General features: G+C 72.3%; 56 protein-coding genes and 4 pseudogenes (2 of these 60 cut by a window edge). 34 read left to right on the forward strand and 26 right to left on the reverse strand.

Going from position 1 to position 54230, the window contains the following annotated elements; translation table 11 throughout:
- Nucleotides 1-647, reverse strand: partial view of an ATP-binding protein gene (locus tag ACK8N7_RS35610; RefSeq protein WP_500445213.1) — the 5' end (the start) only. It extends 1387 nt beyond the left edge of the window; the window shows 647 of its 2034 coding nt (coding positions 1-647); its start codon is at nucleotides 645-647; the stop codon falls past the left edge of the window.
- Between the two features lie 127 nt (nucleotides 648-774).
- Nucleotides 775-1743: an LLM class flavin-dependent oxidoreductase gene (locus ACK8N7_RS35615; RefSeq protein WP_403215435.1), complete on the reverse strand. Its 969-nt coding sequence runs from the start codon at nucleotides 1741-1743 to the stop codon at nucleotides 775-777.
- A gap of 101 nt (nucleotides 1744-1844) precedes the next feature.
- Between ACK8N7_RS35615 and ACK8N7_RS35620 the strand changes: the two genes are divergently transcribed.
- From ACK8N7_RS35620 to ACK8N7_RS35655, 8 genes are all read left to right on the forward strand, one after another.
- Nucleotides 1845-2546, forward strand: coding sequence for an alpha/beta fold hydrolase (locus ACK8N7_RS35620; RefSeq protein WP_500445214.1), 702 nt, complete (start codon nucleotides 1845-1847; stop codon nucleotides 2544-2546).
- Entirely contained in the window at nucleotides 2543-2854 is a 312-nt protein-coding gene (locus ACK8N7_RS35625; protein WP_500445216.1) for a hypothetical protein, read from the forward strand. The genes ACK8N7_RS35620 and ACK8N7_RS35625 overlap by 4 nt, the downstream gene beginning before the upstream one ends.
- A gap of 71 nt (nucleotides 2855-2925) precedes the next feature.
- A complete protein-coding gene (locus tag ACK8N7_RS35630; protein WP_500445217.1) occupies nucleotides 2926-3465 on the forward strand; it encodes a DUF6630 family protein in 540 nt (179 codons plus the stop codon).
- A gap of 172 nt (nucleotides 3466-3637) precedes the next feature.
- Nucleotides 3638-3799: a hypothetical protein gene (locus ACK8N7_RS35635; protein WP_164711256.1), complete on the forward strand. Its 162-nt coding sequence runs from the start codon at nucleotides 3638-3640 to the stop codon at nucleotides 3797-3799.
- Between the two features lie 614 nt (nucleotides 3800-4413).
- Nucleotides 4414-5766 (forward strand): ABC transporter substrate-binding protein, encoded by a 1353-nt coding sequence (locus ACK8N7_RS35640; RefSeq protein ID WP_403215427.1) that lies wholly within the window; start codon nucleotides 4414-4416, stop codon nucleotides 5764-5766.
- A 2-nt stretch (nucleotides 5767-5768) separates the two neighbouring features.
- Nucleotides 5769-6737, forward strand: coding sequence for a carbohydrate ABC transporter permease (locus tag ACK8N7_RS35645; protein ID WP_403215425.1), 969 nt, complete (start codon nucleotides 5769-5771; stop codon nucleotides 6735-6737).
- Nucleotides 6738-6755: 18 nt separating this feature from the next.
- Nucleotides 6756-7709: a carbohydrate ABC transporter permease gene (locus ACK8N7_RS35650; RefSeq protein ID WP_403215423.1), complete on the forward strand. Its 954-nt coding sequence runs from the start codon at nucleotides 6756-6758 to the stop codon at nucleotides 7707-7709.
- A 178-nt stretch (nucleotides 7710-7887) separates the two neighbouring features.
- Nucleotides 7888-9489 (forward strand): glycoside hydrolase family 13 protein, encoded by a 1602-nt coding sequence (locus ACK8N7_RS35655; RefSeq protein WP_403215421.1) that lies wholly within the window; start codon nucleotides 7888-7890, stop codon nucleotides 9487-9489.
- A 64-nt stretch (nucleotides 9490-9553) separates the two neighbouring features.
- Here the strand turns inward: ACK8N7_RS35655 and tsaD are convergent, their stop codons facing one another.
- Nucleotides 9554-10663, reverse strand: coding sequence for a tRNA (adenosine(37)-N6)-threonylcarbamoyltransferase complex transferase subunit TsaD (tsaD, locus tag ACK8N7_RS35660; protein ID WP_500445220.1), 1110 nt, complete (start codon nucleotides 10661-10663; stop codon nucleotides 9554-9556).
- Nucleotides 10663-11595 (reverse strand): aminoglycoside phosphotransferase family protein, encoded by a 933-nt coding sequence (locus ACK8N7_RS35665; RefSeq protein WP_500445221.1) that lies wholly within the window; start codon nucleotides 11593-11595, stop codon nucleotides 10663-10665. Before ACK8N7_RS35665 ends, tsaD begins: the two co-directional genes overlap by 1 nt.
- Before the next feature lie 242 nt (nucleotides 11596-11837).
- Between ACK8N7_RS35665 and ACK8N7_RS35670 the strand changes: the two genes are divergently transcribed.
- Both ACK8N7_RS35670 and ACK8N7_RS35675 read left to right on the forward strand, forming a co-directional pair.
- Nucleotides 11838-12506, forward strand: a complete 669-nt coding sequence (locus tag ACK8N7_RS35670) for a lysophospholipid acyltransferase family protein (RefSeq protein WP_500445223.1) — start codon at nucleotides 11838-11840, stop codon at nucleotides 12504-12506.
- A 97-nt stretch (nucleotides 12507-12603) separates the two neighbouring features.
- Entirely contained in the window at nucleotides 12604-13407 is an 804-nt protein-coding gene (locus ACK8N7_RS35675) for a VOC family protein (protein ID WP_500445225.1), read from the forward strand.
- 15 nt (nucleotides 13408-13422) lie between these two features.
- Here ACK8N7_RS35675 and ACK8N7_RS35680 read toward each other — a convergent pair whose 3' ends face one another.
- From ACK8N7_RS35680 to ACK8N7_RS35695, 4 genes are all read right to left on the reverse strand, one after another.
- Nucleotides 13423-14271, reverse strand: a complete 849-nt coding sequence (locus ACK8N7_RS35680; RefSeq protein ID WP_500445227.1) for an endo alpha-1,4 polygalactosaminidase — start codon at nucleotides 14269-14271, stop codon at nucleotides 13423-13425.
- A gap of 111 nt (nucleotides 14272-14382) precedes the next feature.
- Nucleotides 14383-15687: a sensor histidine kinase gene (locus ACK8N7_RS35685; protein ID WP_403215411.1), complete on the reverse strand. Its 1305-nt coding sequence runs from the start codon at nucleotides 15685-15687 to the stop codon at nucleotides 14383-14385.
- The gene (locus ACK8N7_RS35690) at nucleotides 15687-16361 is read right to left on the reverse strand and encodes a response regulator transcription factor (RefSeq protein WP_500445229.1); all 675 of its coding nucleotides are present in this window, start codon (nucleotides 16359-16361) and stop codon (nucleotides 15687-15689) included. Before ACK8N7_RS35690 ends, ACK8N7_RS35685 begins: the two co-directional genes overlap by 1 nt.
- An 87-nt stretch (nucleotides 16362-16448) precedes the next feature.
- A complete protein-coding gene (locus ACK8N7_RS35695; protein ID WP_500445231.1) occupies nucleotides 16449-17363 on the reverse strand; it encodes a LysR family transcriptional regulator ArgP in 915 nt (304 codons plus the stop codon).
- 66 nt (nucleotides 17364-17429) lie between these two features.
- Here ACK8N7_RS35695 and ACK8N7_RS35700 point away from each other — a divergent pair, with 66 nt between their 5' ends.
- Complete coding sequence (locus ACK8N7_RS35700; RefSeq protein WP_500445233.1) at nucleotides 17430-18041, forward strand: LysE/ArgO family amino acid transporter; 612 nt, start codon at nucleotides 17430-17432, stop codon at nucleotides 18039-18041.
- 29 nt (nucleotides 18042-18070) lie between these two features.
- Here ACK8N7_RS35700 and ACK8N7_RS35705 read toward each other — a convergent pair whose 3' ends face one another.
- Nucleotides 18071-18709 carry a ScbR family autoregulator-binding transcription factor gene (locus ACK8N7_RS35705; protein WP_356170650.1) on the reverse strand — a complete coding sequence of 213 codons (639 nt, stop codon included), beginning with the start codon at nucleotides 18707-18709 and terminating at the stop codon, nucleotides 18071-18073.
- Nucleotides 18710-18855: 146 nt separating this feature from the next.
- Here ACK8N7_RS35705 and afsA point away from each other — a divergent pair, with 146 nt between their 5' ends.
- The 3 genes from afsA to ACK8N7_RS35720 all read left to right on the forward strand — a co-directional run bounded on the left by afsA (nucleotide 18856) and on the right by ACK8N7_RS35720 (nucleotide 21625).
- Nucleotides 18856-19806, forward strand: a complete 951-nt coding sequence (afsA, locus tag ACK8N7_RS35710; protein WP_500445235.1) for a 2-oxo-3-(phosphooxy)propyl 3-oxoalkanoate synthase — start codon at nucleotides 18856-18858, stop codon at nucleotides 19804-19806.
- A gap of 81 nt (nucleotides 19807-19887) precedes the next feature.
- Complete coding sequence (locus ACK8N7_RS35715; RefSeq protein ID WP_403215401.1) at nucleotides 19888-20748, forward strand: NAD(P)H-binding protein; 861 nt, start codon at nucleotides 19888-19890, stop codon at nucleotides 20746-20748.
- Nucleotides 20749-20938: 190 nt separating this feature from the next.
- Nucleotides 20939-21625 (forward strand): ScbR family autoregulator-binding transcription factor, encoded by a 687-nt coding sequence (locus tag ACK8N7_RS35720; RefSeq protein ID WP_403215399.1) that lies wholly within the window; start codon nucleotides 20939-20941, stop codon nucleotides 21623-21625.
- Between the two features lie 55 nt (nucleotides 21626-21680).
- Here ACK8N7_RS35720 and ACK8N7_RS35725 read toward each other — a convergent pair whose 3' ends face one another.
- Nucleotides 21681-22586, reverse strand: coding sequence for a helix-turn-helix domain-containing protein (locus tag ACK8N7_RS35725; protein WP_403215397.1), 906 nt, complete (start codon nucleotides 22584-22586; stop codon nucleotides 21681-21683).
- A gap of 153 nt (nucleotides 22587-22739) precedes the next feature.
- Here ACK8N7_RS35725 and ACK8N7_RS35730 point away from each other — a divergent pair, with 153 nt between their 5' ends.
- Nucleotides 22740-23780 carry an NAD(P)-dependent alcohol dehydrogenase gene (locus tag ACK8N7_RS35730; RefSeq protein ID WP_355085748.1) on the forward strand — a complete coding sequence of 347 codons (1041 nt, stop codon included), beginning with the start codon at nucleotides 22740-22742 and terminating at the stop codon, nucleotides 23778-23780.
- Between the two features lie 100 nt (nucleotides 23781-23880).
- Here ACK8N7_RS35730 and ACK8N7_RS35735 read toward each other — a convergent pair whose 3' ends face one another.
- Nucleotides 23881-24252: an ArsR/SmtB family transcription factor gene (locus ACK8N7_RS35735; RefSeq protein WP_403215395.1), complete on the reverse strand. Its 372-nt coding sequence runs from the start codon at nucleotides 24250-24252 to the stop codon at nucleotides 23881-23883.
- 158 nt (nucleotides 24253-24410) lie between these two features.
- On the opposite strand from ACK8N7_RS35735, the gene ACK8N7_RS35740 reads away from it, so the two are divergent.
- Together ACK8N7_RS35740 and ACK8N7_RS35745 are read left to right on the forward strand one after the other, a co-directional pair.
- The gene (locus tag ACK8N7_RS35740) at nucleotides 24411-25529 is read left to right on the forward strand and encodes an NADH:flavin oxidoreductase/NADH oxidase (protein ID WP_500445239.1); all 1119 of its coding nucleotides are present in this window, start codon (nucleotides 24411-24413) and stop codon (nucleotides 25527-25529) included.
- A 10-nt stretch (nucleotides 25530-25539) separates the two neighbouring features.
- Nucleotides 25540-26799: pseudogene (locus ACK8N7_RS35745) on the forward strand (FUSC family protein); the annotation flags it as partial.
- Here the strand turns inward: ACK8N7_RS35745 and ACK8N7_RS35750 are convergent.
- Complete coding sequence (locus tag ACK8N7_RS35750) at nucleotides 26762-28381, reverse strand: FAD-binding oxidoreductase (RefSeq protein ID WP_500445241.1); 1620 nt, start codon at nucleotides 28379-28381, stop codon at nucleotides 26762-26764. The pseudogene ACK8N7_RS35745 and the gene ACK8N7_RS35750 overlap by 38 nt on opposite strands.
- Before the next feature lie 61 nt (nucleotides 28382-28442).
- Here ACK8N7_RS35750 and ACK8N7_RS35755 point away from each other — a divergent pair, with 61 nt between their 5' ends.
- Nucleotides 28443-29087, forward strand: a complete 645-nt coding sequence (locus ACK8N7_RS35755; protein ID WP_500445243.1) for a TetR/AcrR family transcriptional regulator — start codon at nucleotides 28443-28445, stop codon at nucleotides 29085-29087.
- A gap of 66 nt (nucleotides 29088-29153) precedes the next feature.
- On the opposite strand, the gene ACK8N7_RS35760 is transcribed toward ACK8N7_RS35755, so the two are convergent.
- A complete protein-coding gene (locus ACK8N7_RS35760) occupies nucleotides 29154-31052 on the reverse strand; it encodes an RICIN domain-containing protein (protein ID WP_500445245.1) in 1899 nt (632 codons plus the stop codon).
- A gap of 305 nt (nucleotides 31053-31357) precedes the next feature.
- Here ACK8N7_RS35760 and ACK8N7_RS35765 point away from each other — a divergent pair, with 305 nt between their 5' ends.
- Entirely contained in the window at nucleotides 31358-31915 is a 558-nt protein-coding gene (locus ACK8N7_RS35765) for a TetR/AcrR family transcriptional regulator (protein WP_435797333.1), read from the forward strand.
- Between the two features lie 355 nt (nucleotides 31916-32270).
- Nucleotides 32271-32759: a DUF4430 domain-containing protein gene (locus ACK8N7_RS35770; protein ID WP_500445247.1), complete on the forward strand. Its 489-nt coding sequence runs from the start codon at nucleotides 32271-32273 to the stop codon at nucleotides 32757-32759.
- A 65-nt stretch (nucleotides 32760-32824) separates the two neighbouring features.
- Here the strand turns inward: ACK8N7_RS35770 and ACK8N7_RS35775 are convergent, their stop codons facing one another.
- Nucleotides 32825-33439, reverse strand: coding sequence for a TetR/AcrR family transcriptional regulator (locus ACK8N7_RS35775; RefSeq protein WP_500445249.1), 615 nt, complete (start codon nucleotides 33437-33439; stop codon nucleotides 32825-32827).
- Between the two features lie 198 nt (nucleotides 33440-33637).
- On the opposite strand from ACK8N7_RS35775, the gene ACK8N7_RS35780 reads away from it, so the two are divergent.
- Nucleotides 33638-34405, forward strand: a complete 768-nt coding sequence (locus ACK8N7_RS35780) for an SDR family NAD(P)-dependent oxidoreductase (protein ID WP_500445251.1) — start codon at nucleotides 33638-33640, stop codon at nucleotides 34403-34405.
- A gap of 24 nt (nucleotides 34406-34429) precedes the next feature.
- Here ACK8N7_RS35780 and ACK8N7_RS35785 read toward each other — a convergent pair.
- Nucleotides 34430-35365 (reverse strand): annotated as a pseudogene (locus tag ACK8N7_RS35785) (MerR family transcriptional regulator); the annotation flags it as partial.
- A 91-nt stretch (nucleotides 35366-35456) separates the two neighbouring features.
- Between ACK8N7_RS35785 and ACK8N7_RS35790 the strand changes: the two are divergent.
- Entirely contained in the window at nucleotides 35457-36971 is a 1515-nt protein-coding gene (locus ACK8N7_RS35790; protein ID WP_403215382.1) for an alpha/beta hydrolase, read from the forward strand.
- 46 nt (nucleotides 36972-37017) lie between these two features.
- On the opposite strand, the gene ACK8N7_RS35795 is transcribed toward ACK8N7_RS35790, so the two are convergent.
- From ACK8N7_RS35795 to ACK8N7_RS35805, 3 genes and pseudogenes are all read right to left on the reverse strand, one after another.
- A complete protein-coding gene (locus ACK8N7_RS35795) occupies nucleotides 37018-37266 on the reverse strand; it encodes a phosphopantetheine-binding protein (RefSeq protein WP_500445253.1) in 249 nt (82 codons plus the stop codon).
- 68 nt (nucleotides 37267-37334) lie between these two features.
- Nucleotides 37335-38421, reverse strand: a pseudogene (locus ACK8N7_RS35800) (beta-ketoacyl-ACP synthase 3).
- 393 nt (nucleotides 38422-38814) lie between these two features.
- A complete protein-coding gene (locus ACK8N7_RS35805) occupies nucleotides 38815-39225 on the reverse strand; it encodes an Ohr family peroxiredoxin (protein ID WP_500445255.1) in 411 nt (136 codons plus the stop codon).
- Nucleotides 39226-39340: 115 nt separating this feature from the next.
- On the opposite strand from ACK8N7_RS35805, the gene ACK8N7_RS35810 reads away from it, so the two are divergent.
- The 3 genes from ACK8N7_RS35810 to ACK8N7_RS35820 all read left to right on the forward strand — a co-directional run bounded on the left by ACK8N7_RS35810 (nucleotide 39341) and on the right by ACK8N7_RS35820 (nucleotide 41381).
- Nucleotides 39341-39832, forward strand: a complete 492-nt coding sequence (locus ACK8N7_RS35810) for a MarR family winged helix-turn-helix transcriptional regulator (RefSeq protein WP_403215376.1) — start codon at nucleotides 39341-39343, stop codon at nucleotides 39830-39832.
- 89 nt (nucleotides 39833-39921) lie between these two features.
- Nucleotides 39922-40548, forward strand: coding sequence for a hypothetical protein (locus ACK8N7_RS35815; RefSeq protein WP_403215374.1), 627 nt, complete (start codon nucleotides 39922-39924; stop codon nucleotides 40546-40548).
- Nucleotides 40545-41381 (forward strand): class I SAM-dependent methyltransferase, encoded by an 837-nt coding sequence (locus ACK8N7_RS35820; RefSeq protein WP_403215372.1) that lies wholly within the window; start codon nucleotides 40545-40547, stop codon nucleotides 41379-41381. The genes ACK8N7_RS35815 and ACK8N7_RS35820 overlap by 4 nt, the downstream gene beginning before the upstream one ends.
- On the opposite strand, the gene ACK8N7_RS35825 is transcribed toward ACK8N7_RS35820, so the two are convergent.
- The 5 genes from ACK8N7_RS35825 to ACK8N7_RS35845 form a co-directional block, all read right to left on the reverse strand.
- Entirely contained in the window at nucleotides 41350-42276 is a 927-nt protein-coding gene (locus ACK8N7_RS35825; protein ID WP_403215370.1) for an isocitrate lyase/PEP mutase family protein, read from the reverse strand. The two genes, ACK8N7_RS35820 and ACK8N7_RS35825, sit on opposite strands and share 32 nt — an antisense overlap.
- A gap of 223 nt (nucleotides 42277-42499) precedes the next feature.
- A complete protein-coding gene (gene thpR / locus ACK8N7_RS35830) occupies nucleotides 42500-43120 on the reverse strand; it encodes an RNA 2',3'-cyclic phosphodiesterase (protein WP_500445258.1) in 621 nt (206 codons plus the stop codon).
- 85 nt (nucleotides 43121-43205) lie between these two features.
- Nucleotides 43206-43670: a hypothetical protein gene (locus ACK8N7_RS35835; RefSeq protein ID WP_500445260.1), complete on the reverse strand. Its 465-nt coding sequence runs from the start codon at nucleotides 43668-43670 to the stop codon at nucleotides 43206-43208.
- Nucleotides 43670-44059, reverse strand: coding sequence for a hypothetical protein (locus tag ACK8N7_RS35840; RefSeq protein WP_403215364.1), 390 nt, complete (start codon nucleotides 44057-44059; stop codon nucleotides 43670-43672). Before ACK8N7_RS35840 ends, ACK8N7_RS35835 begins: the two co-directional genes overlap by 1 nt.
- Nucleotides 44060-44195: 136 nt before the next feature.
- On the reverse strand, nucleotides 44196-44672 hold the full coding sequence (locus ACK8N7_RS35845; RefSeq protein ID WP_500445263.1) for an RrF2 family transcriptional regulator: 477 nt from the start codon (nucleotides 44670-44672) through the stop codon (nucleotides 44196-44198).
- A gap of 95 nt (nucleotides 44673-44767) precedes the next feature.
- Here ACK8N7_RS35845 and ACK8N7_RS35850 point away from each other — a divergent pair, with 95 nt between their 5' ends.
- From ACK8N7_RS35850 to ACK8N7_RS35865, 4 genes and pseudogenes are all read left to right on the forward strand, one after another.
- Nucleotides 44768-45508, forward strand: coding sequence for an SDR family oxidoreductase (locus ACK8N7_RS35850; RefSeq protein WP_500445265.1), 741 nt, complete (start codon nucleotides 44768-44770; stop codon nucleotides 45506-45508).
- Nucleotides 45509-45868: 360 nt separating this feature from the next.
- A complete protein-coding gene (locus ACK8N7_RS35855; RefSeq protein WP_500445267.1) occupies nucleotides 45869-47119 on the forward strand; it encodes a cytochrome P450 in 1251 nt (416 codons plus the stop codon).
- Nucleotides 47116-47322: a ferredoxin gene (locus ACK8N7_RS35860; RefSeq protein ID WP_403215356.1), complete on the forward strand. Its 207-nt coding sequence runs from the start codon at nucleotides 47116-47118 to the stop codon at nucleotides 47320-47322. The genes ACK8N7_RS35855 and ACK8N7_RS35860 overlap by 4 nt, the downstream gene beginning before the upstream one ends.
- An 83-nt stretch (nucleotides 47323-47405) precedes the next feature.
- Nucleotides 47406-47879, forward strand: a pseudogene (locus tag ACK8N7_RS35865) (DUF998 domain-containing protein); the annotation flags it as partial.
- A 78-nt stretch (nucleotides 47880-47957) separates the two neighbouring features.
- On the opposite strand, the gene ACK8N7_RS35870 reads toward ACK8N7_RS35865, so the two are convergent.
- Both ACK8N7_RS35870 and ACK8N7_RS35875 read right to left on the reverse strand, forming a co-directional pair.
- Entirely contained in the window at nucleotides 47958-49142 is a 1185-nt protein-coding gene (locus tag ACK8N7_RS35870) for a GDSL-type esterase/lipase family protein (RefSeq protein WP_500445268.1), read from the reverse strand.
- A 46-nt stretch (nucleotides 49143-49188) separates the two neighbouring features.
- Nucleotides 49189-49761: a TetR/AcrR family transcriptional regulator gene (locus tag ACK8N7_RS35875; RefSeq protein WP_403215350.1), complete on the reverse strand. Its 573-nt coding sequence runs from the start codon at nucleotides 49759-49761 to the stop codon at nucleotides 49189-49191.
- An 82-nt stretch (nucleotides 49762-49843) separates the two neighbouring features.
- Between ACK8N7_RS35875 and ACK8N7_RS35880 the strand changes: the two genes are divergently transcribed.
- Nucleotides 49844-50335 (forward strand): FBP domain-containing protein, encoded by a 492-nt coding sequence (locus tag ACK8N7_RS35880; protein WP_500445270.1) that lies wholly within the window; start codon nucleotides 49844-49846, stop codon nucleotides 50333-50335.
- A gap of 51 nt (nucleotides 50336-50386) precedes the next feature.
- Here ACK8N7_RS35880 and ACK8N7_RS35885 read toward each other — a convergent pair whose 3' ends face one another.
- Nucleotides 50387-50956, reverse strand: coding sequence for a DoxX family protein (locus ACK8N7_RS35885; protein ID WP_500445272.1), 570 nt, complete (start codon nucleotides 50954-50956; stop codon nucleotides 50387-50389).
- A gap of 341 nt (nucleotides 50957-51297) precedes the next feature.
- On the opposite strand from ACK8N7_RS35885, the gene ACK8N7_RS35890 reads away from it, so the two are divergent.
- The 4 genes from ACK8N7_RS35890 to ACK8N7_RS35905 all read left to right on the forward strand — a co-directional run.
- On the forward strand, nucleotides 51298-51822 hold the full coding sequence (locus tag ACK8N7_RS35890; RefSeq protein WP_403215344.1) for a toxin-antitoxin system HicB family antitoxin: 525 nt from the start codon (nucleotides 51298-51300) through the stop codon (nucleotides 51820-51822).
- An 82-nt stretch (nucleotides 51823-51904) separates the two neighbouring features.
- On the forward strand, nucleotides 51905-52747 hold the full coding sequence (locus ACK8N7_RS35895; protein ID WP_403215342.1) for a DUF4097 family beta strand repeat-containing protein: 843 nt from the start codon (nucleotides 51905-51907) through the stop codon (nucleotides 52745-52747).
- Between the two features lie 96 nt (nucleotides 52748-52843).
- Nucleotides 52844-53827 carry an ATP-binding cassette domain-containing protein gene (locus ACK8N7_RS35900; RefSeq protein WP_403215588.1) on the forward strand — a complete coding sequence of 328 codons (984 nt, stop codon included), beginning with the start codon at nucleotides 52844-52846 and terminating at the stop codon, nucleotides 53825-53827.
- Nucleotides 53824-54230, forward strand: partial view of an ABC transporter permease gene (locus ACK8N7_RS35905; RefSeq protein ID WP_403215340.1) — the 5' portion only. Its footprint extends 385 nt past the window's final position; only the first 407 of its 792 coding nucleotides appear in the window; the start codon lies at nucleotides 53824-53826; its stop codon lies beyond the right edge, outside the window. The genes ACK8N7_RS35900 and ACK8N7_RS35905 overlap by 4 nt, the downstream gene beginning before the upstream one ends.

Genomic DNA, 54230 nt, shown 5'->3' on the forward strand with positions numbered 1-54230 from the left:
CTGCTCTCGCGGAGCTGGGCGCAGGCGAGTTCGACGGCTAGCGGTATCCCTTCGAGGCGGCGGCAGATCTCGGCCACGGCGGCCGCGTCACCGGGGGAGTCGAACGCCAGCCCGGGGACGACGGCGGCGGCGCGGTCGCGGAAGAGCCGGACGGCCTCGTCGCCGTCCTCGCCCGCGGAGAGCGGGGCCACCTCCACGGCGTGTTCGCCCTCCGCTCCGAGCGGTTGTCTGCTGGTGGCCAGGACCGTCAGCCCCGGCGCGGCGGAGAGCAGTTCGGTGACGAGCTGCCGGCAGGAGTCGACGACCCGCTCGCAGCAGTCGAGGACGAGCAGCAGACGGCGGTCGGAGAGCCATTCGCAGAGCGCGGCAACCGGTCGGCGGGGGCTGTGGTCCAGCAGCCCGACGCCGTCGCAGACCGTCGTGGTGAGCAACTGGTCGTCATCCAGGTGGGAGAGGTCGGTCCACCACACGCCGTCCGCGTACCGGTCCCGGACGCGCTCGGCGGTCTGCAGGGCCAGCCGGCTCTTGCCGACCCCGCCGCTCCCGCTGAGAGTGACCAGCCGGTGATCCTGAAGTGCCCGGTCGATGCAGTCCAGTTCGCTGTCGCGGCCGACGAAACTGGTCGTCACGACGGGGAGGTTGCCCATCACGCAGGCCATCCTGCCTCGCCGAGGCCCGCAGCCTCTGTTCATAGCGAAAAGCAGTCAAAAACGGCTGACAATGTCTCCTGTTCGGTCGGAAGTCGACACAAATGAAAGGTGGGTTCGCCCGTCGTCAGACCACTCCGGCCAGCGCCTCCAGGGCCCCGAGCGGATCCGGTCCGACCGGGGCGAGGACGGCGTCCGTGACGCCCGCAGCACCGAGTTCGCCCAGCCGGGCGCGGGCCGCATCCGGCGTACCGGTGACGGCGAGCCGCGCGACCCAGGCGTCGGGCAGCCGCCGGACGAACTCCTCCCGGGTCGGGCACTCCGCCCGGAGCTCCACCAGCTCCGCTGCGAACGGGAGCGGGGCGATGTGGGCGTGCCAGTCCGGTTCGCCGATCCACTCAAGACCGGGGCGCGCGGCGGCCAGAGCCGCCTCCGGATCGGCGGCCACCGAGCCGATGTTGTACGCGACCAGGCGGTGTGGGCGGGTGGCGCCGATGTGTCCGAGCGCCGCCCGGGCGTACTCGGGGGCGACGGGCTCGGCGAGGATCGTTCCGTCGGCCACCCGGCCGGAGACCGCGAGGGACCTGGGGCCCCGGACGCCCGCCAGGATGTCGGGCACCACGTCCGGCAGCGCGCTCCGTTCGAGCCGGACGCCGTCGAGGTGGACGTACCGCCCCCGGACCTCCGGGCCCTCGCCCCGCAGCAGCGCGCGCAGTGCGTCGATGTACTCCTCCAGGAAGGTGAGCGGGCTCCTGGGCCACTGCCCGACGCTCCGCATCCAGCCGGGCATGCCGTGCCCCACACCGACGTCGGTCCGGCCGGGGAAGAGCTGGGCGAGGGTCGCGATCTCCAGTGCCGCGAACGCCACGTTGCGGGCGCCGGCGGGCAGCAGCCCGATGCCCACCCGGATCCGGGACGTGGAGGCCAGCACGGTGGCCGCCTGGGCGACCCCGCCGCGGAACCCGAGATCCTCCACCACCCACACCGACCCGAAGCCCAGCTCCTCGGCCCGGCGGGCGAACGGCAGGATCAGGTCCGTGGGCAGATCGCGCGGCAGCAGGACGCCCACGGCGGGGGAAGGGGTGGGGGAGGGCACAGGTGTTCTCCTCTGAGTCTCGGTACGGAGAACCTAGCGAACGCGGCCCCGGGGGCGAGGAGGCCGGGGGCACTGTCAGACCCCTGCGTTACGTTGCTGCCATGACGAACTTCGTACTGGTGGCAGGCGCCTGGCTCGGCTCGTGGGCGTGGAACGACGTGCTGCCCGACCTCCGCGCGGCCGGGCACGCGGTCCATCCGCTGACGCTCTCGGGCCTCGCCGACAAGCAGGGTGCGGCGGCCGGACAGCAGACCCATGTGAACGACATCGTCGACCACGTCGAGCGCCTCGATCTGCACGATGTCGTCCTGGTCGGGCACAGCTATTCGGGCATTCCGGTCGGGCAGGCGGCGGAACGCATCGGTGACCGGCTCGACCGGGTGGTCTTCGTCGACTCCAATGTTCCGGCCGACGGCGAATCGTTCGTGTCGGGCTGGCCGGAGGGCCGGCCGCAGATCGAGGCCGCGATCGCCGCGAACGACGGCTTCTGGCCCCCGCTGACGACGGCCGACTTCGCCGGTCAGGGGCTCGGTGACGAGGAGACCGCCCGGATCGTGGCGGGGGCGACCCCGCACCCGGGCACCACCCTCACCGAGCCGGCCGTCCTGCGAGCGCCGCTCGGCTCGCTGCCCGCGACGTACGTCAAGTGCCTGCTCGACGGAGCCGAGCCGAGCGGTGACGTGGCCGCGCTCCTGAAGGGCGAGCGCTGGGAGCTGGTCACGATGGAGACGGGCCACTGGCCGATGTTCTCCCGGCCGCGCGAGCTCGCCCGCGTCCTCCTGGACGCCGGAACTGGGCGATGACGATGGGCACCGCCCCGAACCCCGGCAAGCGGACACGGCCCGAACCCCAGTTCCGAGCTGAACCCCAGCCTCGCGCCGAACCCCGGTCCCGCGCGGAATCGCGGTCGGCCCGTGCCGAACCGGTGACGGAGCACCCGGAGATCACGTACATCGGATGCGCCCGGTGCGGTACCCAGATCGCCGGACTCGACGGCCGCTACGCCTGCTCGGGCTGCGGCTGGGTGAACGAGTGGACCGAGGGCCACCGGCCCCTGCCCACGGCCGGACGGCGGCCCCCGCAGGCCGCCCTGCGCCCGCAGCGGCCCTGACCGGGGCCGACCCGACCCCACCCGGCCGCAGCCCGAAGCAGGCGTACCGGCCGCAGAAGGAGAGCACCGCCATGCCCGAACCGCAGGCCCCCGACGACACCCGCGAGGCCCTCGCCGCGATCGCCTCGCTCCTCGCCCCGGCGCACCCCGACGTCGCCGAGCAGGTCCTGCACGCCCACGACCGTCCCCACGACTACGTGAGCGCCTTCGGGGACCGGCTGGCGGACCGGGGGATCGACGAGCCGGTCGACAACCTCGCCTGGATCGCCCTCATCGACGGGCTCGACGCCCACGGACTGCTCGCGGAGTTCGACTGGAAGGAGGACGCGCAGGAGATCCGGTCGCAGCTGAGGAAGCTGCGGTCGCGGCCGTCCGTGGACCCGTGGGTGCTCCTCGGGGACGAGGAGATGCTCCTGCCGACGGAGAAGTTCCTGCACGCCTGCGGCCGCCGCTACCGGGAGATCGGCGCGGCCCTGGCCGTCCTCGACATCGAGTCCGACTGCTACCCGGTGGTGGGCCTGCGGGCGGCCCGGACGGAAGAGCTGACCGCACTGGCCGCCCGTGCGGGCTTCCCCTTCCGGCATCTCGGCGCGGGCCGCTCCGGGCGGTGAGCGAGCCGCCGCCCGCAGCCGCCGGGGTGCGGCCCGGCCGCTGTTCCGGCAGGTCCGGGGACGTCTCGGTCCCCGGACCGGGAATCGCGGGGTCCGCCACCCACCACGTACACTCGCCCCCGCTCCGCCGACCGGCGGGGGTTTTCGCACCAGACCTGACGGGGAAATGCGCATGAGTTCCGCAGACAGCACCGAAGCACCGATCTACGCCGGCCTCGTGGAGGAGCAGGGAGACGTGCTCGCCGAGGTACGACGCGTGGCCGAGGAGGTCCTGCGCGACGCGGACCGCGCGATCGACTTCGGCGGCGTACGGTCGTCCGCCGCGTACCGCTAGGACAGGCCGCCCAGGGCGGGCATGTCCATCACAAGACGATAAACGTCTTGCAACTATTGCCATATTCTTGCGTATCCGAGGTGACGGCTTACTGAAGAACCGTCGTCGGCGAGAGTGGGTGGGGCCGCGGTTCGGCCGGGTGCTCATCCGGGCACCGGTGCCACCGCGGCCACCCGGCGGACGACTGTGAAAGAAGCGCCTTCGCCCCGGTGAGCGGCCCGCGCATCCGCGCGGAGAGCGCTCCCAGGGTGTCGCGGAGGGGCGGGTGCATAGCCTCGCCGACCACGCGGACCTCCACGGATCCATTCCTCGCAACCTCTCCGCACCTTCGTTTCCCCCGCGTTCCCCGAAGTGGCCCCTGACGTGCCGTGGCTGCCGCCGCTTGCGGACGTTGCGGGGGTGCCGTGCCCGTAATAGCCGGATCCACCCCTCCGTGTACAGCCTTTCGCCCGTACTTCTGCGGGCGCTTGTCGCGTACGGCGGGCAAGAGCTGTCAATGATTTACGAAATCAACGTGACATCTTGCGGACATTCGTCGGCGGTGGTTGAGTGTGGTCCGCCGCACAGCTCGTGGCTGTGGGCTTCCCGCACTCCTGCCCTAGAGGGGTCCACCGATGAGAAGTTCTGTTCTTCGTCGTACCTGTGCCACCGCCGTCGCCACCGCACTGGCCGTCACCGGCCTGGCCGCCTGCAACTCCGAGGGCGAGAGCGCCGCGGACGGCAAGACGCGCATCACCGTCAACTGCTGGCCCCAGCCGAGTGCGAAGATCGACCACAAGCGGTTCGACGAGGACGTCAAGACGTTCGAGAAGCAGAACCCGGACATCGACATCACCGCGCACGACGCCTTCCCGTGCCAGGACCCCAAGACGTTCGACGCGAAGCTGGCCGGAGGCCAGATGGAGGACGTGTTCTACACGTACTTCACCGACACCGAACGCGTCGTCTCCATCAACCAGGCCGCGGACATCACCGAGTACGTCAAGGACCTCAAGGCGTACAAGGACATAGCCCAGCCCCTGCGTGACGCCTACGCGGTCGACGGGAAGATCTACGGCGTTCCGCGCACCAACTACTCCATGGGCCTGCTCTACAGCAAGGCGCTCTTCACCAAGGCCGGCCTCGACCCGGAGAAGCCCCCGGCCACCTGGCCGGAGGTCCAGGCCGCCGCCAAGAAGATCGCGGGCCTGGGTAACGGAACCGTCGGCTTCGCCGAGTACAGCGCCCAGAACCAGGGCGGCTGGCACTTCACCGCCTCGATCTACTCGCAGGGCGGCTCGGTCGTCAGCGAGGACGGCAAGAAGGCCGCGGTCGACACCCCCGAGGGCAAGGCGGTCCTGCAGAACCTCAAGGACATGCGCTGGCGCGACAACTCCATGGGCGCCAAGCAGCTCCTCATCATCAACGACACCCTCCAGATGATGGGCTCCGGCAAGCTCGGCATGTACCTCGCCGCCCCCGACAACGTGCCGCGCATCGTCAAGGAGGCCGGCGGGAAGTACGAGGACCTCGCGTTCGCCCCGATGCCCGGCGGCAAGGGCACCCTGATGGGCGGCGACGGCTACATGTTCAACAAGAAGGCCACCCCGGCCCAGATCAAGGCCGGACTCAAGTGGCTGGAGTGGACCTTCCTCACCCCGGGCCAGGGCTACATGAACAACTACGCCCGCGCCGCCGAGGACCAGTCGCCGGTCGGCCTGCCCGAGCCGCGCCTGTTCACCGGCGCCACCGACGCCAAGGACCAGGAGCTGAAGAAGGCGTCCGCCAACGTGCCGGTGGAGAACTACCAGGCGTTCATCGACGGCGGCCAGAACCTGGACATGAAGCTGGAGCCCAAGCACGGCCAGCAGATCTACGCCGTCCTCGACGGCGCCGTCTCCGCGGTGCTCACCAAGAAGGACGCCGACATCGACCAGCTCCTCAAGGACGCCCAGTCGAAGATCGACGGAATCCTGACCCGGGGCTGAGCATGAAGACCACGTCCCAGCCCGCACCACCCGCGGTGACGCGGCCCGCCGGCGCGACGCCCCCTTCGGGGGGCGCCCGCCCGGCGGGCCGCGGGCCCCTCTCCCCGCTCCGCCGGAAGATCGCCGACCAGGCCACCGCCTACGCGTTCCTGACCGGCGGTCTGCTCTGCTTCATCCTCTTCTCCTGGTACCCGGCCATCCGGTCGGTGATCATCGCGTTCCAGAAGTACACACCCGGCTCCGACCCCCAGTGGGTGGGCACCGCCAACTTCACCCGGGTCTTCCAGGACCCCGAATTCGCGGCGGCCTGGCGCAACACGCTCACCTTCACCGTGCTCGCCCTGGTCATCGGGTTCGCCATCCCGTTCGTCATGGCCCTCGTCCTCAACGAACTCCGCCACGCCAAGGCGTTCTTCCGGGTCGTCGTCTACCTCCCGGTGATGATCCCGCCGGTGGTCAGCGCCCTGCTGTGGAAGTGGTTCTACGATCCGGGCGCGGGTCTCGCCAACGAGGTGCTCGGCTTCCTCCACCTGCCGACGTCGAACTGGACCAACGGCGCCGACACCGCCCTGGTCTCCCTCGTCATCGTCGCCACCTGGGCCAACATGGGCGGCACCGTCCTCATCTACCTCGCCGCGCTCCAGGGCATCCCCGGCGAGCTCTACGAGGCGGCCGAGCTGGACGGCGCGTCCGTCTGGCAGCGCATCCGGCACGTCACCATCCCGCAGACCCGCTTCATCATCCTGATGCTGATGCTCCTTCAGGTCATCGCGACGATGCAGGTGTTCACCGAACCCTTCGTCATCACCGGAGGCGGGCCGGAGAACTCCACCGTCACCGTGCTCTACCTGATCTACAAGTACGCCTTCCTCTACAACGACTTCGGCGGCGCGTCCGCCCTCAGCGTGATGCTCCTGCTGGTGCTGAGCGCCTTCTCCGCCCTGTACCTGCGACTCACCCGCACCGACTGAGAGGAGCGGCCGCCCACCATGACCCAGACAGCTCCGCCCCCGGTACAGCAGACACCCGCCGCCCTCACCAAGCGGCCCGCGGACCCGCCGGCCGAGCGGTCCGTACGCACCATCGTCTCCCCGCTCGCGCTCGCCGGACGGCGCGGCAAGGTCACGTACTGGTCGGTGTTCGCCCTCGTCGTCCTCCTCTTCGCCTTCGCGTTCCTCTTCCCCGTCTACTGGATGGTCACGGGCGCGATGAAACCGCCCGAGGAAGTGGTGCGCACCCCGCCCACCCTCGTCCCCGACCAGTGGCAGGTGACCGGCTACACCGACGCCTGGGACCTGATGCGGCTGCCCACCCACCTGTGGAACACGGTGGTCCAGGCGACCGGGGCCTGGGTGCTGCAGATCATCTTCTGCACGGCCGCCGCCTACGCCCTGTCCAAACTCAAGCCCGCCTTCGGCAAGGTGATCCTCGGCGGCATCCTCGCCACCCTGATGGTCCCGGTCCAGGCCCTCGTCGTACCGAAGTACCTGACCATCGCGGACATGCCGCTGATCCACGTCAACCTGCTCAACGACCCGCTGGCCATCTGGCTGCCGGCCGTCGCGAACGCCTTCAACCTCTACCTGCTCAAACGGTTCTTCGACCAGATACCGCGGGATGTGCTGGAGGCGGCCGAGATCGACGGCGCGGGCAAGCTCCGTACGCTCTGGTCCATCGTGCTGCCCCTGTCCCGGCCGGTGCTCGGCGTCGTCTCGATCTTCGCGCTCGTCGCCGTGTGGCAGGACTTCCTCTGGCCCCTGATGGTCTTCTCCGACACCGACAAGCAGCCGATCAGCGTCGCCCTGGTCCAGCTCTCCCAGAACGTGCCCCTGACCGTGCTGATCGGCGCCATGGTCATCGCGAGCATCCCCATGGTCCTGATGTTCCTGGTCTTCCAGCGGCACATCATCGCCGGAATCAGCGCGGGGAGCACGAAGGGCTGACCGGCCGTCAGCACCGGGCGGGACCTCGGACCGACCGTACCGCCCACCCCGGACCCGCCGCCGCCCCCGGCATCCCGCCCCGCTCCGGGGCGGCGGCGCCAGAACCTCCAGCTCCTCCCTGTTGCGCGGACCGGCCCACCCCGTCGGCGACCGCGCCCGTCCGAAAGGAACCCGCCTTATGGAAGGCAGCCAGCTTGCCGCCGACGACTGGTGGCGCTCGGCCGTCATTTACCAGGTCTACGTCCGCAGCTTCGCCGACGGCGACGGCGACGGCACCGGCGATCTGACGGGTGTGCGGTCCCGGCTGCCCTACCTGGCCGAACTCGGGGTCGACGCCCTGTGGTTCACGCCCTGGTACCTCTCGCCGATGGCGGACGGCGGCTACGACGTCGCGGACTACCGGGTCATCGACCCCTCCTTCGGCAACCTCGCGGAGGCCGAGAAGCTCATCGCCGAGGCCCGGCAGGCGGGTATCCGGACCGTCATCGACATCGTGCCCAACCACGTCTCCGACCAGCACGCCTGGTTCAAGGCGGCGCTCGCCGCGGGCCCCGGCAGCCCGGAGCGGGAACTCTTCCACTTCCGCCCCGGCCGCGGCGTCCACGGCGAACTGCCGCCCAACGACTGGGAGAGCGAGTTCGGGGGAGTGCCCTGGACCCGCGTCGAGGACGGCCAGTGGTACCTGCACCTCTTCGCCACCGAACAGCCCGACCTCAACTGGGCGCACCCGGCCGTCCGCCAGGAGCACGAGGACGTCCTGCGGTTCTGGTTCGAGCGGGGCGTCGCCGGTGTCCGCATCGACTCCGCCGCCCTCGTCGCCAAGGACCCCGCACTGCCGGACGTCGCCGGACACCCGGGACCGCACCCGTACGTCGACCGGGACGAGCTCCACGACATCTACCGAGGCTGGCGGGCCATCGCCGACGAGTTCGACGGCATCTTCGTCGGCGAGGTCTGGCTCCCCGACTCCGAGCGCTTCGCCCGCTACCTGCGCCCCGACGAACTGCACACCGCCTTCAACTTCAGCTTCCTCAGCTGCCCCTGGGACGGCGAGCGGCTGCGCCGGTCCATCGACGAGACCCTCGCCGAACACGCCCCGGTCGGCGCCCCCGCCACCTGGGTCCTCTGCAACCACGACATCACCCGGACCGTCACCCGCTACGGCCGCGAAGACACCAGCTTCGCCTTCACCAGCAAGGCGTTCGGCGTCCCCAGCGACCTGGAACTCGGCACCCGCCGCGCCCGCGCCGCCGCCCTGCTCTCCCTCGCCCTGCCCGGCTCCGTCTACCTCTACCAGGGCGAGGAACTGGGCCTCCCGGAGGCCGACGTACCGCTGGACCGCATCCAGGACCCGATGTACTTCCGGTCCCAGGGCCGGGCCCCAGGCCGCGACGGCTGCCGCACCCCGCTGCCCTGGGCGGCGGACGAGCCGTACGCGGGCTTCGGCTCGACGGTGGAGCCCTGGCTGCCGCTCCCGGACGACTGGGCGGCCCACGCCGCCGACCTCCAGGCCGCCGACCCGGCCTCCATGCTGGCCCTCTACCGCGAGGCCCTGCGGCAGCGGCGCAACCTGCCCGAGCTGCACACCGGGCAGCTGCGCTGGCTGAGCGAGGAGCGGGACGTCCTCGTCTTCGCGCGCGGCGCCACCCTGGTCTGTGTGGTCAACCTGGCCGAAGCCCCGGCGGAGCTCCCGGACCACACCGGCGTCCTGCTCGCCAGCAACCCCCTGGACGACCAGGGCCGGCTGCCCAAGGACACGGCGGTGTGGCTGGCGGTCTGATCCCCGTACGGCGAACCGTGCCGGCCCCGGACACCGCGACGGTGTCCGGGGCCGCGCGCACGGCTCAAGCGGCCCGGACCGCGCCGCGCGCCACCGGGTGCAGCGCCGCGTACTCCAGCGGCGCCGACGGATCGATCGACACGTCCATCGGAGCGGGCTCCGCCCCGGCCCGCACCAGCAGGTCACCGACCGCCGCGATCATCGCGCCGTTGTCGGTGCACAGCCGCAGCGGCGGCACCCGCAGCGTGATCCCGGCCGCCCGGCACCGCTCCTCGGCCAGCTCCCGTACCCGCGAGTTGGCGGCCACCCCGCCGACCACGACCAGCGTGGGCACCCCGTGGTCCCGGCAGGCCGCCACGGCCTTGCGGGTCAGCACATCGGCCACGGCCTCCTGGAGCGACGCGGCACCGTCGGCCAGGGGCAGCTCCCCGCCCTCCAGACGCCGCTGCTCGGCCCACCGGGCGGCAGCGGTCTTCAGCCCGGAGAACGAGAAGGCGTACGGGGCGTCCCGCGCCCCGGTCATCGGGCGCGGGAACGCCACCGCGCGCGGATCGCCCTCCCGCGCCGCCCGGTCGATCGCCGGACCGCCCGGATAGGGCAGCCCGAACACCCGCGCCACCTTGTCGAAGCACTCACCGGCCGCGTCGTCCACGGTGTCCCCGAGATGGACGATCGGGTCACGGGCCAGATCGCGTACGAGCAGCAGCGAGGTGTGGCCGCCGGAGACGATCAGCACCACGCACGGATCGGGCAGCGGGCCGTGCTCCAGGGTGTCCGCGGCCACGTGCCCCGCCAGGTGATGGACTCCGTACAGCGGCACGTCCAGCGCGTACGCCAGCCCCTTCGCCCCGGCCAGCCCGACCTGGAGCGCTCCGGAGAGCCCGGGCCCGGTGGTGACGGCGACCGCGCCGACGTCCGACATCCGCAGCCCCGCGCTCTCCACTGCCTGCCGCACGACCGGGCCGAAGGAGTGCACATGCGCCCGCGCGGCGATCTCGGGCACGACACCGCCGAAGCGGGCGTGCCCGTCCATGCGCGACGCGAGCGCGTGACCGAGCAGGCGTCCGTCCCGGACCAGACCCGCCCCGGTCTCGTCGCACGACGACTCGATCCCGAGCACCAGGGGAGACGGTCCGCCCGGCCCGCGTACCGGATCAGCCGCGTACCGGATCATCAGGACCGGTGCTCCAGCAGGGTCGCGGCGAGGGCGACCTGGGCGGGTTCCAGCGCGGCCTTCCCGTCCTCGATGTCCCACAGCGCGTTCTGCAGCACCCGGCCGAGCGTCCAGCCGGCGGCTCGCCGCCGGTCCAGGCCGAGTGCGTCGGTGAGAAGGTCGAACCGGTACAGCACCGGGCCCGTCACCCCGCCCGCCACCACGTTCTCCCACCGGACGTCCAGGGCGGGCCACAGTTCGAACCCGGGGTCACCGGCCAACGGCTCGGGATCGATGGCGAGCCACGGTTCCCGCTCACCGGCCAGGACGTTGCCGTCGTGCAGATCCCAGTGGAGCAGCCGGTCACCCGCCTCACCGGCCAGTTCGGCCACGGCCGCCGCACAGGTGCGTACGAGCTCCCGCTCCGCCGGATCACCCAGCAGCACCAGCGCCTTCGGCGCCTGCTCGGTCATCGCGGCGGCGATGTCGGCGAGCCTCCGCATCCCCTGCGGCGCGGGCACCGCCGACAGCCGCGCCATGAGCCCGGCCAGCACCCCCAGCACCACCGTGTCGTCCGGCTCCGCCGACAGCGGCCGCCCCGCGTCCAGCCGCTCCAGCAACTGCGCGCCCGCCACCGGATCGCTGTCGAGCAGCCGCACCACCCCGTCGCCGTTCCAGGCCCGGAGCCCCGCGGCCACCCCGGAGTTCTCCGCACCGGGCGGCTGGAGCTTGAGCACCGCCGGCGTACCGTCCGCGCGGACCACCGGCAGCACCAGCCCGGCCATGCCGCTGCCGGCCGGCCCGTCCCGCCGAAGCCCCCAGCGGTCCAGGAAATCCGCGGCCTGCCGGGGCAGCGCCGCCAGCCACGCCCGGCCCCGGGCGTCGCCGGATGCGCCGTACGACGCGACCAGGGCGTCGGGGATACCGAAAGCGGGGGAGGGGACGGGACTCATCCGGGGCAGCTCCTCAAGGATGCCTCCAGCCGTGGAGGCATCGTCGGCGATGCCCGTAGTCTGCGGCCGGGGCGGTGCCTGACGCTCGCCATTTCCGTGCGGAAGCGCACCGGGCGTCGCGACCGCCCGAGCACCGCACCCCACCCCCGGCTGAGTATCCGAACTCAGGTCCGAAGGCCCGGCCGCCGCGACGATGAACACGACCGCGAAGGTCACCCGACCGACAGGACCACAGGAGAGCCGTGCTCAGCAGCGTCGCAGCCGCCGTCATCCCTTGCCTCGGCCGTCTGACGGTCACGTCCGACGACGGCGGAGCCCCGGCACCCGGCTCCATCATCGTCGCCAACCACACCTCCCTCGCCGACCCCGGCGTCGTCCTCGCCGCACTCCTGCGCCTCGACGTCGAACCGGTCGTCCTGGCCACCGCCGGCCTCTGGCGCATCCCGGTCCTCGGCCGGCTCCTGGAGCGCGGCGGCCATGTACCCGTCCACCGCGCCACCCACCGGGCGGCCGACGCCCTCGGCAGGGCCGCCGCCGCGATCGGGGCGGGCCGTCACGTCCTCATCTACGGGGAGGGCCGGCTGCCCCTGCGCACGGACGCCGCCGAGGCGCCGCCGGAGAGCTTCCGCAGCGGCATCGCCCGCCTGGCCCACGCATCGGGCGCGCCCGTCGTCCCGCTCGGCCAGGCCGGCGCCCGCCGGGTGACCTCCGGCTCGGACGCCAAGCAGATCGCGGGGTTCCTCACCGCCCCGGCCCGCCGCCCCCGGCTCCACGTCCACCTGGGCTCGCCCGTCCACCTGCCCCCCGGCGTCGAAGCCGCGACCGCCGCCGCCCGCGAAGCCGTCACCACCGCCTGGCGCACGGCGGCCCGGCACCTGGGCGAACCCGCCGCGGCGCTCGCCGCACGGTGAGAGTCACGGCGGTCGCGGGTACGCGCCCGGGTGGCGCCGCCGACCCGGGCAGCGTAGGTATGTAAGGCATGTTGTCCCGGCGAGGAGACGGATCCCGATGACGGCGGCAGAGCTGAGCACCCCGGCGCACGGCGTTCCCTGCTGGGTCAGTCTCATGGCCCGGGACCTGCGCGCCGCACAGGACTTCTACACGGCCGTTCTCGGGTGGACCTTCCGCTCCGGCACCCTGGGCGAGGATTTCACCGTCGCGCACGCCGACGGCCTGCCGGTCGCCGGGATCGGCCGGATCGGGCCCGGCCTGCCCACCGCCACCTCCTGGACCCCGTACTTCGCGGTCGCCGACGTCGACGCCACCGCCGCCCGGGTACGGGAACGCGGCGGCACCATCGCCGTCGGGCCGATCCGGCTCGGCCCCGGCCGGGGAGCCGTGGCCGCGGACCGCGAGGGGGCCGGGTTCGGCTTCTGGGAGGGCCGCACCCCGCCCTGGTCGATCGGGCGGGGCAGCGCACCCGCCGCCCTCGAACTGCGCACGAGCCACGCCTTCGACGCCGCGATCTTCTACTCCGCGGTCTTCGGCTGGGACCCCCTCGAACCGGGCGGCTGCGAGGTCGGCTACGCGTACGAGCAGGACACCGTCGTCGTCCGCCACGGCGGCCACACCGTGGCCACCCTGCGCGGCGGCGGCGACGGGGCGTCCCCCGACCCCCGGCTGCGACCCCGGTGGCACGTCCGCTTCCAGGTCGACGACCTGGAAGCGGCCACCGAGGCCGCACGGAAGGCGGGTGGCGAGGTCTCCCCGCCGACGGGCTCCCCGGACGACGGATCCGAATCGGTGATCGGCGATCCCGAAGGCGCCCTCTTCACGCTCTGCGCCCATCGGGCACCTGACTCCCCGCAGTGACGGCGCCGGGGCGTATCAGCAGGTGCGGAACACATACCCCGGTCGCCCGGCGGGCCGGACGTCGAGGTCCCGCTGCACCACGGAGAGCTTCGCGCCCACAGAGGAACAGGCCTTGGAGTAGGCGCGGGCGGTGTACTCGATGACGAGGACCCGGTTGCCGTACGCGGCGGCGTAGTCGGCGCACTCGTCGTAGCGGCCGCACTCCTCCGCGACCGCGAAGTCGAAGCCGATGCTCTTGCGCTGCCCCAGCAGGTCGGTGGTGTTCTTCTGGCCGATCGCCAGCCCCGCCGCGTGCGCCCGCGTGGTCAGCAGCTTGGCGAACGCGGCGTTGTGCGCCTTGGTGAGCCGGCCCCCGGAGCGCTCGTAGGAGTCGAGGTTGTCCGGCTCCACCGCCTGGAACCCGGACTTCGCGCAGCCGTCGATCCAGCCGCCGACGATGTTCGCGAGCCGGGTGCGCTTGGCGGCCGTCGAGGTGTCGAGCAGCGCCTCGCCCCAGGCCTCGTCGTTGACCGGCTCGCCGCTGCTGTCGCGCAGCAGGAGGTCCGGGTTCTTCTTCTGCCACCAGTCCATCGCGTCCGGCTGGGTCTGGAAGGCGTTGACGTAGCAGACGTTGTACAGGCCGCGTACTGGCTTGGCGCTCCGGTCGCGAGAGAGAGCCTTCACCCCTGCGGGCGGGGTGTAGGCCCCGCCGATCTGGTAGTCGAAGGTGACGTTGGCCTGGGGGAGGGCGACCTTGGGCGCGGCCCTGGCCGCGAAGGCGCTGGAGAACATGACCCCGGCGCCGGCCGCCACGGCGACCCCGCCGGCCAGGGCGGCGAGGGTGGACCTGCGGCGGAGGAAGGGGGTGACGGCGTGCTTGGACATGGGGACTCCCGTGCGTGGTCTTCGTACCTGCCCCCGCAGCATGAACGGCCGATCATGAGCGAATCGTGAGCGTCACCCTCACAAGGCTCACCATGCCCGCAGACGGGGGCCTCACCGTGCCCGCCGCCGTCGCGACCGGGCGGGCGCGAGCCGCAGCACGAACATCGCACCGCCGCCCGTCCGGGTCCGCACGGTGAGGCTGCCCCGATGGGCGAGGGCCACCCGGTGCACCAGCGAGAGGCCGATGCCCGTCCCGCCGCCCGGCGAGCGGAAGCGCTCCATCAGCTCCGGCAGCCGCGCGGGCTCCACCCCCGGACCCCGGTCGGCGACCGAGACCTCCGGTCCGTGCACGGCCACGAGAAGGTCCGCCGGGCCCGGCTCCCCGTGCGGACGACCGTGGCGTACGGCGTTGTCGAGCAGGTTCCGTACGGCGACCCGCACCAGCGCCGCGTCCGCGTCGACCACCGACTCCTCCAGCCGCAGCTCCAGCCGGTGCCCGCCCTCCGGCAGATCGGCGCAGACCTCCTCCACGAGCTGGTCCAGCCGCAGCGGCTCGGCCCGTACCGACTCCACGGCGGCCTCCAACCGCCCCCGGGTCAGCAGGTTCTCCACCACATGGCCCATCCGGTCCGCCGCCCGGCGGATCCTCGGCAGATGGGCCTGCAGCCCGCCCGGACCGCGCTCGGCCACCTCCACGGAACCGCGCATCACCGCCACCGGGGTCCGCAGCTCGTGCGCCGCGTCGGCGAGCAGCCGCTCCTGCTGCTCCAGCGCCTGCCAGGCGGGCCGCATGGACCGCCCGGACAGGACATGGCCGGTGAGCGCGGCCAGCGCGGTGAGGGCGGCGCACCCGATGACGAGGGAGAGGACCAGGCTGCGGTGCCCGGCCGCCCCGTACTCCGGATCCCCGACCGCGACGGCCGCGCCCGCCACCTTGTCGGTGGCGTCGTGGTAGAAGGGCACGGCCAGCAGCCGGACCGGCCCGCCCGTACGGTCGCGCGCCTCCTGCCGCACCGTTTCCTCCGTGCGCATCGCCGAACGCGCCGCCCGCGCGACCGTCGCACCCGGCACGTCGAACTGCTGGGTGCGGCCCCGGAACACCACGGCGGGCCCGGAGCCCGGCCGGTCCTCCAGCACCAGGATCTGGGGGGTGCCCGCCGTCGCCTCGTCGTCGCTCAGGCCGTCGAGCCGGATCCGGTCGTCCTCGTAGTAGACGAGCGAGGCCGCGACGGAGGCCCGGCGGCGCATCTCGTCGTACTCGGCGGTCTGCCGGGACCGGTCGTCGGTGCGGATCACCAGCCAGGACAGACAGCTCAGCCCGACGACGGTGATCAGGGTGTACGCGACGGTCAGGCGCAGCTGCAGCAGGCGCAGCCGGCTCCGGGCCGGGGAGCGGCGCCGCGCGGGCCTCGCCATCAGCCGGGCCCCGGGCCCGCGCTCATCAGGAACCCCTGGCCGCGCACGGTGTGCACCAGGCCCGGGGCGCCCAGCTTGCGCCGTACGCCGGCGATGATGGCGTCCACCACGTTGGAGACCGGGTCGGCCATCTCGTCCCAGCAGTGCTCCAGCAGCGCCGTACGCGTGACGACGCTGTCCTGGTGGACCAGGAGCTGCTGGATCACTGCGTACTCCTTCGGGCTCGGCGAGAGCAGCACCCCGCCCCGCCGCACCTCGTGCCGCGCCAGGTCCATCACCACGTCCGCGCAGCTCAGGAAGGCGGGCAGTCGCTCGGCGGCCCGCCGGGTCAGGCTCCGCACCCGCAGGACGAGCTCGCGCATCGCGAACGGCTTGGCCAGGTAGTCGTCCGCCCCGCTCTCCAGCCCGTGCAGGCGGTCGTGCAGGGCGTCCAGGGCGGTGAGGCAGAGCACGGGCGCCGACCAGCCCGCCCGGCGCCTGGACTCCAGCTGCGCGAGGGAGTCACCGGAGGGCAGCATCCGGTCGAGGACCACACAGTCGTACGCCGTGACGTGCAGCATCACGTCCGCCTCCGGCCAGTCGCCCGCCCCGTCGACGGCGAAGCCAGCCTCGCGCAGCCCCGCCGCGATCACCGCCCGCAGGTCGTCGTCGTCCTCCACCAGCAGCACACGCAAGGAGACGCCTCCGGGTCCCTCGGGGATGGCCCCCGGTCGCTTCCCGTACCGAACCGGGAGCCCGACCTGGGGGAGAGACCCGTCATCCTAAGGGGCCCCGTCGAGCGCCTCGGCGGCCTCCGCCGCCACGGCCTCGGCCACGGTCGCCAGGGCCGGTGAGTCGAGCTTCCACTGCTGCCAGTACAGGGGGACGTCGACGTGACGGTCCGGGGCGAGGGCGACCAGGCGGCCGGCGTCCATCAGCGGGCGTGCCTGGACGTCGGGCAGCATGCCCCAGCCCATCCCCGCCACCACGGCGTCCACGAACCCCTCCGAGGTGGGCACGAAGTGGCGCCGTGCGCCAGCCCGCCGACCGCACCCGAGGGCGCGGACGAAGGAGTCCTGGAGGTCGTCGCGCCGGTCGAAGTCCACCACCGGTGCTTCCGCGATCAGCTCGCGCAACGCGGTCCCGGTCCCCAGCCCGAGCCACCGCCCGGCGAACGCGGCGGTCGCCACCGGCAGATAGCGCATCCGCCCCAGACTCCGCACCGAGCACCCCGACACGGCCTCCGGCGACGAGGTCACCGCCGCCATGACCAGCCCCTCACGGAGCAGCGCGGCGGTATGGTCCTGGTCCTCCCGGCGCAGCTCGTAACAGATGCCCAGCTCCTCCGGGACGCGGCCGAGGGCGGGCAGGAACCAGGTCGCCAGGGAGTCGGAGTTCACCGCGACCGTCAGCCGCGTCGGCTCGCCGGGGCCGGACATCCCGAGGGCCGACTGGGCGTCCTGCTCCAGCCGGGCCAGCTGCCGGGCGAAGCGCACCACGACCTCACCGGACTCGGTGGGCCGCACCGGCTTCGTCCGCATCAGCAGCACCCGCCCCGTGCGCTGCTCCAGGGCCTTCACGCGCTGGCTGACCGCCGACGGCGTCACATGCAGGGCGTTCGCCGCGGCGTCGAAGGTGCCCTCGTCGACGACGGCCAGCAGGGTCCGTACCTGATCGAGGGGAAGCTCAGACATCACAGCAGCTAATGATACGTAAGAATCATTAGCTGTACACGCATGCCGGACCTCCCTAGCGTCGGCACCATGACCAACGCTCTGACCACCGCGGCCGCCGGGTTCGGTACCGGCCTCTCCCTCATCGTCGCCATCGGCGCCCAGAACGCCCTCGTCCTGCGCCAGGGCGTCCGCCGGGAGGCCGTGCTCGCCGTGGTCGTCATCTGCGCCCTGTCCGACGCGGTCCTCATCGCACTCGGCGTCGCCGGGGTCGGGGCCGTCGTCGTGGCCTGGCCGTCCGCCCTGACCGCGGTCTCGCTGCTGGGCGGGGTGTTTCTGATCGGCTACGGCGTCCTGGCCGCGCGGCGGGTCTTCCGCCCGGCGGCCCTCCACGCGCAGGACGCGCCCTCGGGGGCGAAGCGGGGCGTGGTCCTCGCGTGCCTCGCGATGACCTGGCTCAACCCGCACGTCTACCTGGACACCGTGTTCCTGCTCGGCTCCGTCGCCGCCGACCGCGGCCCGCTGCGCTGGACCTTCGGGCTCGGCGCGATTCTCGCCAGCGTGTGCTGGTTCACCGCTCTCGGCTTCGGCGCCCGGCTGCTCAGCGGGGTCCTCGCCCGCCCGTCGTCGTGGCGCGTCCTGGACGGTCTCGTCGCCGCGATGATGATCGGCCTCGGCGCCCGGCTGGCCCTGGCCGCCTGACCGCTGCCCGGTGTCCGGCGCCGGCGGGCTCAGTACGCGGGGATGAGACGGGCGAGGCGGGTGGTGCGCTGGGGGGTGAGGTCCAGGGCGGTGAGGATCGAGGGGGTGGCGATGCTCGGGAGGACGTGGCGCTGGAGCGAGATGTAACGCTGTTCCAGATCGCGGTAGTTGGTGAGGGTCTGGGAGACCGCCTGGATACCGGTGAAGGCCGCGACGTAGAGGTCGGCGGTCTCGGTGGGGTTGACGTGCGGCAGGAGTTCCCCGTTCTGTTTGGCTTGGGCCAGGAGGTCGTGGGTGGTCTGCTGCCACCGGAGGAAGGGGCCGGTGCGGTCCAGGCCCTGGGCCTGCTGGTCCATGGAGAGGCGGACACCGGCACGGGCGAGGAGACTGGTGTGGAGGCGATGGCTGAACAGCATCCCCATGTCCACGAGCTCCTGGAGCTTGAGGGGCTGGTCGGGGGCGGGGGGCGGGGGCTCCTGGGCCTCCAGCACGCCGAGCGCGAGTTCTTCCTTGGAAGGGAAATGGAAGTAGAGCGCGCCTTTCGTGACCCCGGCGATCTTGAGTATCTCGGTAATGGTGGCCGCTTGGTAGCCATGCTTCTCGAAAGTCTCGGCTGCTGCCATCAGGATTGCCTGGCGGGTACGGATCGCCCGGTCCTGCTTGGCCATCCCTGTCTCCTTCGTCGGGCTGCGCCGGTCGTGGGGCCGGGCGGGCGGGGTGTGGGGATAGAAAAAAAACCGCTTAGTCTGTATCTTATCAGCGCGTGCGCACCGCAGGAACGGCTCGCCCATCACATGACCCCTGGGGGGGAGTTATGCCCGAAGCAGCAGTGTTGACCGATCCTGTAGCGGCGTCGTCCGTGGGTTCGGAGGCCCGAGTGGTGTATCCGGTGGGAATGGAACTGGTTCACAGGAGCAGGGCGGAGGATGCCTTTCCGCGCAGTTGGGAGCGGCTGGGCCCGGACCGGTTCCACGTGGAGGCGGTGCTTCCGCACGATCATCCGTTCTTCGCCCCGGTGGGAGCGGACCGTCACGACCCGCTGCTGGTGACGGAGGCGATGCGGCAGGCGGCGATGCTGGCCTTCCACGCCGGCTACGGAGTCCCCGTCGGCTACCACTTCCTGATGGCGGATCTGGACTACGCGACCCACCCCGATCACCTCGTCGTGGGCGGCCTGCCCACCGTGATCGACGTGGAGGTGACCTGCTCCGAGCTCAAGTGGCGCGCCGGACTGCCCGTTCAGGGCCGCGTGGACTGGGTGGTGCACCGCGCGGGACGGCTGGTCGCCACCGGCATGGGCGCGACGAGGTTCACCAGTCCGCGGGTCTACGAGCGGATGCGCGGCGGATCGGCGGAGCCGGGCGTGGCGATACCGCGGACCGCACCCGTCGCCGCCGCCCGGGCCGGCCGTGGCCGGGCGGAGGACGTGGTGCTGTCGGAGAGCTCGCGCGAAGGGGTCTGGGAGCTGCGGGTGGACACCCGTCACCCGACGCTCTTCCAGCGGCCCAACGACCACGTGCCGGGGATGCTGTTGCTGGAGGCGGCACGGCAGGCGGCGTGCCTGGCCGCCGGGGACGGCGGGTTCGTCCCCGCCGAGGGGCGTACGCACTTCCACCGGTACGCGGAGTTCGGCAGCCCGTGCTCGATCGGTGCCGAGGTCCTGCCGTGCGCGGTGCCGGGCGAGGCGAGGGTCCGGGTGACCGGCCACCAGGACGGCGAGCCGGTCTTCGACACGGTCCTGTCGGGCCCTTTGAGTACGGTCTGAACCGAGCCGAGGACCCGGGCGCGCGAGCGGTGTGCCGCCGGTGCATGGCAGGTTGATGACGGTGTGTGAGGAGTACGTGGCGTGATTCTGGTGACGGGAGCGACCGGGGCGGTGGGCCGTGAGGTCGCCGGTCTGCTGGCGGCCCGAGGCCCGGTGCGGATCCTGGCGCGACGCCCGGAGCGCGTGACGGTGCGGGGACCCGAAGTCGACGTCGTGAGGGGGGAGTACGGGGACCGGCGCTCGCTCGACCGGGCGCTGCGGGGGATCGACGCGGTGTTCCTCGTGACGAACAGCCCCACGGAGCCCGATGACGAGAGGGTCGCGGCGGCCGCAGCGGCGGCGGGCGTGCGCCACCTCGTGAAGCTGTCGATGATGGCGGTGGAGGAGCCGGGCGCCGACGACTTCATCACCCGGCTCCAGCGGGGCAACGAGCGGGCCGTCCGGGAGTCCGGGGTTCCCTGGACGTTCGTCCGCCCCAGGACGTTCATGTCCAACACGCTCTCCTGGGCCAAGGGCATCGCGTCGGACGGTGTGGTGCGCGCCCTCTACGGGGAGTCGCCGGTCGCGTGCGTCGATCCGCGGGATGTCGCCGCGGTGGCTGTCTCCGCTCTCACCGGCACGGGCCACGAGGGGCAGGCGTACGCGGTGTCGGGCCCGGAGGCGATCACCGCGCGGGAGCAGACCGCTCAGCTCTCCGAACTGCTGGGCCGGCCGCTGCGCTTCGAGGAACTGCCCCTGGACCGGGCGCGCGAGGCGCTGCTCGCGAAGTATCCGCTCCCCGTGGCCGAGGCGTTCCTGGAGAGTGCGGAGCGCCAGCGCGCGGGAGCCAAGGCGGCCGTGGTGCCCACCGTCGAGCAGCTGACGGGCCGTCCTGCCAGGACGTTCCGTACCTGGGCCGCGGACCACGCCGAGTCCTTCGGCGGGACCGGCCGCGCCGGATAGCGGCCGGCGCGCCGACGCGGAGGCCGACCGCGCATACGTTCCCCTGGAAATCAAACCGGTAAGTTGGTTTGATATTACCCATGACGCTGCTTCACCGCTCCGGCGGAGAGCCTCCGGCCCTCGCCGCTCGCGGTCCCGGGCCCCTTCCCACCCCCCACTCCCACTCCCTCTTCCTCCGGCGGAGGCCCAGGTGACCAAGCAGGTGCGTGCCACGCGCACCCGCCAGGCCCTGATCCGCTCCGCGGCCATCGTGTTCGAGCAGCACGGGTACGGACAGGCGCGCCTGGCGCTGATCAGTTCCGGCGCGGGTGTCAGCACGGGCGCGCTGCACTTCCACTTCGAGAACAAGGCCGCGGTCGCCCAGGCCGTGGTCGCGGAGGCCTCGCACGGTCTGCTGGAGGTGTCCGGTGCCATCCGCCGCAGGACGGACACGGCCCTGCAGACCCTGGTCGACACCTCGCACGCACTGGTGGACCTGCTCGGCCGCGACCCGGTGACCCGGGCCGGATTCCGCCTCAGCTGCGACGGGGAGCGGGTCGGCGAACAGGGCCTGCCCGGACAATGGCGACGCTGTGTAAGGGAGTTGCTGGACGAGGCGGCCGGCGCCGGAACGCTCGCCGAGGGCGTTTCCCATGAGGACGCCACGGCCGCGACGGTGGCCGTGACCACCGGCTTCGAGGTGCTCGGACGGTACGACTCCGAGTGGCTCTCCGCGCGGACGGTCACCGGCTTCTGGCGGCTGCTGCTGCCCCGGCTCGCCACCCCGGAGACCCTGCCCCTCCTGGATCCGTCGGGGACCGCCGCGGCGACGGAGGCCGTTGCCGCGGGCCGGGCCGGGCGTGGGACGTACGAGGTGGGGGTGGCCGCCCCGAGCTGAGCGCCGGGCTGCCGCACGCAGTCCGGTCCGGTCGGCCGTAGGAGCGGAGCCGCTCCTACGCGCCGCCGCCCACGTCCGCCCGGACCGCGTCCGCTCCCCAGCTCGCAAGCAGGCGCAGGGCCTGGGCCGACTCGGAGTCCGGTTCCGCGTGGTAGACGACCAGGCACTGCTCCTCGTCGTCCGGCAGATGCAGCGTCTCGTACGACAGGGCCATGCCTCCGACGAGCGGATGCCGGATCAGCTTGATGCCGTGCCCCTTCTCCTTCACGTTGTGCGTGGCCCACAGCCGCCGGAACTCGTCGTTCTTGACGGAGAGTTCACCCACCAGCGCGGAGAGCTGGGGGTCGTCCGGGTGGCAGCCCGCGTACAGCCGCAGATAGCTCACCATGTCCGAGGCTTTGGAGTCCCACTCCACGAACAGGTCCCGGTAGGCGGGGGAGAGGAACACCAGCCGCGCCCAGTTCCGCTCCTCGGGCGGCAGCGCGCCCCAGTCACCGAAGACCGCCGCCGCCATCGGGTTCCAGGCGAGGATGTCGGAGCGGGCCCCGGAGACGTACGCGGGGATGCCGTCCAGGCTGTCGAGGAGGTGCAGCAGACCGGTCCGCACCCGCTGCACCCGGGCGGGGCGGCGCTTCTTCTTGTGCTGGGCGGGCTTCGCCATATGCGTCAGGTGCGCGTGCTCGGCGTCGCTGAGCCGTAGCGCGCGGGCGATCGCGTCGAGCACCTCGGCCGACACATTGCGCCCGTTGCCCTGTTCCAGACGGGTGTAGTACGCCACGGAGACCCCGGCCAGCTGCGCCAGCTCCTCCCGCCGCAGCCCCGGCACCCGGCGGGCCCGGCCGAACTCCGGCAGCCCCACGTCCTGCGGCTGGAGCCGGGCCCGCCGGGTGCGCAGGAACTCGCTGAGCTCGGCGCGCCGGTCGAGCGGCTCGGGGGCGGAGGTGTCGGGCTGATCGTCCATGGCTCCCATTATTCCTGGTCGTACGCTCCGGAGCCTGTCCCCGCCAGTGGTAGGACCGCTGGTCGTAGGCAAAGCGGTGACCTGGGTAAACACCGCTGGCGCCCTGATGCTGGGAGACGTACCTGCCGTATCACCCAGAGGAGAACCTCCGGCATGACCACCGTTGCCGCTTATGCCGCTCCCCGTGCCAAGGCCCCGCTGGAGCGCACCACGATCGAGCGCCGTCCGGTGGGCGAGTTCGACGTCCTGATCGACATCAAGTTCGCGGGCATCTGCCACTCCGACATCCACCAGGCCCGCGACGGCTGGGGCGAGGGCATCTTCCCGATGGTGCCCGGCCACGAGATCGCCGGCATCGTCACCGAGACCGGGCCCGGCGTCACCAGGTTCAAGGCCGGCGACCGCGTCGGCGTCGGCTGCATGGTCGACTCCTGCGGAAAGTGCGACGCCTGCCTGATGGGCCGCGAGCAGCACTGCGCCGAGGGGAACACCCAGACGTACAACGCCCTCGACCGCGGCGGCGAGCCGACGTACGGCGGCTACTCGACGCACATCGTCGTGACCGAGGGGTTCGTCGTCTCCATCCCCGAGGGCATCGCCCTCGACGAGGCCGCACCCCTGCTGTGCGCGGGCATCACCACCTACTCCCCGCTCCGCCGTTGGGGGGCCGGCCCCGGCAAGAAGGTCGCGGTCATCGGTCTCGGCGGTCTCGGCCACATGGCCGTCAAGATCGCGCACACCCTCGGCGCCGAGGTCACCGTCCTCTCCCAGTCCCTGCGGAAGAAGGACGACGGGCTCAAGCTGGGCGCCGACCACTACTACGCGACCAGCGACCCGAAGACCTTCGAGGAGCTGGCCGGAACCTTCGACATCATCCTCTCCACGGTCTCGGCCCCGCTGGACTTCGGCTCCTACCTCGCCCTGCTGAGGACGGACGGCACGCTGGTCAACGTGGGCGCGCCCGAGGAGCCGGTCTCCCTGAACCTCTTCTCCCTGATCAGCGGCAACAAGGCGATCGCGGGCTCCGCGATCGGCGGGATCGCCGAGACCCAGGAGATGCTGGACTTCTGCGCCGTGCACGGTCTCGGTTCCGAGATCGAGGTTATCGGGGCGGGTCGGATCAACGAGGCGTACGAGCGGGTGCTCGCGAGCGATGTCCGCTACCGCTTCGTGATCGACACCGCGACGATCTGAGCGATCTGAGCTGATCGATGAGGCGCCGCTGAGCCGCCCGCACGCATACGCCGTCCGCCCCGGGCCCTTCCACACGCCCTGGGCGGACGGCGTACACGGTTCAGGCCGGAGGCGCGGGGGAGCGGGCGGAGCGCCGCGCTCCCTCCAGGACGGCCGCCAGGAGCCCGGGGAAGCGCGACTCCAGGTCGTCCTCGCGCAGCCTGCTCATCCGTGAGGTCCCCTCGTAGTGCTGGCGGATGACGCCCGCCTCGCGCAGCACCTTGAAGTGGTGGGTGGTGGTGGACTTGCTCACCGGAAGGTCGAACGCGATGCAGGCCATGTCGGCGTGCCCGTCCGCCAGCTCGCGCACGATGGTCAGCCGGACGGGGTCGGCCAGTGCGTGGAGCACGGTCTCCAGCCGGATCTCCGCCACGGACGGATGGGCGAGCCGGCGCCCGGACGTGACGGCGACGGTCTGCTCGGTAGTGGGCATGGGCGGCCTCCTTCAGGTCTCGCGTCCCTAAAGTACGAACATCCTCGTAGTTTGACAACTGCCGTACTACGAGGTCTATCGTACTGGCCATGGCGCTGCTGCCCCTTCCAGCCCGGCAGGGCGCCCAGGCCGTGCCCCGATCCTGAGGAGACATACCGGTGAGTGTTCTGTTCACGCCCCTGAACCTGCGGTCCCTGGAGATCCCCAACCGCGTGTGGATGTCCCCGATGTGCATGTACTCCGCGGCCCCCCACGGGCCCGAGGCGGGCGTGCCGACGGACTTCCACCTCACCCACCTCGCGGGCCGCGCCGCCGGCGGCGCCGGGCTCGTCATGGCCGAGGCCACCGGCGTACGCCCGGACGGCCGGATCAGCCCGTGGGACCTGGGCCTGTGGAACGACCGCCAGCAGGAGGCCTTCACCCGGATCGCCGCGGCGATCGCCTCGCACGGATCGGCCCCCGGGATCCAGCTCGCCCACGCCGGCCGCAAGGCCTCCACCGAGCGGCCCTGGATGGGCGGCGGTCACGTCCCCGAGAGTGAGGGCGGCTGGCAGCCCGTGGCCCCCAGCCCCGTCGCGTTCGACGGCCTGCCCGTCCCGCACGAGCTGACCGAGGACGGGATCCAGCAGCTGGTGCGCGACTTCGCGGCGGCGGCCGAGCGGGCCCTCGCCGCCGGATTCCGGGTCGTCGAGATCCACGGCGCCCACGGCTACCTCATCAACTCCTTCCTCTCCCCGGCCGCCAACCACCGCACCGACTCCTACGGCGGCAGCTGGGAGAACCGCCTGCGCTTCCCGCTCCAGGTCGTCGACGCCGTCCGCGCGGTCTGGCCCGACGACCTGCCCGTCCTCTTCCGCACCTCGGCCACCGACTGGCTGACCGAGAATCCCGAGGACCCGCGCGAGGGCTGGACCGGCGACGACACCGTCCGCCTCGCCAAGGAGCTGACCGCCCACGGCGTCGACCTGCTCGACGTCTCCACCGGGGGCCTGGTCCGCGACGCCCGGATCTCCGTCGGCCCCGGGTACCAGGTGCCCTTCGCCGAGCAGGTCCGCCAGGCCACCGGCATACCCACCTCCGCGGTCGGCCTGATCCTGGAGCCCGCCCAGGCCGAGAAGATCGTCGCGTCCGGGCAGGCCGACGCCGTGATGCTCGGCCGTGAGCTGCTGCGCGACCCGCACTGGGCCCACCACGCCGCCGAGGCCCTCGGCGCGGAGCCCCGCTGGCCCGACCCGTACGGGTACGCCGTGGTGCGCCGCCGCACCGTCAAGGCCTGACACCGAGCGGGCGGCCCGGGGGGCCGCCCCCGGCGGCGTACCGCCCGAGAAGCTGCGCGAGGCCGGGGCGCGCCTGCGGCTGGCGTCCTTACCGTCGGCGGAACGCCCGGCAGGTGCGGGGCGCACCGACCGGGCGCTGGAACAGGGGGGCCGCGCGGCACGCAGACTGCTGGACCAGCTGGCCACGCTCGCCGACGCGCCACCGGTGGCCGCCGACCCCGCGCCGGCCGCCCTTCTGGAGCGCGTCGCCGGACTGTGCACCACCTGCTCCCGGTTCCTGCGCACCGGAAACGGTCCGCCGGCGGCCGGGGCCCTGGAAGAGGCGATGCGGGACTTCCAGGCGGAGCGCGTACGGCCGGCGACACTGCCCCTCGGCGAGCGGCCGCCGGTCGAGGCGGAGCGACGACAGTCCCGGGTCCTGGCGCTGGCCGAATCGGCGCGCATGGTGGAGATCACCGCCGACATCGCCACCCACGGCAGACCCACCGAGCCCGCCGCCCCGCGCGAGCTGTTCTGGTACGCCGACCTGTCCACGCCGAGACTGTCGGCCCGGCGCGTCGTCGGCAATGTGACGTTCCGGTCGGTGCTGTTCCAGAACGCTCTGCGGACCGCGCTCGGACTCGCGGCGGCCCGCGCGGTGGCCGGCTCCCTCGACCTGGCCCACGGCTTCTGGGTGCTGCCGGCCGTCCTGACCCTCGGCCGCACGACGGCGGGCGCGACCTGGCAGGCGGTCCGCAGGGCGGTGGCCGGCAACGCGGCCGGGGCGCTCGTGGCGGGGGCGCTCCTGATCGGGCTGGGCACGCACACCGATGTGTACGCCGCCCTGCTCGCCCCGGTGATGCTGGCGGCGTTCGCCCTGGGACCGCTGCTGGGCATCGCCTACGCGCAGGGGCTGTTCACGCTCGTCGTCGCCACCGCGTTCGCCCAGATCGAACCGGTCACCTGGCGGCTCTCCGAGGCGGCGTACGCGCAGTACCGCACCGAGGCCCCCGGGGAGGACACCCGCGCCGACTGGCACGCGATGCTCATCGCCGCGAACCACATGCTCCTCGGCGCCCACTGGCTGCCCCGCTTCGGCCTCCGCCCGGAGTCCGGCGCGACGGCCCCCTCCGCCGCCCGGGCGCGGGCCGCGGCCCGGGAGCTGGTCGCGGAGACGGACCGGATCGCCTCCCTGCTGACCGGTGACCGCCCGGGGCCCGCACGGCGGCCGGCCGCACCGGACGGCCCGCCGGTCACGTCGTCGCAGCGTCGAACAGCACCCCCGGGTTGAGGATCCCGGCGGGGTCGAGTGCCTGCTTGGTGGCCCGCAGCGCCAGCGCGAACGGCTCCGGGCGCTGCCGGTCGTAGCCGGGCCGGTGATCGCGGCCGACCGCGTGGTGATGGGTGACGGTGGCCCCGTGCTCGCCGAGGGTCTCCATGGCCGCCGCCTTGATCTCGTCCCACATCGCCACCTCCGACCCGCGCCGGCCGGGGGCGATCACCGTGAAATAGGGGGCGGGCCCGTCCGGGTAGACGTGCGTGAAACGGCAGTTGACCAGGGCGGACGCGCCGGTGACCTTCTGTACGGCCGCTCCGACATCCCGGTGCACCGCCTCGTACAGCTCCGGGAACCGGTCCCAGGTGCAGGCCGTTTCGAACGTCTCGCTGATCACGCCCGTCCGGGCCAGCCCGTCGCGGAGGTACGGCATGCGCAGGAACGCCGAACGCCAGGTGCCCACGGCGGATCCGCCCGCCGCCGGTGACTCCGCCGCCGGGGAGCCGCCGTGATCCCGGGCCAGCGCGACGAGTTCGGCGAGCCGGTCGTCCACCGGGCCGTGCGCCGACTCCACCCCCAGCACCAGCACGCTGCCGCCCCCCGCGGCCACGTCCGAGAGCGCCGCCTCACCCGGGTCGAGCAGGCGGCAGTTGGCCGGGTGCAGACCCGACTGAGCGATGGTGCGGACGGCCTCCACCGCATCGGGGAAGCGCTCGAACACCACCGACGCCGACGCCTTGTGCGCGGGGCGGTCCTGGAGCCGCATCCACGCCTCCGTGATGATCCCGAGGGTGCCCTCCGAACCGAGGAACAACCGGTCGGGGGAGGGTCCCGCCCCCGAACCCGGCACCCTCAGCGACTGGCTGACCCCCGAGGGCGTGACGACGCGCAGGGATTCGACCAGGTCGTCGATGTGCGTGTGGAGGGTGGCGTAATGGCCACCGGCCCGGGTGGCGAGCCAGCCGCCGAGGGTCGAGAACGCGAAGCTCTGCGGGAAGTGGCGCAGCGTCAACCCGTGCGGCCGCAGCTGCGACTCCAGGCCGGGGCCCAGGGCCCCCGCCTGGATCCGCGCGGCGCGGCTGACCCGGTCGATCTCCAGGACCCGGTCCAGCCCCGACAGGTCCAGCGAGAGGACGCCGGAGTGGACCCCGGCGCGGTACTCGACCCCGCCGACGACCGAACTGCCCGCCCCGTACGGGATCACGGCGACATCCGCCCCGGCGGCCCAGTCGAGGAGGTCCACCACGTCCCGCTCGTCCCGGGGGAAGCCGACCAGGTCCGGAGCGGCCGCCATATCGCCGTACAGCGCGCGGACCACGTCCCGGAAGGCCTTGCCGTAGGTGTGGGACGCGCGGTCGGCCGGTGCGGAGGACAGGACGTGGGCGAGGGGAGCGGGCGAGCTCACCCGGACCGGTGGCAGGTCCAGCGAGGCGACGGACGGCACGGGGAGCGGCGTTGCGGCCGCGCCCGGGACCAGCGCGGCGAGCGAGGCGCACTCCGCGTCGGACAGGGCCTGGTCGAGGGCGCCCCAGCCCCACCAGGACCGGGCGGGGGAGCTGTCGGGCCGGGGAGGAAGGGAGGAGGTACGGTCCGCCATGAGCATATGACCTTCCGGTAATTTACCTCTGGGTAATTTACTGCAACGTATAGTCCCAGGCATGAACACGGCAAGAGGTTCGTCGTCCGCCACCCCGCCCGCGAACGGGCTCCGGGGCGCCGGGACCAAGGGGATCCCCCGCGCGCGACGCGAGGAGCAGATCCTCGCCGCGGCCATGGACGAGTTCGGGCGCCACGGCCACGCCTCGGCGTCGATGGCGGCGATCGCCGGGCACGTGGGGGTGACCAAGCCGATGCTCTACACGTACTTCGGCTCCAAGGACGGGCTCTACCTCGCCTGCCTGGAACGCGTCGCTCCCCGGCTCGTCACCGCGATCGAGGAGGCGATGGCGCACGAGGGGCCCGCGGCGGACACACCCCACCGGGTGCTGAGCGCCGTCTTCGGCGTCCTGGAGGAGCAGCGGGGCGCCTGGTTCGTGCTGTACGACAGGACGCTGAGGTCCGGAACCGACCTGCACGCCGCCGCACACCGGCACCGGCGGACCATCGACGATCTCGCCGCGTCCGGGACGGCGGACCTCCTGCGCGGGCACGGCAACGAGGACCCGCTGGACGCCGACGCGCTGAAGCACCTGTGGACCGGCACGGTCGGAGCCCTCGTCGGCTGGTGGACCTCCCACCCCGACCTGTCCGCGCAGGACATGGCCGCCCGCTGCGCTCGACTGCTGACCGCGATCCGGGGCTGAGCCGCGCGCCGGAGACGCAGTCGGGCCCCGCCGAGTACGGCGGGGCCCGACGTGCGCAAGGTGCGGTCAGCCGGTCAGGGCGAACGACTGGGCGGGGGAGCTGTTGCACGGCTGCTGGGACAGCTTCGCCCCGTTCGCCGTGGAGGAGCCGTCGACGGTGAGGCACTTGCCGCTGTGGCGGGCGACGAAGCGGTACCGGCCGCTGGTGGCCAGGGGCTCGGGCCGCCACTGCTGGTTGGTGGAGCCCACGTAGGACCAGAGGTGGACCTTGGTGCCGTCGGCGGTCGCCCCGGCACCGCCGTCCACGTCCCAGACCTTCGCGTTGTGCCGGTTCACCACCTGGTAGTGGCCGCCGCTGGTCGGCCGGAACTGCCAGCCCTGGTTGGCCCCGGTCCCGCAGGCCCACTGCTGGAGCGCGGTGCCGTCACCGGTGCCCCAGTCGGCGGCGTCCAGGCAGGCCCCGCTGTTGGTGTTCTGCACCCGGTACCAGGCGGCGGGGTCGATGGAACCCACGGGAGGCTCGGTCGTCCCACCGCTCCCGTCCCAGGTGAACGTGGCGACGGCACCGGCGGGCAGGGTGTACGCGAGGGACTTCCCGTTGTCGGTCAGCGAGAACTGCTGGGAGTTCGAGGCGGTGTTGACGACGACGGCGGCCCGGCTGCCGTCGGTGTTCTGGAAGGCGACGTTCTGCACGCCCCCGGCCCCCTGGCTCGTGGAGCCGATACGGGTCGCGCCGGGCCTGATGAACTTGGTGACGTGCCCCAGGACGTAGTACTCCGCGTTCCGGGTGACCTGGCCGTCGGCGATCTCGACGATGCCGTTGCAGCGGTTGGTGCAGTGCCCCTGGTGGGGGCCGCCGTTCCGGTCCAGGGCCAGGTTCCAGTTGATGACCGTCTCGCCGCCGTTGCGCATGTTCTGTACGACGAGGTTCTCGGTGTGCCACTTGAGGGTGTCGCCGAACGTCGTGGCGGGGTTCGCGCTGTCGGTGCCGGAGCACTCGGTGAAGAAGACCCGCTTCCCGGCGTTGACGACCTGCTGCTGGGCCGTCGGGGCTCCGCCGTAGCAGTGGAAGGCGGCGCCGATGATGCGCTGGACGCCACCCGTCCTGGCGAAGACGTCGAGCGGGTAGTTGGGGTGGTCCCAGTTGTGGTCGTAGGCCAGGAGGTTGGTGGGCAGGTTCGCGGCGGTCAGCGTGCGGTCGAGGACCTGGAAGAAGTCCGCCTGCTGGGTCGCGGTCATGCTCATCGACGGGTAACTGGTGGCGAACTCGGGCTCGTTCTGCGCGGTGAGGTCCGTGAGGGTGATGCCCTCCTGGCCGTACGCCCTGATCGCCTTGACCAGATAGTCGGCGTACGCCTGGTAGTGCTCGGTCCTGAGACTGCCCCCGTTGAGGGAGTTGTTGGTCTTCATCCAGGCCGGGGGAGACCACGGGGAACCCATGAACCGGATCGCGGGGTTGATCGCGGTGGCCTGCTTCAGGACCGGGATGATCTGGCCCCGGTCCCGGTCGATGGAGAAGGAACCCCGGGAGTCCTCGTAGGTGTACGCGTTGGAGTCGGCGTCGAAGTCGGTGCTGCCCAGGGGCTGGCGCAGGTAGTTGAGCCCGATGCCGTCCCCCTCCGCCGAGAACAGCGACCTCAGCAGCGAGGTGCGCTGGGCCTGGGGGAGGCCCTGGATGAGATGGGCGGAGGCGCCGGTGACGGAGGCGCCCGCGCCGGTGAACTTCTGGCCCTTGCTGTTGGCGTCGATACGGATGTCGACGCCCTGCGGGGTGCCGGTGAACGGGACGCTTCCTTCGGCGGTGAGCTTCTTGCTGCCGTCGGTGGTGGTGACCCAGACCTGGGCGACCGGGTCGGCGGCCCGGGCGGTGGTGACGGTGGCGTTGACGCCGAGTCCGGCGACGGTCACGACGAGCGCGGCGCCTGCCGCGCGTGCTCTGAGACGCAGGGGACGGGTGTGGGGCATGTGCGGCTCTCCTCGGTCGGTACGTGAAGGCATCGGGGGGCAACGACATGAATCGGAGGGGCAACGGCATGAAACCACACCCACTAAGTGGTTAGTAAGTAGTCTGCTCCGGTGTTCTGCCGCTCCTCGGCGGTCTCCGAAGATCCCTGCCGGACCACCGTTCCGGGCAGGCTTAAGCTGGGCCGGTGAGCAACCAGTCAGTGGGCAATCAGCCGGTGGGCAGGCCGGCGCGCCGTCCGGCCAAGCCCCGTACGCCGCGCAGTCCGGAAGCCCAGCAGCGACAGCAGGACATCCTGTCCATCGCCATGGACACCTTCGCCGCCCGCGGCTACAACAACGCCTCGCTCGCGGAGATCGCCGACCGTGTCGGCCTCACACAGGCGGGCGTCCTGCACTACTTCCGCTCCAAGGCGCTGCTCCTCACCAGCGTCCTGGAACTGCGCGACCGGGCCGACATCGAGCAGCTCGGCCCGGACCGCCCCCAGGGGCTGGACTTCCTCCGCCACCTGGTGAACACCGCGCTCCGCAACGCCGAGCGCGAAGGGATCGTCAGGCTCTACGCGGTCCTCTCGGCCGAGTCCGTCACCGACGACCACCCGGCCCAGGAGTACTTCCGCGACCGCTACGACGGACTGCGGGTCTTCGTCGCCGACGCCCTGCGGGAGGCGTGCGAACTGCCCGCCGACCGCGCGGACATCACGGAGAACGCGGCCAACGCCATCATCGCGGTCATGGACGGCCTCCAGGTCCAGTGGCTGCTGGCGCCGGACTCCGTGGACATGGCCGCCTCGACGGACCTCGTGGTCACGTCCCTGCTCGCCACCCTGGCGCCCGACCGCTTCGGCCCGTCCGCCCGGCGCTGACCGCCGCGTACGGAAGGCTCGCGCCCTCCGGCGTATTGGCCCGTTCCCCGGCCGCGCACGGTCGACCGGCCTTACCGTGCGAGGGCTTCGGTGGATCCGGAGCGACAACTGGATGCGCGACTGGGGGAAGCCGCTGGGAATCCGGCGCTGACCTGCAACCGTGTGCGGCCGCTTCGGCCGCGAGTCGGACCGCCCGGCGCGTGACGTGTACCGCTTCCCCTGTCATGGTCTGCGGTGCGAAGCCCCGCAGCCGCGATCCGCTGCGCGTACGCCGCGAGATGCGCGGGCGGACGCGGGGCGGGCGGTCGGCTCCGGTGCGGCACGGCAGGCCGCCCCACACCGGAAAGGCACGCTCGTGCATCTGGCATCCGCCCGCCGCACCCTCGTCGTCACGGCCGCCCTCGGCCTCGCTCTCGCATCCGCCCCCGCCGTGGCACAGCCGCAGGCCACGGCCTCCACCAACGCCCCGGTAAAGGTCACCCTGACCGTGAAGGGGCCGGACGGGCGCCTCTTCAAGGGGAAGTTCAAGACGAAGGGGCATGACGTGACCACCGCGACCGGCGGTACGCACCGCTGCGACGGCACCAACGGAGGAGCGAACCCGAGCGCCGTTCCCACCCCGACCGCGGCCCTCGACGACGCCGCCCGGAAGAGACACTTCACCTGGGACGGGACCTGGTACGCGTCGTTCGACGACTTCTCGGTCGACACGATAAAGAACGTCAGCGGCGGCAGCGTCGCCTACGGGAACATCGCCGTCAACGGAACCTCGATCCCGGTCGGCGGCTGCCAGTTCAAGCTGAGCGCCGGGGACAAGGTCGCCTTCACCTGGACCGCGTTCTAGCGGCACCGGGCGCCGGCTCCGCTCCACGCCGGCTCAGCCCCGCGTCAGCCCGGCTCAGCTCGGCGTCAGCTCCGCTCCGCGACGGCCCTCGCGGAGCGGAGCTGCTCGATCCCCGTGTCGAGCGCGGCCTTGAGGTGGCCCGAACTGCCGGTGGACATCATGATCGACACCCCGCCCTGGACCCCGGCCAGCAGGGCGGCGGCGCTCCGGTCGACGTCCACGGACGCCGGGATCAGCTCGCGGGCCCGGAGCGTGCGGATCCCGTCGGCGATGCGCTCCTGCCACTGGCGCATCAGCTCGGCGACGATCGCCCGCGCCCCCGGCTCCGAACGGCCCACCTGGAGGAAGAGGGAGCCCAGCGGGCACTGGTCGTTCTGCAGCTCGTACCGCTCCACCACGGCGTCCCGCCACCGGTACCAGGACTCCCAGGAGTCCAGGCAGTCCAGGTGCGGCTGCTGGTCCTCCAGCACCCGGCCCGCCTCGAACTCGGCCACCGCCAGGAGCAGTTCGCCCTTGCCGCCCGGGAAGTAGTAGAACAACTGGCTCTTGCTCGTACGGGTGCGGTCGCGGATGTCGTCGAGCGTGGTGAAGGCGACGCCCTGCTCCCGGAGCACCTCGGCGGCACCCTGGACGCTACGGGCCCGCGTGGCGCGCCCCTTCGCCGTCGGCGCCTCGGGCATCCGGCATACCCCTCGAAGAATGGACTGACCGGTCCAGTATAAGTGCGCCCCTGGCGACCGCCAGGAATGGACTTGCCGGTCCATTTTCATCGGAGCACAGTCGGCCGCACGGCCCCGGAAAGCCGGGCCGCCCCGCAGAACCGGACGGGCGACTTCCCCGGTCGCGGGAGTGCGTACGAGGAGAAGAGGAGACGCGCCATGGGCGGACGACTTCAGGGAAAGACCGCGCTCGTCACGGGCTCGACGAGCAACATCGGGCGGGCCATCGCCACCGCGTTCGCCGCCGAAGGGGCGCACGTGGTCGTGTCGGGCCGCAACGGTGAACGAGGGCGTGCGGCCGTCGGGGAGATCCGCGCGGCCGACGGGCGCGCCGACTTCGTGGAGGCGGACATCGACGGCACCACCGCCGCGTCGGACCGGCTCGCCGAGGAGGCCTCCCGGGTCCTGGGCGGCCGCATCGACATCCTGGTCAACAACGCCGGGATCTTCCCGGGCTCCACCACCACCGACACGGACGAGGAGACCTTCGACCGCGTCTACGCCGTGAACGTCAAGGCCCCCTACTTCCTGACCGCCGCCGTCGCCCCGGCCGTGGTGCGGGCGGGCGGCGGGGCCATCATCAACCTCGGCTCCTGGGTCGCCCGCCTCGGCATCCCGGTCGGCACCCTCTACAGCTCGACCAAGGGTGCGGTGGAGACCCTGACGCGGGCCTGGGCCGCGGAGTTCGGCCCGCAGGGGGTGCGGGTGAACGCCATCTCACCCGGCGTGATCGTCCCGCCCGTCGCCGAAGGGGCGGCCCACCCCGGCGAGATCATGATGAAGGGCACCCCCGCCGGCGGCATCGGCACCCCCGACGCCATCGCCCACGCCGCCGTCTGGCTGGCGAGCGACGAGGCCGCCTTCGTGCACGGGACGGTGGTCGACGTCGGCGGAGGCCGCGTGGGGGCCGCCGTCATCGCCGCCTGAGACCCTGAGGCCGCCCGCCGTCGGAAGTTCCGCGTCGAGCGCCTCCAGGAGCCAGTCGTGGGCCGTCCCGGGCGTCGGTTCCGGGTCGCCCTCAGGAGAGCCGAGCACCTGGGCCGTCAGCTCCCAGTACCGGTCGATACGGGGATCGGCGGCGAGCCGGCCGGCGAGCAGGCGGCGGAATCCGGGAGTGTCACGGGTGCCGTACGTGCTCGCGTACGCGTCGACGAACCCGTCCAGGGCCTCCCCCGGACGGGGCCCCCTGCCCCGCCGCATCTCGCCGCCCGCCAGGTCGTACGCCGTCGCCAGCCCCGCGTACAGCACAGCCGATTCACGGGCCCCCGCGGCCTCGTGAGCGCCGGGCTGACAGGGGCCGCTCCCGGTGCACGGCCGGGTCACGAAGGCGTACAGCCGGGCGAAGGCGAGCACCTGGGACGGCCGGGGGGCATCGGGCGGCTGCGGTACCGCCACCTCCAGGAACGCGCCGACGGACCGGGCGGGCATCCGGGCCGGCAGCCAGCCGCGCCAGAACCGGACCAGCGCGGCGGTGCTCGGCGGAGCGGCCACCGCACCGACCAGGCGCAGCCGGTCCGAGCGCTCGTCCGGCGGGCAGTCGAGGACCAACTGGAGCGCCGCCTCCCGCCAGCGCAGGGCCCTGAGCTCGGATCCGAGTGCGCTCAGGCGGCCCTCGACCGCCGCCTCCAGCGCATCGGCCGCGTCCCCGGAGTCCTGCTCGTCGAGGATGCGGCGCACTTCGGGAACCGGCAGATCGAGACCGCGCAGCGAGCGGATCAGGTTCAGCCGCTCCACCGCGTCCGGGCCGTACCTGCGGTGCCCGCCCGCACTGCGGGACGCCTCCGGCAGCAGCCCCCGGTCCGAGTAGAAGCGGACGGCCTTGACGCTGACGCCCGCACGCTCGGCCAGCTCACCGATGGTGCACAGACCGTCGTGCGACGAGAACACTTGAACCTCCCCCAAGAGGAGTTCCTACGGTACCGGCGGGCGCTGCCGGCGGATCGTGCCGGTGCGCCGGAGCACGTGACGAGGAGGAACCATGACCGTATTCATCCTGGTGGCGGGGGCGTTCACCGGCCCCCACGTGTGGCGGGACACGGCCGCGCGGCTGACCGCCGAAGGCGCCGAGGTGCATACGGTGGCGCTCACCGGACTTGGCAAGGGCCCCGCCGGCCCCGGCGCGGCCATCGACCTGGAGACACACATCGCGGACGTACTCGCGGTGATCGACGCGGTGGTGGCGGGGAACGGACACGACATCGTGCTCGTCGGCCACGACTACGGCATCCACCCGGCGCTGGGCGCGGCCGACCGGCGGGCGCGGTCGGTCGCCCGGATCGTCCACCTGGACTCGGGGATGCCGCAGGACGGCGTCCCCGCTCTGGCCGCCGTGCCCGACCAGCGCCTGCGGGAGGAGCTGTCCGACCGTGAGTGGAAAGGGGGCGGTGAGGTGCCGCCCCCTGCCCGGGACGCCTGGCCCCGCTGGGGGAGCACCGCCGGGCTCTCCGATGCGGCGCTCGACGGGCTCACCGCCCTCGCGGCACCGCAGCCGCTGGCCACCCTGCTCCAGCCGCTGCGGCTCACCGGCGCCGTCGAGGCGGTCCCCGTCACCGGGGTGCTGTGCACCGGGAACGGGCCCGGCATCGAGATGGTCCAGCTCTTGGTGGAGCTCGGCGAGCCTGCTCTCCGGCCCCTGGCCGACCCCCGGGTGGCCTTCTTCGAACTGCCCACGGGCCACTGGCCGATGCTCTCCTGCCCCCACGAGCTGGCGGACGTCCTGATCGAGGCGGCGGCCGGCCGGGGCCACCGGCTGAAGCCCGCCGACGCGGACCACCGGCCGGGACATCTGCGCCCGTTCCTCCTCGACCTGCCCGAACGGCCCCGCGAACGGACCGGGAACACCGACCTGTACCTGCCCGAGGGCGCGGGGCCGCACCCGGCCGTGGTGTTCGTCCACGGCGGCCCCGTACCCGCCGGGGCGCGGCCGACGCCCCGGGACTGGCCGACCCTCCAGGGGTACGCCCGTTACGTCGCCGGGCGCGGAGCCGTGGGTGTCACCATCGACCACCGCCTGCACGCCTTGACCGACTACGAGCGGGCCGCCGAGGACGTGACCGCCGCGGTGGAGCGGGTGCGGGCCGACCCGCGGGTGGACGCGGACCGGATCGCGCTGTGGTTCTTCTCGGGCGGAGGCCCGCTCACCGCCGCCTGGCTGGCCGCGCCCCCGGCGTGGCTGCGCTGCCTGGCGGCCGACTACCCGATCATGGCCCCGCTGCCGAACTGGGGGATGACCGACACCCGGTTCCACCCGGTGCGGGCGGTCGCCCACGCGGGCAGGCTCCCGATCGTGCTGGTCCGGGCGGGGCGCGAGATGGCGGAGATCGCCGCGACCGTCGAGGAGTTCCTCACCGAGGCCGAACGCTGCGGGGCGAACGTCGAGGTGGTCGACGTACCGGACGGCCGCCACGGCTTCGAGACGCTCGACCCCACCGACGACTCACGTGCGGCCGTACACCGGGCGGTCGGCGCGGTGCTGGCCCACCTGACGGCCTGAGCGCCTTCCCCCAGGCCGGTGACGGCCACCGCACGGCTGCCGGACGTCACAGCGCCCCCGCCGCGGTGCGCTTCGTCGTGAGGGTCGACGTGAGCTCCGCGACCGTGGTGGCCTTGGTCGCCTCGTGCTCCTCGACCTTGACACCGAGCTCCTCCTGCAGGGCGAGGGCGAGTTCGGCCAGCGGGAGGGAGTCCAGGTCGAGGCTTTCCAGGGGGGCGTCGGGGCGGATCGACTCCGCCAGGACCTCGAACTTGCCCGTCAGTACGGAGTGGAGAGTGGCGTCGACAGGAGACATGGCAGGGCCTTTCAGCGGGCTGATGGGTGACGAGTGACGGGACGGTCGGGAAGGGAGAGCCGTACCGCTCAGCGGGCGAACGGAGCGCCACCCTGCTCGGAGGCGGCCGGTGAGGGGGCACCGCCGGTCCCCGACGCCGGCGGGACCCGGGCGATTTCAGGCCACACCAGAGCGGCGGAACCCCAGGTGGGACCAGCCCCGAAAAAGTGAGCACCACACGTTGCCCGGCCAGCGGTTCACCGCGGCAGGCGGCGTCGGCGAGCGTCAGCGGGATGGAGGCGGCACCGGTGTTGCCGACCCGGTCGATGTTGGTCAGCTGCCGCTGCGCCGGTAAGGCCGGCCGCTCGCCGACGGCGCTGAGGATCCTGGCGTTGGCCTGGTACCCGACGAAGCGGTCGACGTCCTGCGGCTGCCAGCCGAGGGACCGCAGCAGGGACTGCGACGACTCGGTCATCCGGGTGACCGCGTGCTGGAAGACCTCACGCCCGTTCATCCGGAAATGCCGGTCGGCCGGCTCGTACTTCTCCGGAGCCGCGCGTTCGAGCGCGCCGCCCCCCGCCACCTCGATGAGGGAGTGCCCGCGCCGTCGCTTCCCAGGTCGAAACCGAGGACGCTGCCCGGCACGCCCCGTTCGCCGCGGCGCAGCACCATGGCACCGGCACCGTCCGCGAACACCACGCCCGCGCTCCGGTCGTCGGGCGCGATCAGGGTGGAGTACACCTCGGCGGCGACCAGCAGCACCCGCTCGGCGATCCCCGCGCCGAGGACGCCCGTGGCGGTGGGCAGCGCGTAGACGAACCCGCTGCACGACGCGGAGACGTCCCAGGCCGCCACCGGGCCGAGCCCGAGCCGCGCGGTCAGGTGCGGGGCCATGGCCGGCATCGGCCGGTCGGGGGTGGAGGTGGCCAGGACGACCGCGTCGACGCGCGGACCACCGGCGACGGCCAGCGCACGCACCGCCGCCTCCAGGGCGAGGTCCCCGGTCGACGTACCGGGGGCCGCCCAGTGCCGTACGCCGATGCCTGTCCGGCGGCGTACCCACGCGTCGTCCACGTCCCAGTCCGCCGGGAGCTCGTCGTTGGTCACCGCGTGCGGCGGAACCCAGCCCGCAAGACCCTCGACGACCGCGGCCGAGCACGCTGCCTCTCGCTTCAACTCTGTTTCTGAGCGGAAGAGTTCGCCTGGCACCCACACATCGCCGGATCGCTTCCCCGATGGAAACGGCCTGACCATAAGCAGGAAAAGGATCTTGACCTGAGCGCCTGTTCCTCGAACGAAAGTCCAGGGAACGGATATCTGGGGAAAGGGCGCAGCTCAGAGGGGGGTCATGCAGGAACGTTACGGCTTCGCGGCCGATCGGGTGTCACGCGAAGGGGTGGTGATCTTGGCGGCCATTGGCCTACACGTTGACCCCGGTGCGGGGTGCCGGACGGCTCCGCGACCGTGACGGTCCAGGGGCCGCCGCCCTGCGCCGGAAAGGCCGGCGGCCCTGTCCTCCCGGCGGAATCCGGGAGGACAGGGCCGCCGAGGGGGCAGGGCCGCGGTCGGTTACTCGATGACCAGCTCGACGTCGATGTTGCCCCGGGTCGCCTTGGAGTAGGGGCAGTAGGCGTGGGTGGCCTCGACCAGCTGCTGCCCGATCTCGCCTGTGAGGGAGTCCGGCAGCTCCACACGCATGACGACCGCGAGACCGAAGCCGCCGCCGTCCTTGCCGATGGAGACCTCGGCGGTCACGGAGACGTCCTTGGTGTCGAGCTTCATCTCGCGGGAGACCGCCGCCATCGCGCTGGCGAAACAGGCCGCGTATCCGGCCGCGAAGAGCTGCTCGGGGTTGGTGCCCTTGCCGTTGCCGCCGAGCGCCGGGGGCAGCGCGAGCGCCAGGTCGATCTGACCGTCCGAGCTCACGGCACGGCCCTCGCGGCCATTGGCGGTTGCGGCGGCGGTGTACAGCGCGTCCATGGGATGACCCTCCTAGTCGGAACCGCGAACGGATCGGCCGCGGTCACTGACGTAAAGATTGCACATCATTAAGTTGTGCACAACTCAATGATGCCGTCGGCGGTACGCTGGACCCATGACGACGCCCGCCCCGAACGCCTCGCCCGATCTGCCCGCCGTGCCCGACGCGGAGCTGCTGCGACTCGACCACCAGGTCTGCTTCTCGCTGCACGCCGCGTCGCGCGCGTTCGGCGGCTTCTATCGGCGGGCGCTCAAGGATCTCGGCCTCACCTACCCCCAGTACCTGGTCATGCTGGTCCTGTGGGAGGACGGCCCCCTTCCCGTCAAGGCCATCGGGGAGCGTCTCCACCTGGATTCCGGCACGCTGTCGCCGTTGCTGAAGCGGCTGGAGGCGGCCGGGACGGTCCGGCGTGAACGCAGCCGCGAGGACGAGCGCTCCGTCGTCGTCGAGCTGACCGGTGACGGCGCACGGCTGCGGGAACGCGCGCTGTCCGTCCCCCGGGGCGTACTCGCCGCGACCGGCCTGTCCGTGGAGGAGGTTCTCGGTCTGCAGGAGACTCTCGGCCGCCTCACCGCCGCTCTGGGGGAAGCCGTCGACGCCCATTGACGGCGTGAGGGGCTTCGCCGGTCGGGCACCCGGAGGGCTCGTGACAGTTTTACTTGTCATCCATGCGTAGTGACAGCTAGGCTTGTCGCATGGATGAATCGAGAGCCATCCCCACCCCTGCCGAGCACGACGAGAACTTCTGGACCGTGGTCATGACACAGGTGGAGCCCGCCTGGAGCGAGCCCGGCTACGACGACACGATCCTCATGGACGAGAAGGTGCTCGACGCGGTCCGCGTACTGGCCGAGCGGATCTCGACGCGTGCGCTGGCCTACCGCTCCGCGGGCAAGCCCTTCGCCGCCGCGCTCGCGGCCGCCCCCGATGTGCAGCTGGCGACGCTGCGCGCCCTGTACGAAGCCAAGCAGTCCGTCGACCGGCTGGCCGAGAGCGCGGCCACCGCCGCAGGCCGCGGCGGAGCCAGCTATTCCCAGCTGGGCGCGGCCTGGGGCGGCATCAAGCGCCAGTCCGCCCGCCTCAAGTGGCCCCACGCGGTGGTCAAGCGGTCGGCCGGCGAGTCCGTCCCGCTCCACTACGCCGGTGGCTCGGCCGTCATCCACCATGACCCGGGCGTGGACGCCTGGTGGTTCACCGCCACGGGGGCGGACCGGCAGGAGGAGGAGTCCGAGGCCGTTCACGGCACTTCGGCCGAGGCCATCGCGCGGGCGACCGAGTTCCTCCTGACGCACACCGGGCCCGCCGGTCGGGGGTCCGCATGACGCGAGGTGCGGACGCCCGGCGCGACGACAGCCCCGAGGAGTCCCGGCGGGCGCTTCTGGCCGGCATCTTCGACGAGGACGCGGAGCTGTACGACCGGGCCAGGCCCGGATATCCGCCGGAGCTGTACGACGACCTCGCGGAGCTCGCGGGCGCCGGCCCCGGCAGCCGCGTACTGGAGGTGGGGTGCGGGACCGGCCAGGCCACGGTGGAGCTGGCCGCACGGGGCTGCCGGATCACGGCCGTCGAGGCGGGACCGCGCATGGCCGCGATCGCCCGCCGCAACCTGGCCGGCGGAGCGGAGGCGGAGGTGGTGACGGCACGGTTCGAGAGCTGGCCGCTGCCGCCGGAACCGTACGACGCGGTGGTCTCGGCGACGGCGTTCCACTGGATCGACCCGGCGGTGCGGGTGACCAGGGCCGCCGACGCCCTGCGGCCGGGCGGGGCGCTCGCCGTGGTGCGCAGCCAGCATGTGCGGGGCGGTACCGAGGAGTTCTTCGTCGAGGTCCAGCGCTGCTACGAGCGCTTCGACCCGCAGACACCCCCCGGGCTGCGGCCTCCCGCAGCGGCCGACGTCGACGGATCGGACCATGTGGAGGAGGTGGCGCGAAGCGGCCGGTTCGGCCCCACGGTGCTGCGCCGCCACGAGCAGGACCTCAGCTACACCACGTCCGCCTATCTGGACCTGCTGCGGACGTACTCCGGCCACCGAGCACTTCCGGAACCCGCCAGGAACGGACTGCTGGGGTGCGTCGCGGCCCTGATCGAGGGGCGGTACGGCGGCCGGGTGACCAAGCGGTACCTCATCGAGCTGGGGGTGTCGCACCGGCGCTGACGCCCTCGTCGGCCCGGACGGAGGCGCTCGGGACGGAGGCGCTCCGCGGGCCGGGCGGGTGGTGCCGGCTGATGTTCTTCTCCAGCAGGGCGGTCGAGGCCCGCACCCCGACCGATGTGCCGGGCGAGAACTCCGGGAGCCGGCCGTCGGCCTGCTTCAGCTCGGTGAGCGCGGTGTCGATGGCGGCGTGCGCGGCGAAGAGACAGGGGGTGCTGTAGATGGCCGCCTGGCATTCCAGGTCGGTGAGTTCGGAGAGCGAGAGCCTCGGCGACCTGCCGCCCGCGATCTGGTTGAAGAGCAGCGGTTTGTCGTCGATGACCTTGCGGATGCGGCGGATCCACTCGACGTCCCGCACCCCGTCGACCAGCACCACATCGGCATCGGTCTCCGCGAGCGCCTGGGCGCGGCGCAGGATGTCCTCCTCCTCGGTGGCGTCGGTACGGGCCACGACCACCAGGTCCTGCCGGCTCTCCAGGACGAGGTTCAGCTTCTCCAGGTACTCCTCCAGGGGCAGCACCCTCTTCCCGTCCGCGTGGCCGCACCGGCGCGGGCGCTGCTGGTCCTCCAGGATGATGCCGGAGGCCCCGATGCGCTCCAGCCGCTGCACCACGTGGCAGGCCACCTCCGGGTCGACGTAACCGTCGTCGATGTCGACCAGCAGATGGTGGGAGGGGAAGGCGAGCCGGAGCCGCTCGACGAACGCGACCATGTCCGGCCACGCGATGAACCCGATGTCCGGCAGCCCGTAGTGGGAGGCGGCGAAACCGAAGCCGGAGACGAAGAAGCCGTCGTAGTGCTGGGCGGCGACCGATGCCGAGTACATGTCGTAGATGCCGACGAGCGGGGTGGTTCCGGGCGTGTGGATCTGCTCGCGCAGCGCGCTTCCGTAGCGCATGTCTCTCTCCTTGTGCGCGGCCGTGAACCGCGGGTGGTGAAGGGGCGGTTCGCGCACGGTACGGAGGCGAGGGCCGCACCCGGCGACGGTGTGCGCGCTCGACGGCAACCATGATCTCTTTGCGGGCGCTCGCATACATATACCGGCAGGGGCGGGCTCGCCGCGCGGCGACACGCGGCCACCCGGAGGTGGCGCCGCCCCGGCTCTCCGGGACGGGCTCGCTTCAGGCTCCGTGGCCGAAACTCCAGGCCTCGATGTCGCGGTAGTGGATCGGGCCCGGGCCGCGGCCGATGTTGCTGCCGACCAGATGGAGCCGTTCGGCCTCCCAGTCACGGCCGGAGAACGCGGCCAGTCCCGCGGTGATCTCCACTGCGGCGGAATGGTCGCCCCGGCGGGAGCGGGCCAGCGTCAGATGGGGCCGCAGCGGCCGCTCCGGGAAGGGGACACCGCATGCCTTGACGACGGCGCGTACGTCGGTGGCGAGCTGGTGCAGTCCTTCGAGGTCGCCCTCGATCCCGCTCCACAGGACCCGCTCGTCGAAGTGCCCACCCCCGTGCAGCGCCAGCCGCAGGGGCCGCCGCCGCGCCGAGAGTTCGGCGAGCGGGGGCATCAGGAGCGGGACCGTGGTGACCGGGAGTTCACCGAGGAACGCCAGGGTGATGTGCCAGTCCTCGATCCGGTTCCACCTCAGGCGTGGGTGCGCCTCGTAGGCCGGACGCAGCGCCCGCGCCAGTTCGTCCTTGGCGTCGTCGGGCGGGGCGAGTGCCAGGAACACGCGGATCGTCGTGGCCTGCTCACGCTCGTCCGCAGCGGGCTCGGTAACGGCTTCGGGCGGTTCGTTCACCTGCCGTACGGTACGTGCCTGCCCTGCCCCTGCCACAACGCGGGGCCGACGACGCCGGGGCCGTCGGCAGCCGTCCGGGCAGGGCTCACAGCAGATCCTCGCCGGTGCCCTCGTGGTCCGTCGCTTCCCCTTCGGGGTGCAGGGGGTCCGCGCCGGTCCTGACGAGGAGGAGATAGGCCCCGTGCGGTGCGTCGCCACTGACGACCGGCTCACCTCTGGCGCTCAATACGCCACCGGTGCCTTCCTCGTCGGCCTCGAACCCCGCCGGGTCCAGCCCCAGCCGCTCCGCGATCGGCGTCACGGCGGGAGCAGCCGGTCCGGCGCGGTCCCCTCGCCGACGGCTGCTTCGCTCGTGAGGGGGGGGCACCACGAGGAGATCGGCGAGGAACCCCCGGCATAGCCCGTCCGGGTGCGCGGCCTCGAACTCCATCGCCACCGGGCGGAGTTGGGACACCAGGGGCAGCCAGGCGCGCAGCGCCTCGGCGGCGCAGCTCACCTGCTGGAGGTTGAGCCGGACACGGAAGACGGCGTCGTCCGGGGAGAACCGCATCAGGAGGCGCATGCCCCTTCGGAGAGACGTGTGCCTGGGGCGGGCCTTGCCGTTGTGGCGTTGACGACCGCGATGCTCGCCTCGCCGTCTTCGAACAGGCGGACCAGCTCTGCCGGGTGGACCGGCCCCTCGGCGTGCTCGATCAGCAGGACGGGCTGAGGCTGCCCGTCCTGCTCGGCGGGAACGAAGTCGGTGACGGTCTCCCTGCGCAGGAGAACGACGTGCTCGCCGTCGTGAGGAGCGCGGAGGAGCCCGTCGACGGCTGAGCGCAACTCGGCTCCGTACGCGTTCAGATCGCGCGTGAGGACGTCGCGGTGCGTCGAAACGGTGACGGTGAGCCGGTCACCGGTCCGTCCGTAACAGGCGGCCAGGTCGTCCATGGGCAGCATCCAAGCACGTGACCCCGGAAGGGAAAGGGGAGGGTGCCGCCCGGCCCCGTACGGTCAGCTGCCTGCCCCGCGTGCGTGCCTGCCTGCCCGCGTGGGGGGGCCGGTCGTCCGTTCGCGCCGCTGCCGGGGCGGGGGGTTACGAGCCGGCCGGGGCCAGCCATGTGCCGATACGGGCCAGGGCGCCGGACCCGTAGTCGGCGGTGACGTCGTCGGCGAGGTCCGCGACGGTGACCGAGCGCAGGGCCTCGCGCCAGGCGGCCTCCGCCCGGCCCATGGCGCGGTTGATGGCGCAGGGCGTGGTGCAGGCCTCCGGGGGAGTGGCCATGGGCCCGCGTTGGCGGATCTCGGTGCAGACGAACGCGGGCCCCGGGCCGTCGACCGCTTCGACGACGTCGAGCACGGTGATGAGGGAGGGCGAGCGGGTGAGGACGTAACCGCCCGCCTTGCCCTGGACCGACTGGATGAGTCCCGCCCGCGAGAGTGCCTGCAGTTGCTTGGCGAGGTAGCTGGGTGACACATCGTGCAACTCCGCCAGCCGAGCGGCCGGGGCGGGTTCTTCGGCCGAGGTCAGCACGATGCAGCAGTGCAGTGCCCACTCGACCCCACCAGACATTTTCACTTCCTCACTCTAATCCACCACCCCTGATACCCGGACATCAAGTGTCCGGGTAGCATCTCGGATAGAAGATGTCCGCGAAGGGCGGAGCCATGCACATTGCCGTCATCGGCGGAACCGGACTGATCGGATCCCAGGTGGTACGGGATCTCGACGCGGCCGGTCACCGCGCAGTGCCCCACTCCCAGTCCACCGGCGTGGACGTGATCACCGGCGAAGGCCTGGACGCCGCCCTCGCCGGTGCGGAGGTGGTGGTCGACCTCACCAACTCGCCGACGTTCGACGACGCTTCGCCCGCGTTCTTCCGGACCTCGATGGACAACCTCGTCACCGCCGCCCGGAAGGCGTCCGTCGGGCACTTCGTCGTTCTGTCGATCGTCGGGGTCGACCAGGTGCCCGAACTGGACTACTACCGGGCCAAGACGCTCCAGGAGGACATCCTCAAGGCCGGCCCCGTGCCCTACTCCATCGTTCGCGCCACACAGTTCATGGAGTTCATCGACGCCGTCCTGTCCTGGACCGCCGACGACGAGACCGTCCGCCTCCCGCGCACCCGGCTCCAGCCGGTCGCCGCCGCGGACGTCGCGGCCACCGTCGCCGAGATCGCCTCCGGCGCGCCCCTGCGGCACACGCTCGACCTCGCCGGTCCCGACGCCTATCCCCTGGACGAACTGGGCCGCATCACTCTCCGGACCAAGGGGGACGGCCGTTCCGTGACCACCGACGACACCGCGGGGATGTTCGCCGCCGTCAACGGTGACCTGCTCACCCCCGAGGGCGGCGCCCGCATCGCCCCCACGCGCTACACCGACTGGCTGGCGCAGCACTCCTGACCTGACCTGACCTGACCTGACCGGCCGCCCCGGGGTTTTCTCCGGGGCGGCCGGCGACCCTGCGCCTTACCGGGCGGCCGGAGGTGTGCGTGACGGCATGATTCCGGCCGCGCTCCCGCGAACGGTTCCGGCCGTCGGCAGCCCGGCCGACATGCCCGCTGCCGACCGTCGGCCCCACCGCGGCCGAGCGGACGCCGCGCGCTTCGAACGCGTACGAAAGACACCGGCCAGATCCACGGCCCCTGTGAGCTGGCCGGTCTACCCGTCGACCGGATAGGTGCCTGAGGCATCCAATGGTGGGAGGGCGCGGAACGACCGGCTCCGCGCACACGACCGCGTACTGCGAGGCGACCCGATCCCATGACGGAACCAACGACGGAACCGGCCCGGCAGGACCTCGACCCCATCGCCCACGCCACCGCACCGACCCCCGCGACGCCCTTCCCCCAGGACCGCGGCTGCCCCTACCACCCGCCCGCCGGGTACGAACCCCTGCGCGCCGGCCGCCCGCTGAGCCGGGTCACCCTCTTCGACGGACGCTCGGTCTGGGCGGTCACCGGGCACGCCCTGGCCCGCCGGCTGCTGGCCGATCCCCGGTTGTCCACCGACCGCACCCACCCCGACTTCCCCGTCCCGGCCGAGCGGTTCGCGAATGTGGAGCAGCGCCGCGTCGCCCTCCTCGGCGTCGACGATCCCGAGCACAACGTCCAGCGCAGGATGCTCATCCCGAGCTTCTCCGTGAAGCGGATCGGCGCGCTGCGCCCCCGCATCCAGGAGACCGTGGACCGGCTGCTCGATGCGATGGAGCGGCAGGGGCCGCCCGCCGAATTGGTGAGCGCGTACGCCCTGCCGGTGCCCTCGATGGTGATCTGCGCGCTGCTCGGCGTGCCGTACGCCGACCACCACTTCTTCGAGGAGTGCTCGCAACGGCTCCTGCGCGGGCCCGGCGCGGCCGACGTGAACAGGGCCCGGGACGAACTGGAGGAGTATCTGGGCGCGCTGATCGACCGCAAGCGTACGGAACAGGGGGACGGGCTCCTCGACGAGCTGATCCACCGCGACCACCCGGACGGACCGGTCGACCGGGAGGAGCTGATCTCGTTCGCCGTGATCCTGCTCATCGCCGGGCACGAGACGACGGCGAACATGATCTCGCTCGGCACGTTCACGCTGCTGCGCCACCCCGAACAGCTCGCGGCGCTGCGGGCCGGGGAGACGACGACGGCCGTGGTGGTCGAGGAACTGCTGCGGTTCCTGTCCATCGCCGAAGGCCTGCAGCGGCTGGCGACCGAGGACATGGAGGTCGCCGGGACGACGATCCGCAAGGGGGAGGGCGTGGTCTTCTCGACCTCGCTCATCAACCGCGACGCCGAGGTGTTCCCCCGGGCCGAGACCCTCGACTGGGACCGCCCGGCCCGTCACCATCTCGCCTTCGGCTTCGGCGTCCACCAGTGCCTGGGCCAGAACCTGGCCCGCGCCGAGCTCGACATCGCGATGCGCTCCCTCTTCGAGCGGCTGCCGAACCTCAGGCTCGCCGTGCCCGCGCAGGAGATCCCCCACAAACCGGGGGACACGATCCAGGGCATGCTCGAACTGCCCGTGGCCTGGTGAGCGGCGTGGGCATCCAGGTCGACAAGGAACGCTGCGTGGGGGCCGGCATGTGCGCCCTGACCGCACCGGACGTGTTCACGCAGGACGACGACGGCCTCAGCGAGGTGCTCCCGGGCCGGGCGGAGACGACCGGAGGGCATCCGCTGGTGGCGGAGGCCGTGAGGGCCTGCCCCGTGGGGGCGGTGGCGCTGGCCGCCGACTGACGGGGCAGGACGGGGGAGGAGCCGGGAACCGAGGCGGCAGTGAGGTCGACGCCATAACGCTTTGCGGTATTTGTGATGGCTTGATGCGATCTGCTCCTTGGTGGGCTCTGCTCCCCTCCGGGGGTGCGCCCGTGCCGCTGGTCGGTTCGTGGACGATCGCGCAGCTGCGACAGGGCCCGGCGTGCGACCCCGCGAAGCAGACCCTGAGTGTGCTGACGTCCTACGGGGCCGCCAGCTACTGGCTGATGACGGGGATGCTGTTGATGCTGGGCGCGTGCTACGTGGTCACGGCGCACGCGCTCCGGGCGGCGGCCTTCGCCGGGCGGTTCGCTCTGGCCGGCGGTGGACTGTGCGCCCTGGCACTGACGTTGGTGCCGGTCCCGAGGGGCGGCGGGGCCCTGGAGCACGGGGCCGTTGCCACCCTGGGCCTCGTACTGCTGGCGGTATGGCCTTCCCTGGCCGCCGTTCGCGGAACGGGGCCGGTTCCGTGGGGGCTGCGGCTGGATGTGCCGCTCACCGCGAGCGCGTTGACGGGCGCGTCCGCGTTGTGGTTCCTGGCCGAACTGCAGAGTGCGGGGGCGCCCGCAGGCAGGAGACGACGCGGCCGCAGGCCTGAACGCGGCCGGTCTTCCGGCTCAGCGGCTCTTCACGGCGAAGGGGCCCTTGTCGCCGAAGACGAGGTCGGCGAAGCGCTCGGCGATCCGCCGGTGGGTAGCGGGGTCCGGGTGCAGATCGTCGGGCAGCGGCAGTTCGGCGTGGTCGGTTCCGTTGTAGAGGTCGAGGCCGTCGAGGTGGTGCAGATGGGGATCGGTGGCGGCGCGTTGTCCGACGAGCCGGGCCAGCTCGTCCCGGATGACGGTGAGGGTCAGCTTCCCGGCGGCGGTCTCCGCGGGATCGCCGGTGGCGATGAAGCGCAGCCGGCCTTCGCCCATCGCGCTGTAGTCGGTGGCGCTGGGGCCGGGGGTGTTCTCGTGGATGGGGCAGTGGATCGGCGAGACCACCAGGAGGGGAGTGGTGGGGTGCCCTTCGCGGATGGTGTCGAGGAAGCCATGGACGGCGGGGCCGAACGCGCGCAGCCGCATGACGTCGTGGTTGACGAGGTTGATGCCGATCTTGACGCTGATCAGGTCGGCGGGAGTGTCCCGCATGGCGCGGGCGGTGAAGGGGTCGAGCAGGGCGCTGCCGCTGAATCCCAGGTTGATCAGGTCGGCCCCGCCGTGAGCCGCGGCCAGAGCCGGCCAGGTGCCGGTCGGGGTCGCGGCGTTGGAACCGTGGCTGATGGAACTGCCGTGGTGCAGCCAGACCGGTCGGCCGCCGGGCCGGGCGGTGAGGAGCGGCGCGTCGGTGCGCAGGGCGACCAGCTCGGTGGTCTCGTCGTGGGGCAGCCAGATCTCGACGTCCTTCTCGCAGTCCGCCAGGCCGGTGAACCGGAGGGTCTCCACGGGACCGGGGCGGGTCCGCGCGGTTCCTGACGCCAGGTCGATCGTGAGCGTGTCGCCGTCCGCCGCACTGGCCCGGCCGGCGAGGTGACCGTCGACGAGGAGTTCGTACACCCCGTCGGGACGCCGTGGAGCTCCGGGGTAGACCCGCTTGGTGGCCACCACGTCCAGCTCGACGGCGGTGGCCCGGGTGCGGAAGGCCAGCCGGACCCCGGAGGGCTGCGACTCGGCCATCGCCAGCTGCCCGTCGGGTATCCGGGCCCGCGCGTCGGCGGGCAACCGGTGGGGCAGCACGCCCCGTTCGGTCCGTTCCAGGTCGAGGGCGCCGCGCAGGACGGCGGGGCTGATGGGAGTGGTGGTCCAGTCGGGCAGGGCGTTCATCGTCTCGTTCTCTTCGCCGGGAAAGGGATGGGGTGGGAGGTTCGGGTCAGGCGGCGGCGGGCCAGTTGCGCAGCAGGGAGTCGAGGGCCCCCAGGATCTCGGTCCAGCTCTCCTGGGACGCGGGGGAGCTGTGGCTGAAACCGCCGGCCGCCTCCAGTCCGACGTACCCGCTGAAGACACTGCCCAGCAGTCGCACCGCATGCGTCTGCTGGAGCTCGTCCAGGTCGTAGCCGCGCAGGATGGCCCGCATCATCTGTGAGTGCCGTACGCCGGCACTCGCGGCGGCTGCCTCCGTGTCGAGCCGGAACTGGGCTGCGGCGAACCGCCCCGGGTGCTGGACGGCGTAATCGCGGTACGCGTCGGCGAAGGCCATGAGCGCGTCCTTGCCGGCCCTCCCCGCCAGAGCGGCGGACGACTGGTCGGCGAGCTCCTCCAGAGCAAGCAACGCGATCTTCGTCTTGAGGTCGTGGGCGTTCTTGACGTGCGAGTACAGGCTCGCGGTCCTGACGCCCAGCTGCCGGGCGAGCGCCGAAGGCGTCACCTGCTCGAAGCCGATCTCGTCGGCCAGCTCGGCCCCTGCCCTCACCACGCGCTCCGCGGCCGGTCCTGCCTTGGCCATGACACCCTCCGAACGCATCTCTGTGATTGCCTAAGAGAATATACGTTTGCCTAATGATTTTAGGCAAATTAGCGTGGCCGTTATGAATCCGCTGACCGAGCAAGAGATCCGCACCGCGTTCGTGAACTGCACCAAGGGCGAGGCCAAGCGTCTGAACATCCCCCGTGACCTGGCCGAGTGGCCCTGGGGCTACATGGACTTCCTGGGCTGGCGCGACCCGCAGGCCCCCGACCGCGCGTACATCGTGGCCGCCTGGGACGGCCGCCCGGTCGGCGTCCAGCTGCGCTCGTCGGACGCCGGTTCCTGGCAGACCCGCCGCAGCATGTGCTCGATGTGTGTGACCGTCCATACCGGAGGCGTCTCCCTGCTGGTGGCCCCGAGGTCCGGGAAGGCCGGCCAGCAGGGCAACTCGGTCGGCGCCTACATGTGCAGCGACCTCGCCTGCTCGCTCTACGTGCGCGGAAAGAAGGACGCGGGCGTCGGTGCACGGCTCCATGAGTCGCTCACCCTGGAGGAGAAGATCCAGCGGACGGTGGCGAATCTCGCCGCGTTCATCGCCAAGGTGACCGAGTGACGTTGCCGCACTCCAGCGTTCTGCATCACCTTCGGGCCCGCCGGTCCGGGGTTACCGCAGCTGCTTGAGGGCCGCTTCTACGGCGTCCGTGACGCTGTCCACGGCGCTGCCTGTCGCGTCGCCGACCCGGCTCGTCGCCTCGTGCGCCTGGAGGGTGACCGCGTCGGAGGCGTGGCCGACGGCGTGGCGGGTGCGGTAGGCGAGCGAGGGCTTGCCGTGGGTGTCGGCGGCGGCGATGAGCAGTCCGCCGAGCAGGGACGCGTTCTTGAGGAAATGAATCCGCTGGGCCGCGCGCTCCTCGGGGTCCTCGACCGTCCAGAAGCGATGGGCCGCCAGGGTCGTCGGCACCAGGGTCGCGGCGAGAGCCGCCGAGGCCAGCCGCGGCGCCCGCCCCAGGGCGAGCAGGACGCCGGCGCCGAGCTGGACCGCGCCGTTGAGGCGTACGAGGCGCTCGGGATCCTCGGGCAGCAGGGAGGTCCGCGGTGCGATCCTCGTGGAGACTGGATCGGTCACGGACTCGGCGGCGGGCGCCAGGCGCGCGGGATCGCGCACCGCGCTGTATCCGCCGCTGACGAACATCGAGGCCAGCAGGGGCCGGGCGACTTTACGCAGAACAGTCATGGCGGTCAGCTGCCCCGCCCGTGCGGGGGCACACGCGCCCATGCGGGGGGTGTGCCCGCCCGTGCCCGGCCGCCAGGGCCGGTCCGGAGGGGCTGCCCCCGGATGACGCCGTCCCGTGCCACATGGTGCCAGTTCTCGCCAGTCGTGGCGCCAGATGGCATCACCCGGCGCCATTCGGTGCCAGCTGACGTCTCTCAAGGTGTGCGAGTGCGCCGGGAGCCCTCATCGCTCAGGTCTCGCTCCCCGCATTTCCCCAGTTCAGCGGGGTCGTCCTGGCTGACGCCCACCCTCAGCATCATGGGGCCTTGTGTGTGGCGCCACTATGATGCCATAATGGCGTCATGGACCTCACCCCCTACGTTGACTCCCTCCGCCGCGAGCTCGCGGTGGCCGCCGAAGCCGGCGGCGACGAAGCCCGTGCGCTGGCGGACAGGCTCACCGCTCCTCTGGAGTCGGCGACCCGGCTGACCATGCTGCATGTGCTCTCCGCCGCGATGGACGAGGTGACGCGCGAGCTCGCCCCCGGTTCCGTCGATGTACGGCTGCGCGGACTGGACCCCGACTTCGTGGTGACCCTGCCGCAGGCCGGGGACGGCGTACCCGCGGAGCCGGCCGGGCCCGCCGGGCACGCCGAGCCCTCCAAGGTTCCGGCCGACGGGGACGAGGGCGGCACTGCCCGGGTCAATCTGCGTCTGCCGGCGCACCTCAAGGCGCGCGCCGAGGAGGCCGCGGCGGGTGAGGGGCTGTCGGTCAACGCCTGGCTGGTGCGGGCGGTGTCGGCTGCGGTCGACGGCGGCGGCGCCCGGCCCCGTACGGCGGAGAAGGCCCGGACCGTCGGACAGAGCTTCACCGGCTGGGTGCGCTAGCCGCGCCCAGCCCCGTACCACTTCACCCACATCACGTCCCACCGGCGGGGACGTCTCCAAGACCCACGAGGACGGGACAGCCATGCCTTCTTTCGACACTCCTGAGCCGATCTCGGTCACCGCGCATGTGGAGGCCGGTTCCGTTCAGTTCACCGCGGGCGAGGGCCCCAGCACCGTCGTGGACGTGCGGCCCCGGGACCCCAAGCGGGACCAGGACGTGCGGGCTGCCGGTCAGACCGGGATCACGTACGCGGGCGGCGCACTCGCCGTCAGGACGCCCAAGCCCGGTCTGCTCGGCCGCACCGGCACCGTCGACGTGACGGTCGAACTGCCCGAGGGCTCGCGCATCGAGGTGACCGGTGCCTGGGTCCAGGTGCTCGGCGAGGGCCGGCTCGGCGAGGTCCGTGTGAAGACCTCGTCCGGCGATGTCCGTCTCGACACGACCGGCCCGCTGAAGCTGACCGCGTCGCACGGCTCGATCACCGTGGACCGGGCCGAGGGCGCGGCCGAGATCACCACCAGCTCCGGGAGCCTGCGCGTCGGCTTCGTGGAGGGCCCCGCCGTCCTGAAGAACTCGCACGGCACCACGACGGTCGGCGTCGCGCTGGGCGATCTGCGGGTGAGCGGGGCCAACGGGGACATCGACATCACACGCTCCGAGGGATCGGTCACCGCCACCACCGCCCACGGCACCCTGCGCGTCGCCGAAGTGGCCCGTGGAACCGTCCAGTTGGAGACCTCCTACGGAGCCATCGAGGTCGGCGTCCGCGAGGGCACCGCCGCCTGGCTCGACGTCAGCTCCGGCTCCGGCCAGGTGCGCAACACGCTCACTTCCTCGAAGGCCCCGGAGGAGAGCGAGGACAACGTCAGGATCCGAGCCCGCACCCGGTTCGGCAACATCGACGTCCGTCGCGCCAGGTCCTGACCCGGCGGGAGCCGCCCCAGGTGCACCGGCTCCCGCCACTCACCCGCTATTTACTTCGTCCGCATCCGTCAGGGGAGACCCATGCCCACATCTGTCATGCCCACATCCATCCGGGGCGGCGGTAACCTGCCGCCGGCCGCGGTCTCCGCCGTCGGTCTGCGCAAGGCGTACGGCGACCACACCGTCCTCGACGGCATCGATCTGCACATCCCGGCCGGATCCGTGTTCGCCCTGCTCGGGCCGAACGGCGCCGGCAAGACCACCGCCGTGAAGATCCTCTCCACGCTCATCACCGCCGACGGCGGCCAGGCCCAGGTCGCGGGCCACGACATCGCCACCTCCCCGGACGGGGTGCGTGCCGCGATCGGTGTCACCGGGCAGTTCTCCGCCGTCGACGGGCTGATCACCGGCGAGGAGAACATGCTCCTCATGGCCGACCTGCACCACCTGCCCCGGCACGAGGGACGGCGGGTCGCCGCCGAACTGCTGGAGCGCTTCGACCTGGTGGACGCCGCGAAGAAGCCCGCCTCCACCTACTCCGGCGGCATGAAGCGCCGCCTCGACATCGCCATGACCCTCGTCGGCAGCCCACGGATCATCTTCCTCGACGAACCCACCACCGGCCTCGACCCCCGGAGCCGCCACACCATGTGGCAGATCATCCGCGGGCTGGTCTCCGGCGGCACCACCGTCTTCCTCACCACCCAGTACCTGGAGGAGGCCGACCAGCTCGCCGACCGCATCGCGGTACTCAACGACGGGAGGATCGCGGCCGAAGGGAGCGCCGAGGAGCTCAAGCGGCTCGTCCCCGGCGGCCATGTCCGGCTCCGCTTCACCGACCCGGACACCTACCGGAGCGCTGCCGGCGCTCTGCGCGGGACCACCCGGGACGACGAGGCCCTCACCCTGCGGATCCCCAGCGACGGCAGCCAGCGCGAGCTGTACGCCGTCCTCGGCCGGCTGGACTCGGCCGGCGTCGAGGCGGACGAACTGACCGTGCACACCCCCGACCTCGACGACGTGTTCTTCGCCCTGACCGGCCCCGACATCCCGAACCAGCCCAAGGAGAACGTCCGATGAGCGCCCTCTCCCTCGCCGTGCGCGACTCGTCCACGATGCTGCGCCGCAACCTCCTGCACGCCCTGCGCTATCCGTCCCTCACCCTGAACCTCCTGCTCACCCCGATCATGCTGCTCCTGCTCTTCGTCTACATCTTCGGCGACGCGATGAGCTCGGTCATCGGCGGCGGTGGCCCGGACCGTTCCGCGTACATCGCCTACGTCGTCCCGGGCCTGCTGCTGATGACGATCGGCAGCACCGTGGTCGGAACCGCCGTATCCGTCTCCAGCGACATGACCGAGGGCATCATCGCCCGCTTCCGTACGATGGCGATCCACCGTCCTTCGGTCCTCGTCGGGCACGTCGTCGGCAGCGTGCTCCAGTCGGTGATGAGCGTGGTCCTCGTCGGCGTCGTCGCCGTGGC

The organism is Streptomyces griseobrunneus (genome assembly GCF_046713465.1).
GTDB classification, from domain to species: Bacteria; Actinomycetota; Actinomycetes; order Streptomycetales; family Streptomycetaceae; genus Streptomyces; species Streptomyces microflavus.

Coding starts and splice junctions, on each gene's coding strand:
- ACK8N7_RS35620 (WP_500445214.1), top strand. CDS start 1,845: ATGACGAACTTCGTACTGGTGGCAGGCGCCTGGCTCGGCTCGTGGGCG.
- ACK8N7_RS35625 (WP_500445216.1), top strand. CDS start 2,543: ATGACGATGGGCACCGCCCCGAACCCCGGCAAGCGGACACGGCCCGAA.
- ACK8N7_RS35630 (WP_500445217.1), top strand. CDS start 2,926: ATGCCCGAACCGCAGGCCCCCGACGACACCCGCGAGGCCCTCGCCGCG.
- ACK8N7_RS35635 (WP_164711256.1), top strand. CDS start 3,638: ATGAGTTCCGCAGACAGCACCGAAGCACCGATCTACGCCGGCCTCGTG.
- ACK8N7_RS35640 (WP_403215427.1), top strand. CDS start 4,414: ATGAGAAGTTCTGTTCTTCGTCGTACCTGTGCCACCGCCGTCGCCACC.
- ACK8N7_RS35645 (WP_403215425.1), top strand. CDS start 5,769: ATGAAGACCACGTCCCAGCCCGCACCACCCGCGGTGACGCGGCCCGCC.
- ACK8N7_RS35650 (WP_403215423.1), top strand. CDS start 6,756: ATGACCCAGACAGCTCCGCCCCCGGTACAGCAGACACCCGCCGCCCTC.
- ACK8N7_RS35655 (WP_403215421.1), top strand. CDS start 7,888: ATGGAAGGCAGCCAGCTTGCCGCCGACGACTGGTGGCGCTCGGCCGTC.
- tsaD (WP_500445220.1), bottom strand. CDS start 10,663: ATGATCCGGTACGCGGCTGATCCGGTACGCGGGCCGGGCGGACCGTCT.
- ACK8N7_RS35665 (WP_500445221.1), bottom strand. CDS start 11,595: ATGAGTCCCGTCCCCTCCCCCGCTTTCGGTATCCCCGACGCCCTGGTC.
- ACK8N7_RS35675 (WP_500445225.1), top strand. CDS start 12,604: ATGACGGCGGCAGAGCTGAGCACCCCGGCGCACGGCGTTCCCTGCTGG.
- ACK8N7_RS35680 (WP_500445227.1), bottom strand. CDS start 14,271: ATGTCCAAGCACGCCGTCACCCCCTTCCTCCGCCGCAGGTCCACCCTC.
- ACK8N7_RS35685 (WP_403215411.1), bottom strand. CDS start 15,687: ATGGCGAGGCCCGCGCGGCGCCGCTCCCCGGCCCGGAGCCGGCTGCGC.
- ACK8N7_RS35700 (WP_500445233.1), top strand. CDS start 17,430: ATGACCAACGCTCTGACCACCGCGGCCGCCGGGTTCGGTACCGGCCTC.
- ACK8N7_RS35705 (WP_356170650.1), bottom strand. CDS start 18,709: ATGGCCAAGCAGGACCGGGCGATCCGTACCCGCCAGGCAATCCTGATG.
- afsA (WP_500445235.1), top strand. CDS start 18,856: ATGCCCGAAGCAGCAGTGTTGACCGATCCTGTAGCGGCGTCGTCCGTG.
- ACK8N7_RS35725 (WP_403215397.1), bottom strand. CDS start 22,586: ATGGACGATCAGCCCGACACCTCCGCCCCCGAGCCGCTCGACCGGCGC.
- ACK8N7_RS35730 (WP_355085748.1), top strand. CDS start 22,740: ATGACCACCGTTGCCGCTTATGCCGCTCCCCGTGCCAAGGCCCCGCTG.
- ACK8N7_RS35735 (WP_403215395.1), bottom strand. CDS start 24,252: ATGCCCACTACCGAGCAGACCGTCGCCGTCACGTCCGGGCGCCGGCTC.
- ACK8N7_RS35750 (WP_500445241.1), bottom strand. CDS start 28,381: ATGGCGGACCGTACCTCCTCCCTTCCTCCCCGGCCCGACAGCTCCCCC.
- ACK8N7_RS35755 (WP_500445243.1), top strand. CDS start 28,443: ATGAACACGGCAAGAGGTTCGTCGTCCGCCACCCCGCCCGCGAACGGG.
- ACK8N7_RS35760 (WP_500445245.1), bottom strand. CDS start 31,052: ATGCCCCACACCCGTCCCCTGCGTCTCAGAGCACGCGCGGCAGGCGCC.
- ACK8N7_RS35765 (WP_435797333.1), top strand. CDS start 31,358: ATGGACACCTTCGCCGCCCGCGGCTACAACAACGCCTCGCTCGCGGAG.
- ACK8N7_RS35775 (WP_500445249.1), bottom strand. CDS start 33,439: ATGCCCGAGGCGCCGACGGCGAAGGGGCGCGCCACGCGGGCCCGTAGC.
- ACK8N7_RS35780 (WP_500445251.1), top strand. CDS start 33,638: ATGGGCGGACGACTTCAGGGAAAGACCGCGCTCGTCACGGGCTCGACG.
- ACK8N7_RS35790 (WP_403215382.1), top strand. CDS start 35,457: ATGACCGTATTCATCCTGGTGGCGGGGGCGTTCACCGGCCCCCACGTG.
- ACK8N7_RS35795 (WP_500445253.1), bottom strand. CDS start 37,266: ATGTCTCCTGTCGACGCCACTCTCCACTCCGTACTGACGGGCAAGTTC.
- ACK8N7_RS35805 (WP_500445255.1), bottom strand. CDS start 39,225: ATGGACGCGCTGTACACCGCCGCCGCAACCGCCAATGGCCGCGAGGGC.
- ACK8N7_RS35810 (WP_403215376.1), top strand. CDS start 39,341: ATGACGACGCCCGCCCCGAACGCCTCGCCCGATCTGCCCGCCGTGCCC.
- ACK8N7_RS35815 (WP_403215374.1), top strand. CDS start 39,922: ATGGATGAATCGAGAGCCATCCCCACCCCTGCCGAGCACGACGAGAAC.
- ACK8N7_RS35820 (WP_403215372.1), top strand. CDS start 40,545: ATGACGCGAGGTGCGGACGCCCGGCGCGACGACAGCCCCGAGGAGTCC.
- ACK8N7_RS35825 (WP_403215370.1), bottom strand. CDS start 42,276: ATGCGCTACGGAAGCGCGCTGCGCGAGCAGATCCACACGCCCGGAACC.
- ACK8N7_RS35835 (WP_500445260.1), bottom strand. CDS start 43,670: ATGCGGTTCTCCCCGGACGACGCCGTCTTCCGTGTCCGGCTCAACCTC.
- ACK8N7_RS35840 (WP_403215364.1), bottom strand. CDS start 44,059: ATGCTGCCCATGGACGACCTGGCCGCCTGTTACGGACGGACCGGTGAC.
- ACK8N7_RS35845 (WP_500445263.1), bottom strand. CDS start 44,672: ATGTCTGGTGGGGTCGAGTGGGCACTGCACTGCTGCATCGTGCTGACC.
- ACK8N7_RS35850 (WP_500445265.1), top strand. CDS start 44,768: ATGCACATTGCCGTCATCGGCGGAACCGGACTGATCGGATCCCAGGTG.
- ACK8N7_RS35855 (WP_500445267.1), top strand. CDS start 45,869: ATGACGGAACCAACGACGGAACCGGCCCGGCAGGACCTCGACCCCATC.
- ACK8N7_RS35870 (WP_500445268.1), bottom strand. CDS start 49,142: ATGAACGCCCTGCCCGACTGGACCACCACTCCCATCAGCCCCGCCGTC.
- ACK8N7_RS35875 (WP_403215350.1), bottom strand. CDS start 49,761: ATGGCCAAGGCAGGACCGGCCGCGGAGCGCGTGGTGAGGGCAGGGGCC.
- ACK8N7_RS35880 (WP_500445270.1), top strand. CDS start 49,844: ATGAATCCGCTGACCGAGCAAGAGATCCGCACCGCGTTCGTGAACTGC.
- ACK8N7_RS35885 (WP_500445272.1), bottom strand. CDS start 50,956: ATGACTGTTCTGCGTAAAGTCGCCCGGCCCCTGCTGGCCTCGATGTTC.
- ACK8N7_RS35890 (WP_403215344.1), top strand. CDS start 51,298: ATGGACCTCACCCCCTACGTTGACTCCCTCCGCCGCGAGCTCGCGGTG.
- ACK8N7_RS35895 (WP_403215342.1), top strand. CDS start 51,905: ATGCCTTCTTTCGACACTCCTGAGCCGATCTCGGTCACCGCGCATGTG.
- ACK8N7_RS35900 (WP_403215588.1), top strand. CDS start 52,844: ATGCCCACATCCATCCGGGGCGGCGGTAACCTGCCGCCGGCCGCGGTC.